Origin of the sequence: Limosilactobacillus balticus (assembly GCF_014145615.1) — a bacterium.
Lineage (GTDB): Bacteria > Bacillota > Bacilli > Lactobacillales > Lactobacillaceae > Limosilactobacillus > Limosilactobacillus balticus.
Window position 1 is genome coordinate 1 of the sequence record NZ_JACIVH010000059.1, and the last position, 57,671, is coordinate 57,671.

Sequence of the window (57,671 nt, forward strand, 5' to 3'; positions counted from 1 at the left end):
TGGTCTTGACCGGCATAAGTTCCAGAGTGGTGACGGCGAATATCAATCCCAACATAGGCATTGAGTTGGTTAGAGTTATCAAAACGACTAATGTCACCTAATTCTCCCATTAGTTGGGCGGCAGTCTGCTTGCCAATTCCCGGAAAAGAATAGTACAGGCCATACTCTGGCAAGAGCTGGGCAATAGATTCCATCCGCTTGATCACCTCTTCTTTTTTACGTGCTAAGGCAATTAATTGGCGAGTATAGTAGCGAACTTCATCAACCTGAATAGCGTCACTAGAAACAGCCGAATATGATTGTTGGGCAAGATCGATTAATCGATCGGCATACTTATAAGCTTTCATCTTAGATATTCGTTTATCTGTAGATGCCATTAGAATATTCTTTAATTTAACTCTCGAATAAGGCCTAACTAGTGCTGGGTGAGGGAAAAGCTCCACGATATTCAACGCTAATTTAGATGTTTTATTTACAAATAATTGCTTAAGTTCTGGAAAAACCTGTTCAAGTGCAGTATGAAGATGGTTTAGACGATAGTTCCAATCAGCGTTGAGCTGATTATAGAACCGACTAAGCTCATGTAGCTGAAGATAGTCTTTTTTCCAAGGAACTGTTAATCGAAAAGTATTTTCCTGGACAGTGAGAGCAATCCGATGAGCGTCTTTCTGATCGGTCTTAACTCGTCGTAGACTCTCGGACTTTAAATGAAGTTCTAGTGGATTAAGACGGCAAAAGCGGAGACCATTGGTCTCACAGAAATGTTCAATTACTCGCGAATAAATTCCAGTCGCTTCAAAGTAGATAATTGGCTTCTGAGCTTTCTTAATCATATCTCGTAGAGCATTAAACCCCGCTTTCGAGTGTACTAAAGAAAACTCTTTTAAGCAGTGTTTCCCTCGATACCAGACACAGTAACTTTTCCCCATTGAAACATCCAAGGCAAATATATCAGCCATAAAAAGACTTCCTTTCTAGAAATAGAGCTAGTCATTACCACCATCCTAGATTTGTACTTCATTTCCTAAATACCCGAACTCACAGTTCCACAACCTAAAAGCAAAATATCAAATCAAAGATAGCTGAAATCATTTTTTAATACGGACTCGAAGTCCCTGAGGCTATGTACGACCTTAGCTCTACCTTTAGAGTAACAAAAAAGTTCAGAACAAAATTATTTTTGTCCTGAACTAATCTTAGGTTGTTTTTTAGTTACTCTTTAACTTTTTCTGTGGAATACGAATATTAATTGCAAGTACTGCAACGATAACTAAAATCGACCCAAGAATATCTGCACCTGTCATTTGTAAATGAAAAATGAGGACTGAACCGATTGTCGCTGATAAGGGTTCAAATGCATCCATTAGACTAAAGGTAGTTGCATCAATATATTTTAATGAATTGTTAGCTAGCTGAAAGGGAATTAAGGTCCCGATTACTAGAATTCCTAACACATATAACCAAACTGAAGGAACATTAGGGATATGTGGTTGACTAGGATGAATAAGCACTAAGGTTAATCCGGCAAATAGTAGGCCCCACCCTGTAATAATTAATGAAGGAACCCGACCCTCACGAAGCATATTTTGTGGAATTAAGGTATTAGTTGCAACACCAATTGCAGAAATTAATCCCCATATTAAAACACTAAGCGTCATTGCTAAATGGTTAAATTGACCATGAGTTGCGATAATAAAAACACCTAAGAAGGCGATAATTGCACTAACAATTTCAATTCGTCGTGGTGGCAGGTGTCGAAACATAGCTTGATAGGCAATGATAAAAAAAGGCCCGATAAATTGAAGAATGGTTGCGATCGAAGCATTCCCATATTGGACAGCCATAAAGTAGGCATACTGAACAGGAACTAACCCAAAAACACCATATGCAAAGATGATCCACGCAGAATGCAGATCCCTAAAAATTTGAAAGGGATGTTCGCCGCGAATTAGACTCAATAAGACTAAAATAATTCCAGCTGAAACCATTCGGACCTGCGTTAACCACATTGATGTAATTGAACTACTAACATTAAAAAGGGCCTTCGCAAAAAGCCCTGAAATACCCCAAAAGGTACAAGCAGTAATAATCATCGCTGTACCTAAAACTTTTTTATTTGACATAAAGATACTCTTTCCAATTAGATTTGCTATTTTATTTTACCATACCAATTCTGTAAGGAGTGAGCTTGGTCTTTTAATTATGACTATCTGTTGGAATTATCTTCAGCGATGATCGGTTGTGGAGTTCGTGAATATAAAGCCTTCACAGCCTGTATGTCTCGTGATTGGATGGGATAATATGACCCAGCTGGCTGCATTACAGAAATCTTGTTCGTGTGCTGTAGACCAATTGCATGCCCTAATTCGTGTTCAGCAGTATTTACGATTCGTTCTTGTGAGTAGCCAAAGGCAGGATTCAATAGGTAGTAAGAATTTAGTTCTACTGCTGCATGCAGATAATATCCGGTTGCGGAATTCATACTTGTATTGGTAAGCCCCGCCGCCCCGTTATTTGGATCATTAACAGCAGAAACACTAATGTTTGCATTCTTATCATTAACGATTTTAAATGTAAATGCCTTCGTGTTATTCCATTGGGTAATTGCGGTTTCTGTTGCATTCTTTAATACTGGATTACTGATATTAATATAGATCGTTGCAGAGTTGTGTTCCCAGCGTGCATCAGCAGGAGTATCTTGTGTTCCATTTTGCTGATCAGCGTTTTGTTTAGTTGGGGTTGCAACCTCTTTACCAGTTATTCGGTGTAACCACGATTGAGTAAGCACTTGCGCATTATGAATACCAATATTAAATTGTTCTTGAAAGGTAGAACTATTTTGATAAAACCAAATAATTCCGCCAAAGAGTAATAAGTAAAATAAGGTTAATAAGAAATTGGACTTCTTAATCAGTCACACCCCCCTAATATTCAAATTCTAATTAAAAAGTAATGAAACGTCCATTATTTAATGCTTTTTTATTGTTGACAAATGTAAACTTCAATAGTATGCTGTACCTATAATATGATTACAGTTGTAAACTGAAGAGGGTGGGAAATTTGAGAATTGTCGCTATAATTATCGCACTACTTTTGATTGCATTTATTGTTTGGTGGTTCTTTGGAAAACATACAGAGTCGGCTGGAAAATCAACTATTGTTAATGATGAACAAACTGCAACGATTGTCGTTAATGGGGGGTACTCTCCATCAACTGTTATCTTGAAAAAGGGAATTCCAGCTCAAATTAATTTTGATATGCATGACTCGACGGCTTGTTTATCACATGTTGTCTTTGAACAACTTGGAGTAAATAAGGACTTAACAAAACAGAAAGTTACAACAGTTAATATTCCTACAGATAAAGCACAGACTTTTAATTTTGCTTGTGGGATGGATATGTTTCATGGAAAGGTGATTGTTAAATAATGAGTATTTTTTCAAAAGATCAAACTAAAAAAGTTGTTGTTAATGCAGAAAATCATGGCTACAAACCAGAAACAGTTACTTTTAAGCAAGGTAAACCAGCGCAATTAAAGTTTATCCCTTCCGATAACATGGGGTGTATGAATGAAGTCGTATTTAAGGAGCTCGGTATTGACGAAAAGTTAGACGGTAAAAAAGAAGTTATTGTTGATATTCCAACTGACAAGCCGGGAACTTATAACTATGCTTGTGGGATGGACATGTTTCATGGAAAGGTTGTTGTAAAGTAATGAAACTTACAAACATTCAGCGATTTTGGATTTCATTTGTATTATCAATTCCAATGTTAATACAAATGTTTGCGATGCCTTTTCACTGGATGATGCCTGCCTATAATTGGATAGCATTAATTACTACTACTATTATTATGGCAATCTCAGCATTTCCATATTGGAAAAGTGCGATCGCTGCATTTAAAAAACATAGTGCAAATATGAATACCCTCGTCGCTACAGGAACAGCTGTCGCTTATTTTTATAGTATTTTTGCAATGATAACTGATAGGGCAGTTTACTTTGAAAGTGCTGCTTTTGTTACTGTCTTTGTTTTACTCGGGGATGCAATGGAAGAGAAAATGCATAATAATGCTTCCAATGCACTTGGTAAGTTGATGGGGCTTCAAGCAAAAGATGCTGAAGTCTTAAAAGATGGCAAATTTGTTAAAGTACCACTCGATCAAGTACAAGTTGGCGACCTTATTCGGGTCAAGCCTGGTGAAAAGGTGCCAGTAGATGGAACAATTCTTGAAGGGGTAACATCTTTGGACGAATCAATGGTTACTGGTGAAAGTATGCCAGTAATGAAAAAAGTTGGCGATACTGTTGTTGGCTCAACAATTAATAATAATGGGACAATTACTTTTAAAGCCACAAAGGTTGGGTCCAATACGATGCTCGCCCAAATTGTTGACCTAGTAAAAAAAGCACAAACCAGTCATGCTCCTATTCAGAACTTAACCGATAAGATTTCAAATGTATTTGTGCCAGCAGTAATGATTATTGCGATTTTGACATTTATGATTTGGTATTCTTTTGTTGGTGCAACGTTTGTTCAAGCATTATTATTTGCGGTTTCAGTAATTGTGATTGCTTGTCCATGCGCATTAGGGTTAGCAACTCCAACAGCATTAATGGTTGGAACTGCAAGAAGTGCCAAGATGGGTGTCCTCATTAAGAATGGTGAAGTTCTCCAAGAAGTAAGTGATGTTGATACTGTAGTGTTTGACAAAACTGGCACAATTACGGTTGGAAAACCAGTTGTAACCGATATTGTTGGTGATGCTAAAAAAGTATTAACAATAGCTGCTAGTCTTGAGGAATCGTCTGAGCACCCGTTAGCATCCGCAATCCTTCAAAAGGCGAAAGATAAAGGGATCTCACCGGTAAAAGTAGATAAATTTGAAGCAATTGAAGGTAAGGGTGTGCGTGCAAATTATAATGGTTATGTAGCATTTGTTGGTAGCAATCGGCTTCTAGTTGATGTAAATATTTCCCGGGAAATGTCATCACACGCTGAGAAATTACAAAATGAAGCTAAAACAGTTGTTTATGTTGGCCTTGATGGGGAAATAATCGGCTTAGTTGCTATTCAAGATGTTTCTAAACCAAGTTCCAAAGATGCAATTACAGAGCTAAAAACACGTGGATTAATGACCGTGATGTTAACTGGTGATAATAAGCGGGTAGCCCAGGCAATAGCTGATGAAGTCGGTATTGATAAGGTAATTGCGAAAGTAATGCCGAATGATAAGGCTCAACAGATTAAGGAACTTCAAGACAAGGGTAAAAAAGTTGCCTTTGTTGGGGATGGAATAAATGATGCTCCTGCTTTATCAACAGCTGATGTTGGAATTGCGATGGGATCTGGAACTGATATTGCAATTGATTCTGGTGGAATCGTTCTCGTTCAAAATGACTTACGAGGAGTTGTTCGGGCGCTTGATATTTCTAAGAAGACTTTTAACCGGATTAAGTTAAATCTCTTCTGGGCACTCGTTTATAATGTCATTGGTATTCCAATTGCTGCAGGATTATTTGCGTTTGTCGGTTTTACTCTTAGTCCAGAGCTTGCTGGCCTAGCAATGGCCTTTAGCTCTGTCTCCGTCGTTAGTTCTTCTTTGCTGTTAAATAAGACTAAGATTGCGGGAGAGCATATAGGTCAAGCTTAAATCGGATAGTAAGGAGTTAAGGAAAATAATTCTTAGCTTCTTTTTGTTATGTTTTGCACAAAGCGAAAGGATTTTGCGGTAAAATATTAATAAAAATGATGGAGGAGTATTTAAAATGGCAACAGCATTTTTAGTTCATACTCAACTAAGCTCGGGAAAAACATGCGATTATTTAATTGCTAATGATGTTGAGCCGGGGTTAATGCATCGTTATGAGACACGAGAAGATTGGCAAGAGGTCATTCTTGATGCATTGATAAATGTTCCCTTAGCGCCATACTTACCAAGTGGGCATCATATTCCGCCAATTGGAACGGCAAAAGTAATAGGGGTAAAGGCAGTTGATCCAGCACAGGTAAAAAAAACTGTGCAACGGACACGAAGTCAATTTATAATGGCAACTATCTGGAAAAAGCAGTCGGTCTTAAAAAACTATAATTTCTTACATCATGATTATGATAAGTGGATACAAAAGCAAATTTGGGCTGATGTTGATTATTGGTGTAATTCTAAACATCACCCTTTTATCAATTTGATCACAAAATGGCGTTGCACCCGTCAACGCCAACGATTACATGCTGAAGAGAAATGATAAAAAAGAGTTGACTATTAAGCTACTTCCATGTATAGTATATATCGTTGTAAGTTTATTTTATTGGGCATTCGCCAAACTGGTAAGGCAGTGGACTCTGAATCCATAATTTACTGGTTCGAGACCAGTATGCCCAACTTCTAACAAAAGACCTGCTAGATTAACTAGCAGGTCTTTTGTTGATAAGAAAGTTCTTTGTTATAATTACAGTCAAGTGAGGGGACGGATATGGCTAGTAATTCTGATTCAATTTATTATGTTTTAACAAAATTAAAGCATCATCCAGAATTAATTAAAAGTATTAGACCACGTTATACTAATACGGTTATGATTCTTTTTGATGACTCCTTAAAGATAGCTGATGCTTCATTTTATTTTCCTGTTGATCGTTTCATGGTCAATCGTTTGTCAAATGATTTTGTGGCAAAGAATGGCGACCTTCTTGATAGTTATTTTTCAATGACCAATGGAACGAAGAAAAATTACCATGATGTTTGGGCGACCACTTGTCATATTCCAGAAAAGAAAGTATATTTATTAGAATTATCATTTGAATAACGCAATTTAAGCTGCGACAAAAGAAGTCACAGCTTATTTGCTATAAAGGGGGGAGTCTTGTAGTGCTTGTTTCAACGATTGTGTTAATGATAGCAGCAGTCTTAAGTAGTATTATTTCTAGTTTTTTTCCGCACTTCTCAATTAATTATATTAGTATTTTCATTGGCTTAATTATCGGACTAGTTCCTTTTTTTAACGGCCGCGTTGCTCCCTTCCACACAGAAGTATTTATGTATATAGTAGCTCCATTGATTTATTTTGAAGGACAATCAACGAGAATAAATCTAATTGGAAAAAGGTTACGTCAAATCCTTGAAACAGCTGTTCTTTTAGTGATTGTTGGAACAGTATTTGCCGGTTTTAGTGTATCGCTTTTGGGGATTCCACTGGCTCTAGCATTTCTGATGGGTGCCTTAAGTACTCCGACTGATGCTACTGCAACTGAATCAGTTTCAGAAGGGTTAATTGTTCCTGAAAGGCAAGAAAATCTCTTAAAAATGGAGTCATTATTTAATGATGCTTCTGGGATTATCTTAGTAACTGCAATGGCACTGTGGGTGAAAAATGGTCAGTTCAACTATCAACAAACATTATTTGATTTCCTACGTTCAGCTGGTGGTGGGATAATTATTGGTATTGTAGCAGCCCTTGTGATGATTAGTTTTCGTCAGTTTTTAGGGCGAATCAATCATAGTGCTTATAATGCTCAAATATTATTATTTGTTAGTACGCCATTCTTTATTTACTTTGTAGCTGAAGAATTAAAAGTATCTGGGATTATCGCTGTGGTTTGTGCTGGTTTAATGCAGAATAGCGAAAGCGTCCGAAGTCGTTTTATAACGCCTCGCCAATTTCATAATGGATTAGTACTTTTAAGGCTACTTCGAGAAGTCTTGAATAATACCGTCTTTGTTATTTTAGGAGTATTGGTTGTCAGGATCATTCGTGACGATTTAATCAGTGGAAATACAAATTCGCAATGGATCGTGATTGGGATTTTACTTTATCTTGCTAATCTCCTTGTTCGTTATTTATATGGATTATTATCAAAAATGGGTAATAAAGGAAGTATAATTTTTGCCCTTGGTGGGGTCCATGGAGCAGTAACACTAGCCTTAGTATATATGATTATTGACAATGTGAGCTCTGCACAATTTGACATGATTGTGTTAGCAGAAATGCTTGTTATTATTTTGAGTATGGTGGTACCTTCAATCGTATTTCGTTTTATTCTTGACCATGATATGTCCAGTAAAGAAGCTGGCAAACAAATTCAGCGTTTACGGCAAGAAATGGTTAAAGAAGGATTAGCGGCAGTGGAAAAAATATATCTTCCAGAAAAAATTAGAGAAAGTGTTGTTTATGATTTGCGGGATCAAAAGAGTGCCAATTCGTTTGCAGATTTTTGGCATCAATGGGCTAAAGCAAGTCGCTATCCAGAATTCAATGAGCAGGAAAGGGAACTAGAGCAACGAGCCTTATTATGGGCATTCCGAGCTGAAAGACAGTACCTTGATATGGTCTCCCAAAAGGAAAATCGTCGTGACTATCTTTTTGAGCTTTACAACGAAATTCTATTGGCAGAGTCAATTTTACTTGACACTGAAAATGAATATTAAATTAATTTGATTTTAAGTTGACGAAAAATTGAAATTAACGTATACTTTTATTTGTACGTTATTGCCCGCTGGTCAAATTGGTTAAGACGTCGCCCTCTCAAGGCGGAGTTACGGGTTCGATCCCCGTGCGGGTGAATATGATTGAGTCTGTTACTCATTTAGTAACAGACTTTTTTTATTTATATTACAAATTTAGTAAAAGCGTTAAGAAAAGGTTTAATTGATGCTATGATGGATTTGTGTAAATAGAAAAAGAATAGGATGGATTTGGTGAGTTAATTATGCGAGTAATGAATTTAATGATAGTATTAGCAGTTATTGCAATTATTATTTTAGCTGCTCAATATTTTTCTCAGTTACGGAAAAACCGCAACGGTAATAATTTCGTAAGTGGAGGCCGTGTCTTTTTTAACTGGACCTTGGTCGCTGTCTTGGTAATTTGTGTTGGGGGAATAATTTTTGGTAGCGTTCATTCACATCGCCAAGAAGCAAAGCCAGCTCAAACTGACAAGACCGAGAATGTTGAATATACTGCTTCTGATAGTGATAATTTGGGAAAGGTTTCGGTTCAGTTTGATCGGAAAGTTACCTTAAATGATAATGGAGAAGCAAAAGTTAAGTTTAAGGTTTCTCCACAAACTACTTTGACAATTCGGGGACATAAGAGTAAAGAGATTGTTAAAACGTTTAAAGCAAGTAAGGGAGAATCATTAGTTAACCATGCTTGTACATTTGATGTGGCTGGTACTTATGATATTACTGCAGAACGCGGTGATCAAAAGGTAACTAAGCAACTAAAGATTAAAGAAAATGATAATATCCAAGAAAGTTCATCAAGTAGCAGTTCAGTAAGTTCTAGCTCTTCTTCGGTTGCTTCATCAGCAAGTAGTACTGTTTCCTCGTCTTCAAGCTCTGCCGCTTCAACTGCGCAAAGTAATAGTGAAAGTTCAAGCAGCACGACAGCAGCTTCATCGAATAATGGAGGAACTTCAAGAAGCTACAATACTGCTCGTCAACGATATAATGGCAATGGTGGAGGAAATAGAACCTCTGGTAACAGTGCCCCAACTGCTCCGGCGCGAGAATCAAGTGCTCCTGCTTATAGTCAAGAAGATAATGGCTATGTTAGCGATGGCCCGCAATATTAATTTCTATTTATAATTAAATATCTGATGATAAAAGAATGAACTATTTTAAAAGAACAAAAGATAATTTTTTCATATGAAAAATTATTCTTTTGTTCTTTTTCATTATTAATAACGATGTAAAAATATTGATATATCAAGGATAAGAAGCGGGGAATACTGAGAATTATATTCCTAAACAATTTATCAGTATTGAAATAAAGATGAAGTATATTATACTCAATACTAAATAATAGTTATCGAATTATAAAAGCATTTAAGGGGGATAAAAAGATGCTTGATACAGATGAGATCAAAAAAAATGAGGCAGCTGGTGTTGAGCTTGCCCCAGTTGAAATTGTTGGCGAACAAGTAAAATTAGGGGATGAGTCTGCTTCAAGTATTGCTTCATTCAATAAAACTCCATTATTAGAAAAAATACTTCAAGCAGTGCCTAATTTTGCGGCTCAACAGCAAAAACTGAATGGTCAAGAACCAGTAATAAAAAATAATCCAGCATTAGGTGAATATAACCTAAACGATGATTTAGGAGGCTTAATGCATGGGACTTACTTACAGGCAACTAATAGTGAAAGTCAAGTTAAGGATCGTTCGCTTGTAAGTCGTAATTCAATGAGGGAAACCGCATCATTAGTTAATTATCAGGCAGCTACTGATTTTAGTGGATATGGACATTTAAAGAATAATACGGAAACCACAAAAGCAGTTGAAGTTGTTTACACTCTTCCTACATTTGAAGTTAAACAAGGAACAGCACAAGTTGTAATTGATGGGGCGCGGATTAATGAATTTGACGGCCTTGAGTACAAAGATGAAAAGGGGAACGTAATTCCAGGGTTTGATATTACCTATAGTTATCAAGGCCACGAAGGTGAGTATTCTACTATTGATACCCTTAAGCAACGTGATGACTTTAGCTGGGAAAAAGTAACAGCGGTTATGGTGTTTGGCTCTTTATTACCAAATAGTTCTTACCGTGTTGAATTTCCTTTTAAAATTACAAATTTAGCAAATATTAATACTCAAGAGCATTTTAATTTAAATGAGTATGCATTTTATGATTTAACAGTTAATAAGCATACGACATCACAATTAAACTTCCGCTTAAGTACACCTATTTTTGCTCATGATGACTACCGAGACATTCCGTTCATGGCACTCAATCGAACTGAAGATGGCGATCAATTATTTCCAGAAGATATTCAAGAGGTGATGCCAACTTTGGGTGCAGTGCCATATGCAATCAGTAACTTTAATGATGAGGTTTCGTTTGATGCTGATGGGGATAATGTAATGTGGCAAGGTGGCCAATACTTTTTTAAGTTGGCCGCCATTCAAAGTGCAATTCAGGAAAAAGGATTTTCAGTCGATGTTGACAAGACGGGACGAAAGTTAATGGGAGCCGCTGCGTTTATGGTTCAACCTACTTATCTTGATTTTGAGAACTTTGACTTTATTCCTTATGTTGTTATTCATCAACTTCTTATTACAAAATCTTTTACTCTTAAGGCAGAGGCAAAAGATGATTGGAATTCATTTGGTGGTGTTGAAAAAGTTTGTGGCCTTTCTTCAACTAATGAAGAGCTTCCGGTTAGCCCTGAACAAACATTTATTGTTGATGATTCTGAATTAGTAGATGCAACGCCTGGCGATTATAATGTCATTATTGGCTATTTCCTTAATGGAAGTGAAGATAATGACATGTTAATTACTTCGCCTGCAAAGGTAAGGATGGTTGAAAATAAACAGACAATTAATGTTTATTATGTTGACTTGGTTGATGTTCCTAATAAAGCAAAAGGTGATTTACAGCCAAGTGATGGAAAAATTCTTGAAAATCAAACCCAAACTTTTACCGGTAAAGGTGATGAGGAGTATCATAACCAACTTTGGGGTGAAGAAAACGGCTTTGAGATTTATGAATATGAACAAGGTGCTGAATCAGGAGTATATGTTGGGGGACAACCTACTAAGGACTATTATGTTTACCTTATTCATAAAATTGAAAAGATTGCCGAAGATCACCAAGTAACACGAACAATTACTTTTAATATGCCAGATGGTTCTAAGCAAATTATTAAGCAAATTGGAAAAATTCAGCGTTTGGGAATTACTGATAAAACAGCTAATGAACAAACATGGAGTGATTGGAGTAAAGCTACTCTTCCCGCAGTTACTGCACCTCATGTACCAGGATATACGGTCAAAAATGTTGATGCTGAACCAATTTCATTAACTTCAAAAGATAGCAATATTAATGTTATTTACCATCCAAAGAGAGTTAGGGTCAAGATTAAATATGTCGATGAAGCTGGAAATGAAATTGATGAGCAAATAATTTCAGGACTTGCTGGCGATTTGATCAGTCATAAACCAACAGTTGAAACTGACCGTCTTGCTGATGAAGGATATGTGATTATAGATAATGAATTGCCACAAAATGCTCGCTTAATGGCCGAAGATGGCGAGCAGGAAAAAGAATACAAGATTATTATTAGTAAACAGAATTCACAAGTACAACAAATTACCGTCTTTTATGTTGATGTTCCTGATGATCGGTTACCAATTGTTAAGCCTTCTTCCGGTCAAATTATTGATAATCGAACTCAAAGATTAAACGTTACAGAAGGACAAACGTACAATAATGAACTATGGGATTTTGAAAGTGCCGGATATGAACTATTTAAGGCTGATAAAGGGGCATTAAAAGGGAAGTATTTTGCTGGTAGTCCTGAACAACAATATTACGTTTACCTAACTCACCAAACTACTCCCCTAAAGAAGGAGCATCACGTAACGCGAACCATTCAGATTACAATGCCTGATCAAACAGAACAGATTGTAACTCAGGAAGCAATTGTTACTCGTTTTGGTGTTCATGATGAAGTGCTTGGTAGTGACATTTGGCAAGAGTGGAGTAAGGAAGTGCTTCCTGAATATATCCCAACACCAATTGAAGGATATGATACACCTACAATTCCTGCTGAACAGGTTGATGAAAATGCGAGTGATCGAAGTGAAAAGATTGTTTACACTCCCCAGACAGCTAAAATTCAGATTAAGTTCATTGACCAAACTGGCACGGAATTAGCGTCTAAGGAACTTATTGGAAAAACGGGAGAAGAATTTGACTACGATCCAACTTCTCAAATTAAATCATTTGAAAATGAGGGCTATGTCCTTGATAAGAATACTTTTCCAGCAGATCATCATTTCTTAGTTGGAACACAAACTTATGTTATTACCTTAAAGAAGTTAGTAGCAGTAACCCCTCATGGCAATAGTGAGACAAAATCGACAATCGAACAAATTAAGTCGACTGATAATGAGAAAACTGAAAATAAAAAGGGGATCTTTGCTGCATTTAAAGGTTATTTTAAATAGGTGAATTAATAAAGGAGTACAGAAGGAAGAAACCGATAAGGGCAAATTCCTTTTGTACTCCTTTTTAAGTTAAAGGTATTAATTATCGTAATTTCCGGTGATTGGATTCATTTCATGGATTTGATTTGTGGCGGGGTCATATTGATAGGTACCAGTAAGATGGGCTACATTTGGATCACCACCTTGATTATTACGAACTTCAATTTGATAATTATTGTTTTGATTATTCTTAGTCATGTAATAATGATTGCCATCTTGTTGAACGCCACTTGTCTTGACAAAACTTGTTAGAACTTGTTGATCGTTTTGTGAAGAGGAATTGGTAGTTACTGATTGGCTGCTAGGATTACTAGTTACTGATGAACTAGTAGCTTTAGTAGTTTGATCAGTTAATTTTTCTGAACTGTTAGCTACCTTGACCTTTGAACTTGTGCTTTTTGAGCTTGCATTTATTGCAGAAGTGGACTGTACACTATTAGGTGTTTGCTTTTTTGCCTTTTCGCTACTAGTGGAGGAGGCCGCCTTTTTGCTTGTCTGTTGACTTACTTTTGTCGCAGAAATAGACGTTTTTGTTGGAGCTGCTGCGCTATTTGTACACCCGACTAGTCCAAGGGCGGCTAAAATTACTAACGAACTTGCTAAAACTTTATTTGTCATCTTCATCATTTTTATGACCCCCTCAATCTCTCTTATTTTTATAAAATCATTACAACTATATTATACCGCCTTTTGAAATATTTTTGTAATATTTTTAATTTATTTGTCATAATTAGCCAATTTTGTTTAATAAATTTCTGGATATTTTGCCTTTGCCCTATTTAAGTTAAAATAAACTCTATTGAGGAAGTGAATTAAACGATGAATAAATACGATTTAACAATTACTAAATTACATCAAATGGTTAAAGAAGGGATTGTTCCGGGAGTTAGCTATGTGATTTTTGACCGTCAACATACGATTAAGGAAGTAACAGGGATGGCTCAAGTGTACCCTGAGACTGAATTATTAAAACCTGGTATGCTCTATGATGTGGCCTCATTAACAAAAGTAATAGGAACAGTTCCAGTTATTGCCATGCTTATTCAAAAAGGAGCATTGTCTTTAGAGGATCCGATAAAGAAGTATTTACCTGAATTTAATGATAACCGACCAACTATTCGAAATCTTCTTACCCATACTTCTGGGATTGCTGGTTATATTCCACATCGTAATGAGTTAACTGCCTCTGAACTAAAGACGGCTTTTTTGACAAAAATGCAGGTGGAGGATAGTTTGAATCATCAAATTAAATATGCGGATGTGAACTATTTGTATTTGGGATGGATTATTGAACGAATTTATAGTCAGCCGGTTCAAAAGGTTATTACAGAACAGGTTCTTAAACCATTAAATATGTCAACTGCGACATTTAATCCTCATCCAGCTAACTGTGTACCAACAGAAGTACAAGAAAAACGTGGCTTGATTAGGGGAGAAACTCATGATCCTAAGGGGTATATTTTAGGAGAAAATTGTGGATGTGCAGGCCTCTTTGCATCGTTGAAAGATTTGGAGATTTTTAGTCATGCGCTTATTGAAAATAATTTAAATGGCCTGCTCACTTCTAAAATAATTAATCTGCTTTTTACAGATCAAACACGAATTCCTGGTCCGCATAGTCGCTCTCTTGGATGGAAACTATTTCATGCTAAAGATCATCACCTTTTGATTAGCCATACTGGGTTTACGGGAACTTGGATGGTGTTAGATCGGCAAACTGACCAAGGCTTTATTGTATTAACTAATCGTGTTCATCCAAGTGCCAAAAACCAAGAATTTTTAGCTGCTCGTGACCAACTTTTTGCAATTTATTTAACAGAAAAAGAAAAAACTTTGTGAAATTTATATGCAATCAATTGAATAACCGCTTTCACAGAATATGCGCTTTAGGAGTAAAAAATGTATAAAAACTGTTGATAATTTATATTAATAACTTCTTTTTATATAATTCACTAAATATTGATTTGACGGCATTTGACAACGTTTACATAAACTAATATGATGTAGTTGTAGTCAAGTGATACTTCAAAAAGGAGTGATATTGTATGCAAAGTCCAATTCATGTTACATCAGAAATTGGGAAGCTTAAGACAGTTATGTTGCATCGACCAGGTAAGGAAATCGAAAATGTTTATCCTGAAATTCTTCACCGGATGCTTGTAGATGACATTCCATACTTACCGATCGCTCAAGAAGAACATGATCTTTTTGCGCAAACATTACGTGATAACGGCGCAGAAGTCTTGTATCTTGAAGATTTATTAACCGACGCACTGGCAAATGATAATATCAAAGATGAATTCCTTGAAAAGATCATTGCTGAATCTGGTTATGCTGCTGGAGCAATCCATGACGGCTTAAAGGAATTCTTGCTTAGTTTCAGTACTAAGGATATGGTTAACAAGATTATTGCTGGTGTACGTAAAGATGAAATTAAAACAAAGTATGCTTCGCTTGCCGAATTAGCAGAAGACAAGGATTACCCATTCTATATGGATCCAATGCCAAATGCATACTTTACTCGTGACCAACAGGCATGTATCGGGGATGGAATTACCATTAACCGCATGACCTTTAAGGCTCGGCAACGTGAATCTCTCTTTACTGAGTACATCATTAAGCACAATAAGCGTTTTGCCGACAAGGGTGTTGAGGTATGGCGAAACCGTTATCCTGAAGGCCGGATTGAAGGTGGAGACGAATTAGTTCTCAGTGATCACGTATTAGCAATTGGTATTTCTCAACGAACATCTGCTAAGGCTATTACAGAATTAGCTGAAAGTCTCTTTGAAAAGTCTGATTATGATACAGTAATTGCTATCCATATTCCTCATAATCATGCAATGATGCACCTTGATACTGTATTTACAATGATTAACTATGATCAATTTACAGTTCATCCAGCAATCTTACGTGATGGCGGACATGTTGATGCATACATTATGCACCCCGGTAATAATGGTGAAATTTCAATTACTCATGAAACAAATCTTAAAGAAATTTTGAAGAAGGCACTTGATAAGCCGGAAATTGATTTAATTCCTACTGGTGGTGGTGACCCAATTATTGCCCCACGTGAACAGTGGAATGACGGTTCTAACACGCTAGCAATTGCCCCTGGTGTAGTTGTAACTTATGATCGGAACTATGTCTCAAACGATTTGCTGCGTAAGCATGGTATTCTTGTTCACGAGGTTCGTTCAAGTGAATTATCACGGGGTCGTGGTGGTCCACGGTGCATGTCATGTCCAATTGTTCGTGAAGATCTCAAGAAATAAATAAGATAATAAAAGCAGCAAATTTATCTGAGTATCTAGAAAGGGTATAATTTTGCTGCTTTTTCTTGTATCATTTTAGTGTAATTAACATGATAAGAAGGGAACACGAATGGATCGAAAGGCAAGAAGAAAATATATTGAACAAGTGGTTAATGATCGTAAAATTGAAACACAAGAGGAATTGCTTAAGTTGTTAACTGAGGCGGGTTTCGAAACAACACAAGCAACAATTTCAAGAGATATTCATGCATTGAATATCGTTAAAGCAAATGATGGCGATGGTCATACCCACTATGTTCAACTCCATGTGACACCCGAACATAATTTTGAACGATTATACCAAGGAATTCATGATAATGTGCGGACAATTGAAACTGTTCAATTTATGAACGTAATCAAAACTGCACTAAATTCTAGTTACGCGACGATTTTGGCTGGAATGTTTGATGAACTTGATATTCCGGAAGTTGTGGGCACACTTGCTGGAAACGACACCTTGATTATCATTAGTAAAGATAATGATGATGCTAAAATGGTCTATGATTTAATCATTCAACACATGCATTCATAAACTGCATAGGAGGGATATTTATGGATGAACAAAAGAAAGGTATTGGTAGAGGCGAATTGATCGCCTTAATTGTAAGTTCATGTATCGGTACCGGAATATTTGGTATTACTAGTGATGTGGCAGCGGCGGCGGCACCAGGTCCTGCCCTGTTAGCTTGGATTTTTGTTGGAATTGGTTTTTTGATGCTAGTTCTCTCGCTAAATAATTTATCTGAAAAGCGACCAGATCTTACTTCAGGGATTTTCTCATATGCTGGTGCCGGCTTTGGGCCATTAGGTGAATTTATTTCTGGATGGTCTTACTGGTTATCCGCATGGCTGGGAAATATTGCTTTTGCCACGATGTTGATGAGCTCAATCGGAACGTTCTTCCCAACCTTTAAAGGTGGTCAAAATTTACCGTCGATTATTATTGCCATCATCTTCTGTTGGCTATTAACAATCTTAGTTAACAATGGTGTTGAGAGTGCATCTTTTGTTAACATGATTGGAACAATCTGCAAGGTCTTACCATTAGTTATCTTTATTATTATGATGATTGTGTGCTTTAAGGCTGGAATGTTCACTGCAGATTTCTGGGGTCGGGTTGCTAATAATGCTTCTCGCGGTACTGCAACTGGGTCTGTTTGGGAACAAATGAAAGGTACCCTAATGACCTTAATTTGGGTATTTATCGGTGTTGAAGGTGCTTCTGTTATGGCAAGTCGGGCAAAGTCTCTTACAGCCGCTCGTGAAGCTTCTCTCATCAGTTTTGGCCTTTTAGTAGTTATCTATGTATTAATTTCAATTTTGCCTTATGGTGCATTAACTCGGGCAGAATTAGCAGGAATGGGACAACCAGCTATTGGTCATGTACTTCAAGCAACAGTTGGTAGTTGGGGCTCAATTTTAATCAATGTTGGTTTAATCATCTCAACAATTGTTTCCTGGCTTTCTTGGACAATGCTCCCAGCCGAAACAACAATGTTAGTTGCCGATGATAAGGCAATGCCAAAAATTTGGGGAAAGGTTAATGCCAAAAAGGCGCCAACCGCTTCCCTAATGATTACAGCGGTATTGCAAACAATCTTCTTGTTCTCATTGCTTTTCACTGATAAAGCCTATGAATTCGCATATTCCTTATGTAGTGCAGCAATTTTATTCTCATACTTATTTGTTGGACTTTACCAAATGAAATACAGTTCTGCACACCAAGAATGGGGACAATTTACAATTGGTTTGCTCTCTGCTGCATTCATGTTCGCATGTATGTTCCTTGCTGGATGGCAAGAAGTACTACTAGTTTCAATTAGTTTTATTCCTGGATTCTACATTTATTACTTAGCATGTAAAGAAAATGATCGTAAAGTTACAACTGCTGAAAAGTGGACAATGGCGCTGATTTTAATCCTAAGTGTTATTGCAATTTGGCTAGTTGCTAATGGAACTATTGCCATCGGCTAGGTAAATAATGTATAATTATTCCACATTTCAAGAATATTTATAAGTGAGGTGATTAAGGTGAAGGAAAAGAAGTTAAATCTCTTCCTCTTAATCACCTTAATTGTAGGAACGATTATTGGTGGTGGGATTTTTAATAGTCCAACCGATTTAATTTTGAAAGCAAATCCAATGGCTGCATTAGTTGCCTGGTTAATTGGTGGCTTCGGAATTTTGATGCTAGTACTAGTTTTTTACAAGCTTTCTGTTATTAAGCCGGAGATGAACGGTGGAATTTATACTTATGCAAAAGAAGGCTTTGGTAACTATATTGGTTTTAATTCTTTTTGGGGATATTGGATGGGGGCAGTATTTGGTAATATTGCCTTTATCTCACTCTTCTTTAAGACCTTAAATAGTATGCTAGGAATGCACCAACTTTCGCCACTAATGTGTTTTATCGGAGGCTCAATTATTCTGTGGGGATACACAGCAATTACATGGTTTGGTGTCCGTGAGGCAAGTATCCTTAATGCCGTCATTACGATTATTAAGATTTTACCGCTTTTATTAGTTGTTATTGTTGGCGTTTTTGCATTTCAGCCGCATATTTTTAATGTTCCTGATTGGACAAGCATTCTTGCTGTTAATCAAACGCATGTAGCATTTAAAGATCAGATTAGTGGTGCGATGAGTACTATTGTGTGGTGCTTTGTTGGGATTGAAGCGGCTGTTTCAATGTCGCGTCGAGCAAAACAGCCACGTGATGTTGGATTGGCAACGATTATTAGCTTTGTAATTGTATTGGTTCTCTATATCTCAATATCTATCATTCCAATGGGGATCCTACCTGCTAAAGAACTTAGCCAGACTTCAGTTCCACTAGCAGCAGCTCTTAGTCATACAGCATTGGGAGTAGTTGGAAGCCTTATTATAAAAATAGGTTTACTAATTTCTCTACTAGGAGCATTATTGAGTTGGTTTATGATTGGCCCTGAAATTGCATACGTAACCAGTTATGATCGGGATATGCCGCGAGCATTTAAACTTGTTAACCGTCATGGCGTTCCTGGCTTTGCATTAATTGTATATACAATTATTATGCAAGTATGCTTACTGGTTTTACTGCTTCCACAACTTCAAATGGCCTATACAATTGCCTATACTTTGGCTGCGACAATGACACTAGTTGCTTACTTGCTCTCTGCGTTATATGGATTGAAGTTAGCAATTAGCGAAAAGATGGGTCTTGGTTTTAAGGTTATTGCTACGCTAGCCTCTATATATTCTGTCTATATGCTAGTCGCTTCAGGGCTTGAATATGTATTTGCAAGTGCGATTATTTTTGCACTAGGAATACCGTTGTTTGCTGGCGCTCCTAATAAGATGAGTAAGAAAGAGAAATGGTTGGCAACGATTATCGCCTTAGCAGCTGTGATTGCGCTTATGTTGATTATTACTGGAAAGATTAATTTTTAAAATATAAAAGGGATGAGATTAGAAGGCATTTTACTTTCCTTCAATCTCATCCTTTTTTAAATCCTAGTCTTCGCTAGTCATTTTACTTTTCATGTTATCCATTCGCCAGACAACATAGGTTTCAATCAATGTGATTAGGCTTACCCATAAAATCGTGAAATTTGATGAAGTAAGGAATAATAAGATGATTAGAATCCAAGATATCCAGTTCCAACGACGCTCCAAACGGATAACTTTTGCAAAGCGTGGTGGGATCCTAGTTGGATTTTGCATGGCTAATGCTTGAAGTTGGGAGAAAAGACGGACTTCCCAAAAACTTTCCAGCAAAAAAATAATGGTAAATACAAATGTTATAGTTTGATTCACTGTTTGTCACCTTAATTAAAATGTAGGCTTAATTTTTAGGGCTTTTTGCCTACTTAAGTCTGCATCGGGATATTTATGTTCAAGAGCTGCTAAAAGAATCTTTTTAGCAATTTCACCATTTCTTGTAAGAATGGGACCGTGGAAATACGAGCAATAAGTATTTTTGTAGATTGCCCCTTCGGTATGGTCTTCACCGTTATTCCCATTACCAGAAATTACTTTCCCGAGCGGCCGTTCACCTTTTCCTAAGAAGGTGCGACCGTTGTGATTTTCAAAACCATGGTATTCTTGATTACTTTCTTCATTTTTGATGGTAATGTCACCAATGAAACGGTGATTATCCTGACTTAAAGTATAGTGATCTAGGATTCCAAGTCCCGGAATCTTCTCGCCATCAGCACCAATATAGTAGTGTCCAAGAAGCTGGTACCCCCCACAGATAGCAAGGAGCGGTTTGCCAGCGTTAATAAATTGATCAATTCCTGCTTTTTTATTTGGCAGATCTTTGGAAACGACAAGTTGTTCGTAATCTTGACCACCACCAAAAAGGGCTAAGTCAAAATCTTGCGGATTAAACTCGTTGTCGATACTAATGACTTTGACATCAATATCGGCATCCATCTGTTTAGCGTAATATTGAAGGGCAATGATATTGCCGACATCACTATAAGTATTTAATAAATCGCCGTAAAGGTGGGCGAGGTGTAAGTGATATTTTGCCATTAGTCCATTCCTCCTTTGATATAGCCTTTTTCTGCTAATTGTTTCCGCAATTGCAGAACTGCTGTATATGTTGCCAGAATATAGACATGTTCAGTTGGCATTTCCTTGATTTTATCAATTACCTGGGTAAGATCTGGCTCATGCCACATATCTTTTACTCCAGCCATTGTTAATCTGGTGGTAATATCTTTATAGCGTTCTCCCCCAGTCATATATTGAGGAATTTGATGCTGAGTAAGTTTTTCAAAGTCACCGTCCCAGATCCAGCTGGTGTCAATGCCATCAGCGTAATTAGCATTTAGTAAGAAGGCAAAGCTAAATGGCTTGTCATCCGTCTCGATCATATCTAAAACCTGATTAAGGCCAACTGGATTTTTAACTAAGATCAAAGTAACTTGTTTTCCATCGATATTAATCACTTCTTGCCGGCCAAATACTCGTTCGTCTGACTCAAAAGCATCTTTAATTTGTGTTTGGCTCACTCCGAGAAAACGGCCAAGCGAGTATGCGGCAAGTGCATTATAAATGTTATATAGACCACCAATTCCGATGGTGTATTTTTGCCCATCAATTTCAAAAGTGGAATGTGTTGGAGTAAGTTTGTCAATTTTAGTAACAGCATACGTTAATTCTGGCCGATGGAAACCACAATTTGGACAGAAGTAGTTACCTAAACCTGCATAAGTCCGCATCCGATATTTTAGAATGTGCTGACATTTAGGACAAAGGAGGCCATCAGTATTAGCTGGGGCATTAAAGGGTTCTTTTTCTTCATGGTTAAAACCATAATAGATGATTGGGTTAGGCAAATCTTTACTGTTAAAGAGTTGTTCATCCCCGTTAGCAATGATGGTTGCTTTTGGTGCTAGTTTAACACCCTTTAAGATCTTGTTATAAGTGGTGTAAATTTCACCATAACGATCCATTTGATCACGGAAAATGTTGGTGAAGACAAAAGCGATTGGTGTGATGTATTTGCATACTTTAACTACATTTGCTTCATCGACTTCGAGGACGGCCAGGCCTTTTTTCTTTGGACGGGGAGCTGTAATAAAGGTAGTTACGATTCCCTGTTCCATGTTAGAACCAGTCGGATTAGTAAGAACTTGGTCATACTTTTCCCGCAAAACTCGTACGCTTAATGCAGTGGTTAATGTTTTTCCATTAGTCCCTGTTACAATAACAAGGTCGTACTTTTTGCTAAAGGCTTGGAGAATATTTGGATCAAGCTTTAAGGTTAGTTTTCCTGGAAGAGAACTTCCTCCGTTCATAAAAGTATGGAGGAACCAATAGCTTGACCGCCCGGCAAATTCGGCAAATGAACTTCGAACTGTCATGAATATATGTATTCCTTTCGTGTCAATTGTAAGTGATACAATAGTGATGATTAAAATTACCGTTTAATTCTAAACTTTACGATAACAAAAAGAAAGTTATTAAACTGAAATTATTATAAGATTAAAGTTATTCAATGTAAAAAACTCTTTCCTAATGTGGAAGTATTTAAATGACACAACTTTTTGGATATAATGAAGAGTACTATGCAAACAAAAAGGAGCAATTGTAGTGGCACAACTATTCTTTAAATATGGCGCGATGAATTCTGGTAAGTCAATCGATATTTTGAAGGTTGCTCATAACTATGAAGAACAAGGAAAACCGGTTGTCTTAATGACTAGTGGTGTTGACGATCGTTCTGGTCGAGGAATCATTGCTAGTCGGATCGGTCTAGAGCGGAAAGTAAAACCGATTATGGATGATACCAATATTTACGATTACGTTAATAAGATGGATCGTAAGATATATTGTGTATTGATCGACGAAGCACAGTTTTTAAAGAAAGAGCATGTCTTACAATTAATCAAAATTGTTGATGAGCTAAATATTCCGGTAATGGCTTTTGGCCTAAAAAATGATTTTCGTAATGAATTATTTGAAGGTTCAAAGTATTTACTAATCTATGCTGACAAAATTGAAGAGATGAAAACAATTTGTTGGTTCTGTCCTCACAAAGCTACGATGAATTTACGGATTCATGATGGTAAGCCAGTATATGAGGGAGAACAAGTCCAGATAGGGGGCAATGAATCGTATTACCCAGTATGCCGGAAGCACTATTTTCATCCCCAATTAAAACAATAGGAGGAATGACCAAGAATGGAAATGGAAGAAATTTTCGATAAACTTCAAGCAGTTGCTGATCGTTACGATGAATTAAACGAATTGATCAGTGATCCAGAAGTAATTGCCGACTCGCAACGTTTTATGAAGCTTTCAAAAGAAGAGGGGAGCTTGCGTGAAACCGTTGAAAAATATAATCAATATAAAAAAGTCACCCAAACGATTAGTGATGATGAAGAACTATTACGTGAAACGAATGATGATGACTTAACCGCCTTAACTAAAGAAGAGTTAGCAGAGGCACGGGAAGAACAAGCACAGTTAGAAAAAGAGCTGGAAGTCCTCCTAATCCCTAAAGATCCTAATGATGATAAAAATATTATCATGGAAATTCGTGGAGCTGCCGGAGGGGATGAAGCAAGTCTATTTGCTGCTGATCTTTATAACATGTACCTTCGCTATGCTGAAAAACAAGGTTGGAAAGTAGAAGTTGTAGATCGAAATGAAACTGAAGTCGGTGGCTTTAAAGAAATTGCTTTAATGATTACTGGGGATAAAGTTTATTCCAAGCTTAAGTTTGAGAACGGAGCGCATCGTGTTCAACGGGTTCCTGTTACTGAATCCGCTGGACGTGTTCATACGTCAACTGCAACGGTTGGGGTAATGCCAGAAGCTGAAGACGTAGATGTGGATATTGATCCTAAAGATATCCGGGTTGATGTTTACCGTTCAAGCGGTGCTGGTGGTCAGCACGTTAACAAGACTTCATCAGCTGTTCGAATGACCCACTTGCCAACAGGAATCGTCGTTGCAATGCAAGATGAACGTTCACAACAGCAAAACCGGGCTAAGGCAATGCGGATTTTGAAGTCACGGGTTTATGATTATTACCAACAACAAGAACAAAGCGCCTATGATCAAAAGCGGAAAGACGCGATTGGGACAGGGGATCGTTCAGAACGGATTCGTACTTACAACTACCCACAAAACCGGGTAACAGATCACCGAATTGGGTTAACATTAAACAAGCTTGATAAGATTATGGCTGGTGACCTCGATGAAATTATTGAAGCATTGATTGTTGCCGACCAAACGCAAAAGTTGGAGCAATTACGGAATGAGTAGTTTCGTACCGACCAACTATTTTATGGCGCAGCGATGGGCAAAAGAACAATTACAAGGAACAGATATTGATCCAAGTGCCCCTCAGTTTTTACTTCAGCAATTACATGGTTGGGATGCGACGCACTTACTTTTACATAATCGTGATGAGATGCCCGCTGATGAAGTAGACTGGTGGAAGGATGCCATAACAAGATTGCTTAATCATGAGCCTGCTCAATATATTGTTGGGCAGGCCCCATTTTATGGACGAACTTTTAAGGTTAATAAAAATGTTTTGATTCCAGAAGCTGAGACAGCAGAGTTAATTGATTGGGTATTGCATGAAATGCCATCTCGCCCATTGAAGGTTCTTGATTTAGGAACAGGGAGTGGGATCATAGGGATTACTCTTGCGCTTGAACAGCCAGCCTGGAATGTAAGTTTAAGTGACATTTCAACCGCTGCGCTTGCTGTTGCTCAGGAAAATATGGCTAAGTTTAACCTAGAGTTACCATTAATTAAAAGTGATTTATTTGAAAATATTGATCAGCAATATGATTTAATTGTGACTAATCCGCCTTATATTGACCCGGACGATACTGATAAAATTGATCAAGCTGTCCTTGAAAATGAACCAGCAGCGGCGTTATTTGCTAGTGAACATGGTTTGGGCTTCTATCATCGCTTATTTAAACAAGCAGGGCAGTATTTAACTACGACTGGTCAAATATTTGGCGAAACTGGTTATGATCAAGAAGAGTCAATTCAAGAATTACTACATCAAACTGATAAACACGCACAGATATGCCCACGACATGATGTGGCAGGAAAAATGAGGATGATACACGCATGGGATTTTTCAAACGCAGGAGGAAGATAGTAAGAATGGATACGAAAATTTTTCGACATGGTGAGATTGCCCAAGCAGCAGCTGCGATTAAGCGCGGTGAATTAGTGGCTTTTCCAACTGAAACTGTTTATGGATTAGGGGCTGATGCAACCAATGAAAAAGCCGTTAAGAATGTTTATTTAGCAAAAGGGCGGCCAAGTGATAATCCATTGATTGTTCATGTTAATTCCATCGCAATGGTTGAAAAGTATGCTGCCGAGATTCCTGATAATGCCCGAAAGTTGATGGATGCATTTTGGCCTGGTTCTTTAACCATTATCTTGAAAATTAAGAAGGGTGCTCTTTCAAAAACCGTTACAGGTGGTTTAAAAACTGTCGCCTTTCGTTATCCAGATTGTCAACCAACCCTTGATTTAATTGAAGAAGCTGGTGTTCCGATGGTGGGACCATCTGCTAATACTTCTGGTAAACCAAGCCCGACTACTGCCCAACACGTTTATCATGACTTACATGGGAAGATTGCTGGAATTGTAGATAATGGTCCGACACGGGTAGGAGTTGAATCAACTGTCCTTGACATGTCAACAGATCATCCTGTAATTTTACGTCCTGGTGCTGTTACAAAAAAGGACATTGAAGCAGTGATTGGGTCAATTGACCTCAATCATCACAAAGTAGGAAAAAATGAAACTCCTAAAGCTCCCGGAATGAAATATAAGCACTATGCCCCTAAGGCCCAGGTATATATTGTTGATGAAGATACTGATTGGGATAAAGTTGTTGAATGGATACGACAACAACCATTTGATGTTGGGATGATGGCTGAAGAAAAGGTCCTCCAACAAGAAGTATTGCCGATGAATGCTATTCAATTTTCATTAGGAAAGAATGTTCAAGATGCCAGTGCTCGTTTATTCGATGGGTTACGACAATTTGATGATCAGCCTAATGTTAAGGCGATTGTCACTCAAGCGTTCCCAGCTCATGATTTAGGGGGCGCATATATGAATCGGTTAAATAAGTCTGCTGGTGGTATGCACTTTGATAGTAATGCGGTAAAATAATAAGGGAATCTAGTGGAAGAGGTACCACTCCCTAATTAAAATCTCAATAAAATAATAAAGAGACTGAGTGGATTCCCAGCCTCTTTATTTATAACCAGAGGAGATGTTGTAAATGAACTATGGTAAAAAATCACCCCAATTATGGGCAGCCATTGAGAATGAAGAACAACGCCAGCAAGATACGATTGAGCTAATTGCCTCCGAAAATATCGTTTCAGATGCTGTTCGTGAAGCGCAAGGATCAGTTCTAACAAATAAGTATGCTGAAGGATATCCTAATAAGCGGTATTACGGTGGTTGTGAGTTTATAGATCAAGTTGAACAATTGGCAATTGATTATGCTAAAAAATTATTCAATGCAGCATATGTAAATGTTCAACCTCATTCCGGATCACAAGCTAACATGGCAGTTTATCAAGCACTCCTCAAACCCGGAGATGTGATTTTAGGGATGGGAATGGATGCTGGTGGGCACCTAACTCATGGCGCAACAGTTAGTTTTAGTGGAAAATTATATAAAACGTATGGCTATGGCCTAAATCCAGATACTGAAGAGCTTGATTATGATGAAATTATGGATTTAGCTAAAAAAGTAAAACCGCAATTAATTGTTGCGGGAGCTTCTGCCTATAGTCGGATTATTGATTGGCAGGCATTTCGTAAGATTGCTGATGAAGTGGGGGCTTACTTAATGGTTGATATGGCCCATATCGCCGGATTAGTAGCAACTGGTGATCATCCAAGTCCACTTCCGATTGCTGATGTTGTAACCACCACTACCCATAAAACTCTTCGTGGCCCACGGGGAGGAATGATCCTTTCTAAATCAACTGAGTTAGGACGGAAAATTAATTCAGCCGTTTTCCCTGGAATCCAGGGTGGACCGTTGGAACATGTGATCGCAGGGAAAGCACAAGCATTTTATGAAGATTTGCAACCAGAATATTCGGAATATATCCAACAAGTTGTAAAAAATGCTCAAGCAATGGAAAAAGTATTTAATACTAGTAAACAGATTCGGGTGGTTTCAGGAAAAACTGAAAATCACCTTCTCGTTCTGGATCTTACGAAGACTGGTTTAACAGGAAAAGATGCGCAAAATCTCCTTGACCGTGTCCATATTACAACCAATAAAGAGGCTATTCCGAATGACCCACGAAGTCCATTTATTACAAGTGGTTTGCGGATTGGGACTCCTGCTATTACCAGCCGAGGATTTAAGGAAGAGGATGCGCAAAAAGTTGCGGAATTAATCAGTACAGCTTTAACCAATCCAACCGATGAAGAGTGTCTACAAGAAGTAGCAAAAGGTGTGCATGAACTAACCACAAAGTATCCGATTAACTAAAAAAATAGAACATAAAAAGTTGTTAAGATCCTTTGTCATGACTTGATTTTTTTGGTAGAATAGTGAAGAAATTCAAAGGAGTGTATATAGGCATGGGTAAATTTGAAGTGTTAGATCATCCATTGATTCAGCACAAGCTAACAATGATTCGGGATAAAAATGTTGGGACAAAGTTTTTCCGGGAAACAGTCAAGGAAATTTCAACTTTAATGGCTTATGAAGTAGCACGCGACATGCCATTGAAGGATGTTGAAATTGAAACGCCAATTGCTAAAACAACTCAAAAGGAATTGGCTGGTAAAAAGGTAGCGATTATTCCAATTCTTCGGGCAGGAATCGGAATGGTTGATGGGATGACTGATCTTATCCCAGCAGCTAAAATTGGTTTTATCGGAATGTACCGGGATGAAGAAACCTTAAAGCCACATGAATACTTTGTTAAGTTGCCTAATGATATTACAGAACGGCAATTATTCATCGTTGACCCAATGCTAGCAACTGGTGGTTCAGCAATGATGGCAATCGAAGCCTTAAAAAAGCGCGGTTGCTCCGAAAAGAACATGAAATTTGCTTGCTTAGTTGCAGCCCCTGAAGGAGTTAAGGCTGTGCGCGACGCTTATCCAGATGTCGATATTTATACCGCAGGACTTGATGATTATCTTAATGAAGATGGGTATATTGTTCCTGGCTTAGGTGATGCTGGTGACCGTCTTTTTGGTACTAAGTAGATAATTAAGGATTAAAAGCATGATCTGTAGAAAACTTTTTAGCTTTCGCAAATCTTGCTTTTATTTTTATTTGTGTTGAAAAGGCTTTCGCTTATAATAGGTACTATACCAGAAAAGGGGAATTGATTAATGGAGACCCAAATTAATGGAATCGCAGCCAGTGATGGAGTAGGAATTGCACCGGCTTACTTATTAACGAAGCCTAATCTTAATTTTGAAAAGTATCATATTAGTGACCCCAATAGTGAAAAAGCAAGATTACATCGAGCTTTTGATAAGATCATTCAAAAACTAAAAGAGACTAAGAAGAAACTTGTTGATAAACTTAATGAAGAAGATCTAGCAATTTTTGATACTCATATTGCAATCTTAAATGATCCAGAAATGATTAAACAAGTTGAAAACCGAATCACCAATCAACGCTTAAATGCGGAATCGGCTTTTACGGAAGTAATTACTAAGATGATTAAAACCCTGCAGGCAATGACTGGAAATGAATATATGCAAGAGCGAGCAACTGATTTTCAAAATATTCAAGACCAGGTTTTAGCAGAATTAGAAGGGAAGAAGCTTCCTAATTTACGTGAACTAGACCACCCCGTCATTATAGTCGCTCATTCAATTGGCCCGGCAGATACTTCACAGATGGATGGTCGTTTTGTTAAAGGCATTATTACCGATTTGGGTGGGCGAACTAGTCATGCAGCGATCATGGCTCGTTCTTTACAGATTCCGGCAATTGTTGGATGCAACGATATAACCAAAAAGGTGCAGAATGGCCAACGAGTAATTGTTGATGGATTTGAGGGTAGTGCAATTATTGAACCCTCAACAAACGATGTTAAACAATACCAAAAAATTGCAGATAAGTTTATGAATGTCCGTCAGCAATGGAAAAAAATGGTTAATCAGCCCTCGGTAACCGCTGATGGGCAGCAGTATAAGATTTCAGCCAATATTGGTTCTTCAGTGGATATTTCATCAGCAATAAAAAATGGTGCTGATGGCGTTGGCTTATTTCGAACTGAATTTCTTTATATGAAAAGTGACCACCTCCCAACTGAAGAAGAGCAGTTTAATGCCTATCGCCGCGCTGTTGAACAATTAAATGGGAAACGGCTAGTAGTTCGAACTTTAGATATTGGTGGAGATAAACCGCTTCAGTTCATGCCTTTGCCTAAAGAAATGAATCCATTCCTTGGTTACCGAGCTATTCGGATTGCTCTTGATCGGCCAGAAATGTTTAGGACTCAGCTGCGGGCCTTACTCCGAGCATCCGAGTTTGGGAAGATTAATATTATGTTTCCAATGATTACCACGCTTGAGGAATTGCAAACAGCTAAGAACATATATTATGAGGAACAGCAGAAATTAGCTGTTGATCATCCAGGGATTGGCAGAGATATTCATCTTGGCATAATGATTGAAGTTCCATTAGCCGCGTTAAATGCTGATCGCCTAGCTTCAGAAGTTGATTTTTTTAGTATTGGAACCAATGACTTAATTCAATATTGCTTTGCAGCTGACCGTGGTAATGATTCAGTTTCGTACCTTTACCAGCCGCTAAACCCAACTTTCTTAAAATTAATTAAGCATATTATTGATGCTGGTCATGCTCATGACACAACCGTAGCAATGTGTGGAGAAATGGCAGGAGATCGCTATGCCTTGCCACTATTAATCGGGATGGGGTTGGATATTTATTCGATGAGTGCTAGCTCTATTTTACGGACCCGTTCAATGATGAAGCAGTTGGATAGCAAGAAATGTCAGGAACTATATCAACAGGCTGTTACAACTTGTGATTCAATGACGGGGGTGAAGCAGTTAGTTCAAAAATGGTTGGTAACGAACTAAAAAGGATTTAGGAAAAGTAAAGATTTTTCTTAAATCCTTTTTTTGTCTCTTGTTAAGAGTAAAATGGCAATAGTTTTGCTGTACTAAGGAGATGTAAAGTTGTGATTAAGCAATACTGGACAAAGCAAAGAATCTGGTTATTAATTTTTTTAATGATCGTCGGGATTGGTGCTCTCTTATTTACTAGCCATAATGAGCGCTTCTATCAGCAGCCAATCGCTAAAGTAATTAGTGAAAAAACGGTGAGTAAACAAAGAGTAAAAGACCAGTTTGACAATGTTGACCACCAATATAATCAACAACTCCAAGTAAAACTAATGAATGGTAAATATCGCGGGCAAAAATTAACAGTCCAAAATACATATAGTGATTCGCAACCGATGGATCAACGTTATCGGGCTGGGAATGAAGTGTTTTTAACCCAGCTTCGTAAACGAGGCGGAAAACTAACCGCCAATGTTAACGGTTATAAGCGCGATACAGTAATCGTTTTCTTGCTTTGGCTTGTTATCTTGATGTTGCTTCTCCTTATGGGGCGTGCAGGGTTGTTCGCATTCTTAAGCGTAGTAATTAATGCTCTTTTGTTTATAATTGCAATTGAGATTGACCTAAAACAAAATGGTCAGCATATCATGCTGCTTTTTAGTATTCTTGCCATAATTTTTACGTTTATTAGCTTATTGTTAGTTCTTGGGTTTAGTAAAAAGATGTTGGCGACTTTTGCGGCAACGGTTATTGGGACGTTTGTTGCCTTGGGAGTAAGTATGCTTGTATTTATGTGGACGTATGAGCGGGGGATTTACTATGAATCAATGGAATATGTTACGCAAGTTCCCCGGCCACTTTTTTTGGCTGAAACATTATTAGGATCTTTAGGGGCGGTAATGGATGAATCAAGTGATATTATCGCCACTCTTTTTGAACTAAAGCAGTTAAATCCAGCTGTTACCCGTAAACAGTTATTTATCTCTGGACGCAATGTTGGTAAGTCAATTATGGGACCGTTAATAAATGTTTTATTTTTAATTTTTATGGTGGATACTTTTACTGGTAGTCTTTTGTATATCAAAAACGGTAACTCGTGGGGCTATACCTATGCAATGAATATGAGCTTAGGGACTATTCAGAGCCTGATTAGTGGAATTGGGATTGTCCTTTCAGTTCCCCTTGTAAGTCTATTTGGGGCATTGCTCTTAGGAAAGAAGGTGCAAAGATGACGACAATTACGGGTCTTGGTTTGGTCTTGCTAATTTTGATGGTCCTTGTGGGAGGAAAACAGGGCTGGACAGCTTTTTTGAGTTTGCTTCTTAATTTTGGCTTTTTATATTTTGCAATTATTTTAGTTGCGTTTCATGTTCCCCTTTTATTTGTAACCATGACTATTGGGATTACAATTTTAGCGATAACCATTTTCATGGGGGAAGATGATTTGCGGACAACCGTGACGGCATTTTATGCTTCACTCATCGTGGTATGCTTAATTTTAGTGCTGATCTTTATTATTGAGCACTGGGCAATGGTACAAGGCTTTGGAACAGAAGATAGCGATGAGTTAGAGGGGATGTCAACTTTAATTGGAATTAGTTATTTCAAGGTTTCTGTTACTACTACTATTTTGAGTTCTCTCGGAGCAATTGCGGAAGCAGCAATGGCAATTTCCTCTGGGCTTACGGAAATTCTTGAGAATCATCCCGAAAGAACTAATCGTCAATTGATTCATAGTGGGATGGCGATTGGACAACAGATTATTGGAACGACTTTCAATACGCTTTTCTTTGGCTTCTTTGGTGGATTCTTAGCACTATTTATTTGGTTCTTAGGTCTTCACTATTCCTTTGGTGCAATTATGAATAATAAAATTTTTGTGGCAGAAATGATTGAAATTCTGATTGCTTTCATTGGGGTATTGATCACTGTTCCCATGACTGCTTGGGTGATGACAAAGCGTCGTAAATCCGTTATTGACAATTACCCTAAAACAAAGTAACATACGAATAACTTATAAATAGACCTTTAATCGGAGTCCTGTGAGGCTTCAAAGGTACGGATAAATTCTCCTTGCTCTTTCCACAGTTAGGATTGGGTAGGGAAATAGACGACTTTGGAGCAGGGATTCCAAGGTCGTTTTTCTTTAGGAGGATTTATATGGCGCACCGTGATAATGTTGTTTTAGATGTAGACGAACGGCCAGCTCCTTGGCAGTGGTTTGGTTTATCCTTGCAACATATGTTTTCTATGTTTGGCTCCACTGTTTTAGTCCCAATCTTGGTAGGATTAAATCCAGGAATTGCCTTGTTTAGTTCAGGGGTAGGGACCCTGATGTATTTACTCATTACTAAGCATAAGATTCCGGCTTATATGGGATCGAGTTTTTCATTTGTTGTCCCAATGATGGCCTTAATGAAAACTACTGGTTATCCGGGAATTGCACAGGGGACTATTGCAGTTGGGTGCGTATATTTAATCGTATCAGTAATTGTAACGCTGGTTGGGTCACAATGGATTGATCGCATTCTGCCACCAATTGTTGTTGGTCCGATTGTTGTTGTAATCGGGCTGTCATTGGCAGGAACAGCCGCTAAAGATGCTACCATCAATTCAACTACTGGCCATTATGATTTACGCTTTTTTGCGGTCGCAATGCTTACGATGGCAATAACAGTTATCTTCAATATGTATTTTAAAGGATTCCTTGGTCTAATTCCGATTTTGATGGGGATTGTTGCTGGTTATATTATTGCGGTCTTGTTTGGCATTGTGGACTTTTCTTCAGTTGCGCATGCACATTGGTTTAGTTTGCCCGACTTTCAGATTCCGTTTGTTGATTATCATCCTCAATTATACTGGGGTGCGATTTTGAGTATGGCACCGATCGCCTTTGTTACCATGACAGAACACTTGGGTCATATTATGGTTCTGAATGAGTTGACTGAACGAAATTACTTCAAGGAACCAGGCTTGAACCATACGCTTGCAGGAGATGGGACGGCTTCAATTATTGCCGGATTCGTTGGCGGACCGCCCGTAACTAGTTATGGTGAAAATATTGGGGTAATGGCAATCACGCGTGTCCATTCAGTTTACGTTATTGCTGGAGCAGCTGTATTTGCCATCTTCTTTAGCTTTATTGGCAAATTAAGCGCCTTGATTGAATCTATCCCTTCACCGGTTATCGGCGGGATTTCATTCCTGTTATTTGGTGTGATTGCCTCTAGTGGATTGCGTGTAATGATTGAGAACAAAATTGATTTTAATGAAAAAAGAAATTTGATGATTTCATCAGTTATTTTAGTAATTGGGATTGGGAATGCCTATCTTCAATTAGGGAAATATCAATTCTCTGGATTAGCTGTTGCAGCTGTCCTCGGGATAATAATGAATTTAATCCTTCCACAAAAAGCCAAGAGTGAAATGTAGTTTGAATTTTTAAGCAGAGTGAGAAAAGGCATCTAGCCTCTTACTCTGCTTTTTTCGTATGATAACAAAACAAAAAAATTAAGAGGTCGTGGAAAAAAACAGATTGTAAGAAAAAGTTTATCAAAACCTTGGAAACGTTTTCTTTGTGTTCTTATCAAATGATTGGTAGGGATATATAAACCTAATGTTTTTTTGAATTTTAACGAAATTAATGATATATTAACATTCGTAACTTGGGGTAGTTCGTTTTATTTGCAACGTTCATCCAATTTACAAGCCAAATTATTGTTATAAGGAAAGAGGTGGAATATGAATGGGCGGTGATGCTTTAACTTTTAAGCTTTTCGGACTCACGTTCAATACTACGAACATTGTTTCTGGACTGATTATCTACGCAATCGTGTTCTTCACTCTTTACGGGATGTCACGAAAGATCCAAATGAAGCCTACTGGTGCACAAAACGTATTTGAGTGGCTAGTTGACTTTACTAATGGAATTGTGCGAAGCCAGATGCCAGCATCTGAACAAGGTCACTATAGTTTCTTTGCCTTTGTTTTGTTTGTTTTCATCTTCTTTGCAAACCAATTCGGTTTAATTTTCCAATTCCATTGGAACGGAGCTGAAATACTTAGAAGTCCAACGGCAGATCCAGTTGTTACGTTAACACTTTCTTTAATGGTAATGGTATTAGCATTCGCTGCTGGAGTAGCACATAATGGTCTTGGTGGATACCTGAAAGGATACACTAAACCATTTACTTTAATGCTTCCTGTTAACATTATCGAAGAATTTGCTAACTTCTTAACTCTTGGTCTCCGTATTTTTGGTAACATTTTTGCCGGTGAACTTTTAATGAGTTTGATTGCTAATATGGCATTCTCACATGGAATCCTAACCATTATTCCAGGACTATTTTTGGAACTTGCATGGCAAGGATTCTCCGTATTTATCGGTTCGATTCAGGCATATGTCTTTGTAACATTAACGACGGTTTATATTTCTCGGAAGATTTCCGAATAATAATCCTTAAGGAGGAATTTTAAAATGGCATTAGGAGCAATTGCTGCAGGACTCGCGGCTATGGGTGCCGCTATCGGTGGTGGTATCGGTGACGGTATCTTAATCGGACACACAGTTGACAGTATCGCACGTCAACCAGAATTACAAAGTAGATTACAAGCAACGATGTTTATTGGTGTTGGTTTGATTGAAGCCATGCCTATTATTGCCATCGTTATTGGCTTCCTTGTTATGAACAAGTAATTATTTTAAGTTTTTTATTTTAAGATAAGGAGGTGTCAATAGATGTTTGTAAACAGTGTGTTAGCTGAATCAAACAGTTTATACATTGGTGACTTGGTATTCTACATCGTTACTTTTATCATCTTAATGCTATTAGTTAAGCATTTTGCTTGGAAACCAGTAACAGATATGATGAAGAAACGTGCAGATAAGATTGCTAATGACATTGATAATGCTGCTCGTTCACGTGAAAGTGCTGAAAAGATGGCTGCAAAGCGACAAGCTGAGTTACAAAGCTCACGGCAAGAAGCTGCTGAGATTGTAAGTAATGCTAAAAAGTCTGGGGAAACTCAGCGGGCACAAATTGTTGAAACAGCGCAAAAAGATGCCCAAGCTCTCAAGCAACAAGCACAAAAAGATGCTGAGCAAGCACGTCGCGATGCATTAAATAGTGCTAAGGATGACGTTGCAAACTTATCTATTGAGATTGCTTCCAAACTCATCCAAAAAGAATTAAAGGCAGACGATCAAAAAGAATTGATCGATTCCTATATCGAAGGGTTGGTAGAACATGAGTCTTGATAAGAAGACAGTTGCTGATCGCTATGCGAAAGCACTGTTTGAATTGGTCGATGCTGATAACGAACTCGATCAAACTTATCAAGAATTGATTGCTTTACGCCAAGTCTTTGAGGACAACGAGGGATTGGACGCCGCACTTGCGGGAGTTCAACTGTCACTTGATGAAAAGAAATCATTGATTAAAGATTTACAGCAAGGTGCTTCAAAGTATGTTGCGAACTTAATTCAAATGGTTTTCGATTACGGCCGTATTGACTGCATGGTCGCAATTATTGATGAGTTTGAACGGCGGTATGACCGTAAAATGAAGCGGATGCATGCTGACGTTACCACAGCGATCCAACTCGATAAACAACAAGAGGATCAACTGAAGGCTAATCTTGCAAAACGTTTTGGTGCTAATGAAGTTACCTTAACAGAACATGTTGATCCAGAAATTTTAGGTGGGGTTATTGTCCATGTTGATAATAAGACATTAGATGGTAGTCTCAGCTCAAAGATTAAGCAAATTCGTCGTTTACTAGTTAGATAAATATATCTTTTTTCAAAGAGGTGAGACCTTTATGAGCATTAAAACTGAGGAAATCAGTTCACTCATCAAAAAACAACTCGCCAACTACCAAGACAAAGTATCTGTCGAAGAAACCGGTACTGTTACCTATGTTGGTGATGGTGTTGCTCGTGCCGATGGCTTAGATAATGCTATGGCTGGTGAGTTGCTCGAATTTAGTAACGGGGTCTACGGAATGGCTCAAAACCTCGAAAGTAATGATGTAGGTATTGTTATTTTAGGGGATTACACAGGCATTCGTGAAGGAGACACCGTTAAGCGGACGGGTCGAATCATGGAAGTACCCGTTGGCGATGCATTATTAGGACGGGTTGTTGACTCATTAGGTCGTCCAATTGACGGTCTTGGTGAGATTAAGACAGATAAAACTCGTCCAATTGAACGTAAGGCTCCAGGTGTTATGGAGCGTAAGAGTGTTAGTGTGCCACTTCAAACTGGTATTAAGGTTATTGATGCCTTAGTTCCAATTGGACGTGGTCAGCGTGAATTGATTATTGGTGACCGTAAGACAGGTAAAACTGCCATTGCGTTAGATACCATTATTAACCAAAAGAACCAAGACGTAATTTGTATTTACGTTGCTATTGGTCAAAAGGAATCAACTGTTCGGGCTAGTGTTGAAACCCTTCGTAAGTATGGAGCATTAGATTACACAATTGTTGTTTCAGCTAGTGCTTCAAACCCTGCTCCAATGCTATACATTGCGCCATATGCAGGGGCTGCGATGGGTGAAGAATTTATGTTCAACGGTAAAGATGTTCTTATTGTTTATGATGATTTATCAAAACAAGCGGATGCATACCGTGAACTTTCATTAATTCTTCGTCGTCCTCCTGGTCGTGAAGCTTACCCTGGTGATATTTTCTATACTCACTCACGGTTGCTAGAACGTGCTGCTCGTTTGTCTGATGACCTTGGTGGTGGTTCAATGACTGCTTTACCAATCATTCAGACGCAAGCTGGTGATGTTTCTGCATATATTCCTACTAACGTTATTTCTATTACTGATGGTCAGATCTTCTTAGATTCAGATGAATTCTATGCAGGTCAACGTCCAGCCATTGATGCTGGTACTTCAGTTTCTCGTGTTGGTGGTGACGCTCAGATCAAAGCAATGAAGAAAGTTGCTGGTACTTTGCGTTTGGATATTGCTTCATACAACGAATTAGCATCTTTTGCTCAATTCGGTTCCGACCTTGATGCAGCTACGCAAGCTAAATTGGCTCGTGGTCAACGGACTATGGAAGTCTTGAAGCAGGGATTGCATGATCCACTGCCAGTAGAAGAACAAGTTGTAACATTATTTGCTCTTTCACGTGGTTTTATCGATAAAGTCGAAATTGAAGATGTTCAACGTTACGAAAGTGAATTGGCTGCTTATATGCATGCTAACCACCAAGACCTCTACGACACCATCAAGAAGACTGGTAAGCTACCAGAAGGCGATGACTTGCAAAATGCTGTTGCTAAGTTCTCTGAAACATTTCAAGGAACTAAAAAGCAAGTCGCTGAAGAAAAATAGTTAATGATGATTAGTCGAAAGGACGGTGAGATTTAGTGCCAGCTTCACTCGCTGCAGTTAAACATAAGATTGATTCCACTAAGAGTACGCGTCAGATTACTTCGGCGATGCAAATGGTTTCAACCGCAAAACTGAATCAAATTCAACACCACACTCAGACCTACGAAGTATATGCTGAGAAGGTTAAGCAAATGTTGTCTGATCTGGTTAAATCTCACAGCGCAACATCTGCAGCTTCGCAAGATGATGTTTACGCTGCACTGTTTAAAAAGCGCGCAGTTAAAAAGACTGGGGTGCTTGTGATTACGTCTGACCGAGGTTTGGTTGGTAGTTACAATAGTAATATTATCAAGCAAACGTTAGATATGATGGCTAAGCACAATCTTGATAAAGACAACACAGTATTTCTGACGGTTGGAAAAACAGGGACCGAATTCTTTAAGAAGAGGGGAATGAATGTCGTTTACGAATATTCAGGCGTTAGCGATGTTCCTACCTATCGTGAAGTTCATAGTATTGTGAAGACCGCTGTTCAAATGTACAGTGATCAAGTATTTGATGAAATGTACATGGTTTACAGTCATTACGTTAACCGAATTACATCAAATGTGATTGTTCACGATGTACTCCCAATTACTGAAAAGTCATTACTCGATGATGAAAATGTAGCACAAGAAAATACAGAATTAAATAATTCTGATGTAAGTACTGCGCATGTCTCAGCCGAGTATGAATTTGAACCGTCAGATACAGAAATCATTTCTGCATTAGTTGCCCAATATGCAGAAAGTTTGATTTATGGAGCGATTCTTGATGCCAAGACATCAGAACACTCTTCAAGTGCGAATGCAATGCGTTCAGCTACAGATAATGCTGATGACATTATCTCTACTCTCGAATTGCAATATAACCGAGCACGGCAAGCAGCAATTACCACTGAAATTACAGAAATTACTGGTGGTATGACTGCTCAAGAATAATTTTTTCTAACGTAGGAGGAAACAACATGAGTTCTGGTAAAGTTTTACAAGTTATCGGACCAGTTGTTGATGTTGAATTTCCCTTAGACGAAAAACTTCCTGAAATTAATGACGCTTTGAAGATTAAGGAAAGCGATGGTAAGACTCTAACAACTGAAGTTGCCTTGGAATTAGGTGATGGTGTTGTTCGAACAATTGCCATGGACGGTACTGATGGTCTTCAACGTGGTATGGAAGTTGAAAACACTGGCGCATCAATTAGTGTACCAGTTGGTGATGATACTCTGGGACGAGTATTTAACGTCTTAGGGGAACCTGTTGACAACGGACCGAAATTTGGTCCTGATGCAAAGCGGATGCCTATTCACCGTGATGCACCAAAGTATGATGACTTAAATAATGCTACCGAAATTTTGGAAACTGGGATCAAGGTTATTGATTTACTGGCTCCATATGTTCGTGGTGGTAAGATTGGTCTATTTGGTGGTGCCGGTGTTGGTAAGACCGTTTTGATTCAGGAATTGATTCATAACATTGCTCAAGGTCATAATGGTATTTCTGTCTTTACAGGGGTTGGTGAACGTACCCGTGAAGGTAATGATATGTACTATGAAATGAAGGCCTCTGGAGTTCTTGAAAAGACGGCCATGGTTTATGGTCAGATGAACGAACCACCTGGTGCCCGTATGCGGGTTGCCTTAACTGGTTTAACAATTGCGGAATACTTCCGTGATGTAAAGGGACAAGATGTTTTGCTCTTTATCGATAACATCTTCCGGTTTACACAAGCTGGTTCAGAAGTTTCTGCCCTCTTGGGTCGAATTCCTTCTGCCGTTGGTTACCAGCCAACATTAGCTACTGAAATGGGTCAGTTACAGGAACGGATTACTTCAACTAAGAAGGGATCTATTACGTCTATCCAAGCCGTTTATGTTCCAGCCGATGACTATACCGACCCTGCACCAGCTACGACATTTGCCCACTTGGATGCAACTACTAACTTGGAACGTCGATTAACCCAAATTGGTATTTATCCAGCCGTTGACCCATTAGCTTCAACTTCTACTGCTCTTACTCCAGAAATTGTTGGTAAAGAACACTATGAAGTTGCTACACAGGTTCAACACGTTCTTCAACGATACCATGAACTTCAAGATATCATCTCTATTTTAGGTATGGATGAATTATCTGACGAAGAAAAGACAATCGTTGCTCGTGCACGGCGGATTCAAAACTTCCTTTCCCAAAGCTTTAGTGTTGCTTCCCAATTTACAGGATTACCTGGTAAATATGTTCCATTAAAGGAAACAATTAAAGGCTTTAAGGAAATTCTTGCTGGTAAGTATGATGATCTTCCAGAAGAAGCTTTCCGGTTAGTTGGACCAATTGAAGACGTTGTTGAAAAGGCAAAGAAAATGAAGGCTGATACTGACGAAGATAGCTCAGAAGACTAGGAGGGATAATTATGGCTGAAAATACTTTTAAGGTCACTATTATTACTCCAGATGGCACCGTCTATGATAATGATAAGGTTACCATGCTTGTTATGAACACTGCTGGTGGACAAATGGGAATCATGGCTAACCACGTACCATTAATTGCTGCGCTTGAAATCAGTACAGTTCGAATTAAACATTCTGAAGGCACTGATGAAGTTGCCGCGGTTAATGGTGGGATCATTCAATTTGATGGTCAAAATGCTACAATCGCAGCTGATAGTGCTGAAATGCCTGAAGCAATTGACGTTGAGCGGGCACAGAAAGCTAAAGAGCGTTCTGAGTCTGCAATCGCAGAAGCAAAGAAGAAGCATAACCAAAGCGACTTATCACGTGCAGAAGTTCACCTCAAGCGTGCAATTAATCGTTTGAATGCTGCTTCTAAGCAACGCAATATCTAAGGTATAATATCAAAAAGAGGTTGGAAAAAATAATCCAACCTCTTTATTATTTTAAAGTGTAAACTGCTAAAACACAGTAGATGCCTAGCTATCTTTACGGGGTGGGACTAAAAACTTGCAAGCAAGTTTAGCCTCACTCCTTTTCGTTTAAAAGATCATTAAGCTTTTTTACGAATTAATAATTTAATCATGTGATATGATATGATTGAATTTAGTTTAAAAGAGGGTGATCGATTGCAAATTACAGGACTACGAGCGCTAATAGAAATAATAGTGCAACTGGCATTTGTCTGGTTAGCGTTTTTTGCTATTCAAGGGATACATTTTGAGCATTTTTTTAACCGACCACCACGTACCTTGCCTCTACTTATTGTTTTGATGGCTACTGGATTAGGATATTTATGTGCGACATTCTTCTTAAATATCCTAAGTGCAATTGGTAATTTGACATATTTAATTCGATAGTATTTACTGGAGGATCTTATGGAAAAAATTGTTGTTAAGGGCGGTCAGCGGTTAACTGGTCGAGTTAAAGTTGAAGGAGCAAAAAATGCAGTCTTACCAATTCAAGCGGCATCTATTTTGGCTTCTAGTGGAAACATTAAATTATCAAATGTTCCAATTTTATCGGATGTAACGACAATGAATCAATTATTACGGTTCTTAAATATAAAAGTAGATTTTGATAAAGATAAGCATGTTTTAACAATTGATGCAGCTGATCCTGTGTCATCTGAAGCACCATTAGAATATGTTAGTCGAATGCGGGCATCGATGGTAGTCTTAGGACCTTTACTAGCTCGGACAGGTCATGCGCAAATTGCGCTCCCTGGTGGATGTGCGATTGGGTCCCGACCAATTGACTTACACCTAAAAGGATTACGTCAATTAGGAGCGATTATAGAACAGCATGATGGATACTTAGAGGCACGGGCTGAACACTTAATTGGTGATCATATTTATTTAGATTTTCCTAGTGTCGGTGCAACACAAAACCTAATGATGGCAGCGACACTTGCGCAGGGAATTACAACAATTGAAAATGCAGCCAGTGAACCTGAAATTGTTGATTTAGCGAATATGTTGAATAAAATGGGCGCGCGTGTTCATGGTGCTGGAACAGACATTATTCGGATTCAAGGAGTTAATTTCCTTCATGGCTGCGAACATGCAGTAATGCCAGATAGGATTGAAGCGGGAACATTCATGATTGCGGCAGCCGTTACTAATGGTGATGTAGTGGTTGAAGGGGCAATTGCTGAGCATAATACCTCATTGATTGCTAAATTGGAGGAAATGGGTGTGACTGTTATTGTCCAAGAAGATGGGATTCGCGTTCTTGGGACTTCGGTTTTAATCCCTACGAATATTAAGACCCTTCCGTATCCTGGCTTCCCTACTGATCTTCAGCCACAAATGTCTGTTCTCCAGCTTTTAGCAAATGGGACTAGTACCCTAGATGAGACGATTTTTGAGAAGCGTTTTATGCATTTAGAAGAATTGCGACGAATGAATGCTGATTTTCAAATTAATGGTCCAGTCGCTGTTCTTAATGGTCCGACGCGCTTTAGTGGAGCTGAGGTAGCCGCCTCTGATTTACGGGCAGGTGCTGCTTTAGTATTGGCCGGGTTAGTTGCTGATGGAATTACCCAGGTTCGTAACTTAAAATATATTGATCGGGGATACTATCATCTTCACCAAAAGCTACAACAATTGGGAGCCAAGATTGATCGAATTGATGTTGAGGATAAAATTAAATTGGCAGTAAAGCCTACTAAGAAAAAAACAAATCAAGATTAAAGATTCGTAAGCGACATCTGTCTGTACCCCTATTTTGTGGTATAATTACGAACGATATTAACGAGTTTAGTGTAAAAACTTAACTAGCTAAAAGGAGAAGAAATTAATGGCAAAGGATATTGGAATTGATTTAGGAACTGCCAATGTTTTGATCTATGTTCAAGGCAAGGGTATTGTTCTAAATGAACCGTCAGTTGTGGCGGTTGATACAAAAACCAATAAAGTATTGGCTGTTGGTTCAGAAGCATACCGAATGGTTGGACGTACTCCTAGTAACATTCGGGCCATTCGTCCATTAAAGGATGGAGTTATTTCTGATTTTGATGTTACTCAAGAAATGCTTTCCTACTTTATCGGTAAACTAAGCGTTAAGGGATTCATGTCAAAGCCAAACATCATGATCTGCGCGCCAACAAATATTACTGAGATTGAACGGAAGGCGATTATTCAAGCCGCTGAACAATCTGGTGGTGGTAAAGTTTACCTTGAATACGAGCCAAAAGTGGCAGCAATTGGTGCTGGATTGGATATTTTTAAACCTCGTGGAAACATGGTCATTGATATGGGTGGTGGTACCAGTGATATTGCCATTCTTTCATTGGGAGATATTGTCTCAAGCCAGTCAATTCGGATGGCCGGTGATAAGATGAATAGTGATATTGCTTCTTATATTAAGAATAAGCATAGTTTAGTAATTGGTGAACATACTGCTGAAAAGATCAAAATGGAACTCGGAACTGCATTACGGGTTGATGATCCTGAAACAATGGATGTTCGTGGCCGTGATGTAGCTACTGGAATGCCAAAGCAAATCACAGTTAATGAAAATGAAATTGAAGAAGCATTACATGATACGCTTGAACAAATTGTTTCAGCAGCTGTAAATGTATTAGAAACAATTCCACCAGAGTTGGCTAGTGACATTATTGACCGTGGAATAATGTTAACCGGTGGTACTTCTTTGTTAAAGGGTGTCGATCAATTATTCAGTGCTCGTCTAAAAGTACCGGTTGTGGTTTCACAAGATCCATTAGACAATGTTGCTAAGGGCGCTGGTGAAATGTTAGAACGGATGCAAAAGACTGAACGAAAGAAGTAGTTTGAAAATGGTAAGGATTTTATGTGACCTTATACGCTGGTATCAACGAGGAATTTCCACCCAACGACCATTTCGTGCATGTCGATTTACCCCCTCATGTTCACAGTACATGTTAGAAGCTTTACAACGCTTTGGTTTAAAGGGGTTATTACTCGGAAGTTGGCGTCTTCTTCGTTGTCAGCCGTTTTCTCGTGGTGGCTATGATCCGGTACCTAATCATTTTACTTTTCGTCGTCAGGGGTAATAATAGTTATTAAGGGTGAAAAAGTGTCAAAGAAAGATAAAAAAGTAGAAGTCAGCGTTAAAGATATTGAACGTCGTAATCAACCGGTTCAACAAATTTTTATTGGGGATCGATTGATTGGTGAAGTTGTAACCGATAATGAACGTTTCAAAGCAATGCTGATAAGTGACCAGAGCGAATTTTATGTTCGTTCTCAAGAAGAAGGATTAGAAATAGTCCTTCAACAATATCATCTTCACCAGCATTAGTTTGGTGAACCATCCTCTTTGATTAATAATTTGTAAAGGAGTTTGGTAATGCAACGTTCGCAAAATGATGTAGAAAGTCGGATTGACTGGGGAATTATATTCTGTGTTCTTTTGTTAGCCTTGATTGGTCTTGCTTCAATATATGTAGCGGCAGTTCATGATCGGCAGCAAACTAGTGTTGCTCGACAGGTTATTACCCAGTTAGTTTGGTATGCGGTCGGGACTATTCTTATTATTGTCATTATGCAATTTGATGCTGAACAATTATGGAAATTAGCACCAATTGTATACTGGCTAAGTGTATTTTTGATGTTTGCAATCCTAGTCTTTTATAGTCGAGCTTATTATGCTAGTACAGGGGCTAAGAGTTGGTTTGCAATTGGACCGTTTACGTTTCAGCCTTCAGAAATAATGAAGCCTGCCTATATTTTGATGATGGGGCGTGTTATTACGACTCATAATAATCGATATAGTGTGCATACCGTTGATTCAGATTGGCGATTGATTGGAACAATGTTCTTATGGCTATTACCAATTTTGATTTCTCTTAAGTTTCAAAATGACTTTGGGACGGGGTTAGTATTCTTCGCTATTTTCTGTGGAATGGTCTTAGTGTCTGGAGTAACTTGGCAAATTTTGGCACCAGCAGCTACGATATTAGTAGTTGTTGGGGGTTCGGCCTTAGCAATGGTAACTAGTTCGGTTGGGCGACAAATACTTGAACACGTTGGATTTCAGGCATACCAGTTTGACCGGGTTGACACCTGGCTTCATCCAGAACAAGATACAACTAACCAAGGGTATCAGTTATGGCAGAGTATTAAAGCGGTTGGTTCTGGTGGTATTACTGGGACTGGTTTTAATAACTCAAAGGTGTATGTTCCAGTTCGTGAATCAGATATGATTTTTTCCGTTATCGGTGAGAATTTTGGGTTCATTGGTGGGGTTTTACTAATCCTTATCTACTTGTTACTGATCTACTTAATGATTCGGGTAACATTTGATACCAAGAACGAATTCTATGCTTATATTTCAACTGGGGTCATCATGATGATTTTATTCCACGTTTTTGAAAATATCGGCATGAACATCGGTCTATTACCATTAACAGGTATTCCGCTGCCATTTATTAGTGCCGGGGGATCCTCGTTAATTGGGAACCTGATTGGGATTGGAATGGTAATGTCGATGCGTTACCACCATCATTCTTATATGTTTAGCAGTAATCGTGAATTTAGATAGTGGGGTCATAAAATGGCAAAAGATTATTTTTGGGTAAAAGAACAAGCAGATGGTACTAAGCGCATCGGTTTAAACGCTGAAGGCCGTGACGAGTTAGGAGAAGTAAGTTTCATCGATGTACCGGCAGTGGGAACAACCTTGAAACAAGCTGATAAATTTATTGCTGTTGAAGCAGAAAAGGCCGTTACTGATGTGGATAGTCCCGTTGATGGTAAGATTACCAAAATAAATGAAGCGATTATTGATGATCCGGCTGGATTAAATTCAAGCGATATGGAAAAAAACTGGATTGTTGAAGTTAAATAAAAAATAGGAGACTAGGATTAGGGGAACCTTGATTCTAGTCTCCTATTTAGTATTGGCGGATTTTTCCAGTTCATGTTATACTTAAGGTTCTAGGAAAACGGCTAAGATAAAAATATTTAAGGTGGTATTTATTATGACCCAAAAATTACACATCGCTTTACTATTTGGTGGCAACTCCTCCGAACATGATGTGTCAAAGCGATCAGCACATAATATCTATGATGCTCTTGATAAGGAAAAGTATGATGTAAGTCTTTTTATGTTTACAAAGGATGGAATTCTTTTAGGTAATGAAGATTCACAAAAGATCTTTGATGGCGAACCTGAAGATCAAGTGGTAGCAGAAGCATATCAAAAGATGGATATGAGCAGTCCATTAGCACCAATTATGGCCTTAAACGAACAAAAGGAAATTGATTTCTTCTTCCCTGTTATCCATGGTAATTTAGGTGAAGATGGTACAATTCAAGGTCTCTTTAAGCTCCTTAATAAACCTTACGTTGGTTCAAATATTGCAGCTAGTGCAATGGCTTTTGACAAGGATCTTACTAAGAAAATTATTAGCCAAGCTGGTATTCGTAATACTCCTTATGTTGTAGTTACGCCAGAAAACAGGGCTGACTATTCATGGGGACGGATTGAAGAAAAATTAGGTAATCTCACTTTTGTAAAGCCAGCTAAGCAAGGCTCCTCTGTTGGTATTCATCGAGTTACTAACGCTGAAGAATACGAAAAAGCATTAGATGATGCCTTTAAGTATGACTACAAGATCTTAGTGGAACAGGGGATCGCCAATCCTCAAGAAATTGAGATTTCAATCTTAGGAAATGAACACCCAATCGCCTCTAAGTTAGGAGCTGTTCGTGTACCTAAGGATGATCCATTCTATGATTATGAAAATAAGTTTGTGGATGCTAGTGGAGTTGTTTTTGAACTTCCTGTTAAATTACCACAATACTTAGTTGATGAAATTACAGACATGGCTTTGAAGGCATACAAGGCATTAGGAATGAAGGGAATGGCTCGGATTGACTTTTTAGTTGACAGCAATAATGTCCCTTATCTTGGTGAACCAAATACTTTACCAGGATTTACTAACATTAGCTTGTACCCTCAAATGTGGGAAGTTTCTGGTATTTCATATTCCGACTTGATTGATCGATTAATTCAATTAGGATTACAAGAATTTGAACGAAACAGCAAGATTAAGTACGATTTTCGTAAGCTTGGTACTGAACGTGTTGGTCAAAAGAAATATAACGAAGACTAAAGAACAATTATTTAATGGTTAGGATGTTGTGAGTACAATGTGCTAACTATTTTTATTATTAAAATCATAGCAGAAAGTAAATATTATCATAATGGTATAAAATCCATGGTTTAGTATTGCAGTAAGAAAAATTTATAATATAATGAAGATACGCAGTTTTTGTAAGCGTTAGAGTAGCCTACAGTCACGCTACTTGCAGTACTTTATAACCATCGCGGGGGTGACTGTAAAGATGGTTATAAGCATTTATTTTTTATAAAATTTATTGCATTTTAAGCATAAAAATAGTATTGATTTATTTTTGGTCTATAATAAAAGATCTAGAGAAAACTAAAATAATTTTTGTTGCTAATGGTGTATAATACGGTTGGCAATGGTACAGTTCATAGAGTACATATTTTATATTCAACAATTATGATTAAGGAAGGTAAACAATGAAACTCCGAGGAGACGTATTAAAACAAATTCGTCGCAAGCGTGGATTGTCCCAAACAGCTTTAGCTGAAGGGATTTGTACTCAAGCGACAATCAGCCTAATGGAAAAACAAAATCGCTTACCCAAAATGGATATTTTAACGGCAATATGTGAACGCTTAAATATTTCTTCTGATCGAATTGTCGAAAATGAAGTTAGTGGAATTAATGAAACATTCAACCAAATTGTTGATAACTTGATTTCACGCAACTTTGAAGATGCTTCAGCGCTTTTGAAGAAGGTTCATGTAAAAAATCTAGAAAGTGATTTTGATAAACAACGTTACTACTATCTAGTAGGAATGGTTCAAGTTGAAAATAACCAAATTGATGAAGCTATTTTTAATTTTGAACTTGTTCTAACTCAATTTGCTACTACTAGTGCTAATATTTATTTAGCTATGACAACTGCAGGAATGGCGCTTGCTTACTTAAAACGTGGTGATAAAGAACGAGCAGCACGTTTAACTAACCGGTCTGTAAAATTGATTGATAATAAAAAGTTAATTGGAAGCCTTCATCAATGGGCATCAATTGATTGTCAAATTGCAGAATTATATCTTCAACTTGAAGATCCTGATAATGCTATTGAGGTTGCTAATAAGGGAATTGAACTTTGTCGAGAACACGACTCATTATTCTTATTAGATGAACTATATCTTTGTATAGGTCGTAGCTACATCTTGAAGAACGAGAAGGAAGAAGCTAAAAAAGTCTTAAAGATTGCTGAAAGTCTTAGTATCGCTCGTAATGGATCAGTAGCGGAAGATACAATTTTATTAGAATTAAAGAATCTAGAAATTTAATTAAAATATGTGTAACTAAAAAACGAAGCTGAGAGATGATTATATGTCTCAGCTTCGTTTTTTAGTATAAGCTTAAATTAATTATTAGATTTTTCTTTAATTTCACCTGCTTGAACAGGATCTTCTTTAGTAAGAGTAAAGGCACAAATAAGAGTAACAATTCCAACTATAATTCCTAAAATCAAATATGTATGTTGAAAGCCAATTTGGTCGTATAATTTTCCTGCAAAGGATGAGAAGAAGAAAACAGAAATTTGTTTAGCAAAGTTTGAGGAAAGTGCATAAACAGTAGCATAAAGACGAAGATCAAAAGCTCCAGCAATATATTTCATAATAGAAACAAGTAGAATAGGCATCTCTAGACCAGCTAACAAACGTAAGATAATAACAAACGTTAAACTAGGTACTAAGGCAGATCCTACAATACGTATTGTTAAGATAACTCCATAGCAAATTAACCCGTTACGTGAACCAATTTTATTAATAAGCCATGGCATTGGGATCATTAGGAGAAATTCTAAAGCAGTTTGGGCACTAGTCATATAACTATAAGCAATAGTTCCTTGAGCAGCTGCATGGAAAAATGACTTAAAAAAGATAATAAATTGCTGATCAAAAACATCATAAATAGCAGAAGTTCCCATATAGAATAAGGAGAGGATCCAAAAGTTTCGAAGTTTAAAAATTGAGCCAATCTGTTTAACATTTAATTTATTAGATGTATCTTCTCCGGCAGCTTGAACATTATCTAAATGAATTTTATCGCTAAAGACAAAACAACAAGTTAATATAATGGCAGCAATTGTACAAGCCCAAAAGATTGAATTGGGACTCCAAAGAAATAGTCGACCACCAACTAAAGCAGCAACTGCTCCAGCTAATGAACCACCCATGCGTGAGTGCCCATATTCGAAACCATTAGTTAAACTTGCACGTTGGACGTATTGTTCAATTACAGATACACCACCGTTTAGAATAAAACTTAGATAAATCCCAGTGATAAGAGCTGCAAAAAAACGACTAATTGATAAAAGTGGAGTAAATAGCCATTGAAAATAAGGTCCAATTAAGATCATTCCAACAGAAATTGTAATGACTAGGTTCTTTTTCATTACTAGTCGATCTGAAATAATGCCAAAAACAGGCTGAAAAATTAGTGAAATGCCGGACATCATTGAGAAAACTAATCCGGCTTCAATTCCATTAAAGTGTGCTTGTTGTTCAAGCCAAAGCGTTAGATATCCAAAAACAATTGCCCATGTGAAGAAGTAACTAAAGTGGGTAACTGGGAATCCCCAAAAATCTTTACTACGATCTTCAGTCACAACTGCTGAACTCTCTGTTTTATCCATAAGTATACATTCCTTTCTTTATTAAAATTAAAGATTGTTATATGGAACGGGCTTGCCAAAATTAGGTGTTCCATCACTGTTATAGGTAAATGATTTAACGATTGTATGACGATTAGGATCGTATAAGGGATCACCTTTAATATCGGTATAATTACGGCAGTGATAGACCATTAAATCGGTTTTATCATCTTCTGCAACTGTAAATGAATTATGACCAGGTCCATATTGATGATGAGTAATATCACTTTGGAAGACAGGGGTAGAAGATTTATGCCAATTTTGTGGATTAAGCACATCTTCATTTTCGTCACAGGTTAACATACCCATTGCATAATTTTCATCTGTAGCACTTGCGGAATAAGTGAGAAACAGTTTTCCATTTCGATGTAAAATCGCTGGGCCTTCATTAACCCAGAATACTTTTGTTTCCCAATCATATTCAGGTTTGCTAAGCATTACTGGAGTAGTTTTTAATGTCCAAGGATTTTCCATTTCTGCGATATAGAGATTAGAATTTCCTTTAATATTCGGGTCCTTTTGTGCCCAAACATAATATAATTTGTCATTAAGCTTAAAACAGGTTGCATCGAGTGAAAATGAATCCATAGGTGTGCGAACTTGACCATGCTCTATCCAGTCATCTTCACTTTCTATTGGGTTTTCTTTATCGCATTCGATACAAAACATTCGATGCTGAAACATTCCGTTTTTATCAAAGTCAGTTGTTTCAGCAGCAGCAAAATAAATAAACCACTTTCCATCTATGAAGTGTAATTCAGGAGCCCAAATTAATTGACTCATTGGTCCTTGATCATGCTTGCGCCAAATTGTTCGTGGAGCAGCGTGAGCTAAGCCTTCTATTGTGCGGGCTCTTCGGATTTCGATTCGATTATAGGATGGGACAGAGGCAGTAAAATAATAATAACCGTCGCTATGACGATAAATATAAGGATCTGCACGTTGAATAATTAGTGGTGCAGTATAGGTAAGTTTACTCAAAATTATTCCTCCTCGATAAGAAATATCTTACAATGCAAAGATACTTCCTCTAGAAAGGGCTTTCAATGTGGTGTGTAAAATTTATTCAATAAATTTAGTGAAAATCAACAAATATATTTATTGTTATTTTGCTTTGAAAGCGATACCATTTAGTTAATGAACAAAAATGTTTATTTTGATATATAAACAATCAACAAAAACGTTACTTCAATTGAACTGAATTATTTTATTATTAAAATAATTAATAAATATGTTGATTGTAGGAAAGGAACAAATAAAAGATGGAAACTATGATTTCAGCAGATTATATTGGCGTTTATAAAGCGTTAGCTTCACCGGTGCGCATAAAGTTGATTAAATTATTATCTAAAAAACAATTGAGTATTATGGAACTTGCGAGTGAAGTTGGATTAAGTTCTACAATTGTTTCAAAACATCTGAATAAATTAGCTGATGTGCATATTATTGAATTTCATCGTGTTGGACATCATAAAGTTGCTAAATTACGTGTTGATCAAATTAATATTCATTTTCCAAAGACAATTTATGAAAAATATAAAATTCATAAAACAGAAGTGCCGGTAGGACAATTTACTAATTTTTCTGTAAAACCTTCTTGTGGATTAGCGGGTTCAACCGGATATATTGGAAAGGTAGATAATCCATCTTATTTTGCTGATCCTCACCGAATGGAAGCAGGGATGATTTGGTGGAATGATGGGTATATCGAATATCAACTCCCTAACCACTTACAAAAAAACGATGAGTTAAAAATGATTGATATTGTAGCAGAATTGGGAAGTGAATTTCCATTTTCTAACAATAATTGGCCATCAGATATTACTATCTCATTAAATGGAACAGAATTAGGATTTTGGACTAGTCCAGGTGATTTCTCAGACGTTAGAGGAAAATATACTCCTTCATGGGTGCCTAACAATGTTAATCAATACGGTTTACAAAAGACTTTTAGAATTACAGATCATGGCACATATCTTGATGGTCAGCCGTGGTCAGATATATCGCTTAGTGATTTAACATATGATCCCGATCGATTTGTTTTACGATTTGAAGTAAAAAAGACAGCTACTCATAAAGGAGGCTGCACGATTTATGGTCATAATTTTGGGAATTTTCATGAAAGTGTTCAAATGAAGCTGTTTTATGAATGATATTAAAATTCATCCGTATAAATAATTAATAAAAATTTAATTAATTTTTAAAGGCTAATTCCAGTTTGTGTGCATTAAACGGGAATTAGTCTTTTTTAGTAGTAAAAAAATAAAAATATTTTTCACATGCATAACAGCTTCTAAGTACAAGATAGACACAGGGTTGTTAAATGTATAAAACGACTTTTCACAATTGGTTATGACTAATTTATAAATATCCACTTGATTTATACGGACGAATATTCTATAGTAATAATTGTTCAATGAAAGCGCGTTCATGTTCATAAAAAACTATTACTTTTTAATTTTTAAGGAGGATGAATGTAATGGCTAAAGCCGAGAAGAAAATATCAAGTGCATTTATCTACTTCTTCGGATCATTTGGGGGCATCCTATTTGGTTACGATATCGGTGTTATGACTGGTGCCTTACCTTTCTTACAAGCTGATTGGCACCTTGAAAATGCAGCTTCTCTAGTTGGGTGGATTACTTCAGCAGTTATGTTTGGGGCAATCTTCGGGGGCGCATTAGCCGGACAACTTTCTGATAAGTTTGGTCGGCGGAAAATGATTTTAATGTCTGCGATTGTATTCATGGTATTCTCCGTTTTATCTGGTGTTTCACCAGACATGGGCGAAGCAAGTGCCTACTATCTAATTATCGTACGGATGCTTTTAGGTTTAGCGGTAGGGGCTGCCTCAGCTTTAGTACCAGCTTATATGTCCGAAATGGCACCAGCTAAAGCGCGTGGACGTTTATCTGGACTCAACCAAACGATGATTGTTTCTGGAATGTTATTGTCATATGTCGTTGACTTCTTATTGAAAGACCTTCCTGGTGAATGGGCATGGCGTCTTATGTTAGGATTGGCAGCTGTTCCTGCTTTAATCTTATTCCTTGGTGTTCTTCGCTTACCAGAATCTCCACGGTTCTTATTACGTAAGGGTGATGAAGCACAAGCGCGAAAAGTTCTTTCTTACATTCGTAAAAATCCAGCTGAGATTGACCAGGAATTAGCAAGTATTAAAGAAACTGCTAAAGAAGAACGACAAGCAAATCAAAAGACAAGTTGGTCAACCTTATTCAGTGGCAAGTATCGTTACCTAGTTATTGCTGGAGTTGGGGTTGCAGCCTTCCAACAATTCCAAGGTGCAAACGCGATCTTCTACTATATTCCATTAATTGTTCAAAAGGCAACTGGCCAAGCTGCTTCTTCAAACTTAATGTGGCCAATTGTTCAAGGGGTCATCTTAGTTATTGGTTCCCTGGTTTACATGTGGATTGCTGATAAATTTAACCGGCGGACATTGTTAATGGTTGGTGGTGCAGTCATGGGACTTTCTTTCATTCTTCCAGCCGTTATTAATTGGATGATGCCAAATATGAATCCGATGACAATTGTTGTGTTCTTATGTATCTATGTTGCTTTTTACTCCTTCACATGGGCTCCGTTAACATGGGTGCTTGTTGGTGAAATCTTCCCACTAGCTATCCGGGGTCGTGCATCTGGTTTAGCTTCATCATTTAACTGGATTGGATCATGGTTAGTTGGTCTTATCTTCCCAATTATGACTGCAAGCATGCCACAAGAAGCTGTTTTCGCGATCTTCGGAATTATCTGTATCTTAGGAGTTATCTTTGTTAAGACCTGTGTTCCTGAAACTCGTGGTCACACTCTTGAAGAAATTGAAGAGCAAGGAACAAACCGTGGTCGAGTAAAAGCCAGCAATCCTGAAAATTAGGAGGAATACTCTATGAATTTACGTGAAACAGCGACACAGTTAAAAAATGGTCAGGCTTCACTTGGAATTGAATTAGGCTCTACCCGAATTAAAGCAGTTTTGATTAATCCAGATTTCGAAACTATTTCTTCTGGGAGCTATACCTGGGAAAACCAATTAAAAGATGGAATCTGGACATACCCGCTGGATCAAGTTTGGGAAGGAATTCAAACTGCTTATGCCAAGATTAAGGCAGACGTCCAAAGTAAGTACCATGTGAGCTTGGATGAAATTAGTTCAATTGGTGTCAGTGCTATGATGCATGGGTATCTACCATTTGATAAAAATAACCAATTACTTGTTCCCTTTAGAACCTGGCGGAACAACATTACCGAAGAATCTGCAGATAAGTTAACTGATTTATTTGATTTTAATATTCCACAGCGATGGAGTATTGCTCACCTCTACCAAGCAATTTTGAACAAGGAACCGCATGTTAAAGATATTGATTTCATTACAACTTTAGCTGGTTATGTTCACTGGAAGCTTTCGGGTGAAAAAGTTTTAGGAATTGGAGATGCATCAGGAGTATTTCCAATCGATGATCAAACATTAACTTATCGTCAAGACTTTATTGAAAAATTCAACTCATTACCAGAAGTTGAACAATACCCATGGCAACTTAAGAATATTTTGCCTGCAGTCCTGGTAGCTGGACGCGATGCAGGTCACTTAACTGCTGATGGAGCAAAGTTACTTGATCCAAGTGGGACTTTGCAAGCTGGTAGTTTGATGGCCCCTCCAGAAGGGGATGCAGGAACTGGAATGGTTGGAACTAACAGTGTTCGAAAACGGACAGGAAATATTTCAGTTGGAACTTCAGCCTTCTCAATGAATGTGTTAGATGCTCCATTAAAGAAACTTCACCGTGATATTGATATTGTTACTACCCCAACTGGTGATCCAGTAGCTATGGTTCATATCAACAATTGTTCCTCAGATATCAACGCCTGGGTTGGATTATTTAGAGATTTTGCTAATGCAATTGGGGCTAAGATTGATACCAATACGCTTTATGAGACCCTATTTGATTCAACGGTTCACTCCGACCCAGATGCTGGTGGATTAATTAATTATAGTTATCTTTCTGGTGAAAATATCACCAAGATTCAAGAAGGACGTCCCTTATTTGTCCGTACTCCAAATAGTAAGATGAACCTCGCTAACTTCTTCCTTACTCAACTCTATGCAGCGTTTGCACCATTGAAGATTGGGATGGATATCTTACTAAATGAAGAACACGTTCAAACCGATGTCATGGTTGCACAAGGGGGACTCTTTGGGACACCGGTTATTGGGCAACAAGTTTTGGCAAATGCCTTAAATATCCCAATTACAATCATGAATACTGCTAGTGAAGGTGGACCATGGGGAATGGCAGTCCTTGCTAAGTACGCTGAGACTTACGGAAAAGAATCCCTAGCAGATTACCTTGACGAAAAAGTCTTTAAGAATCCAGAAAGTATGACCCTTACACCAGAACCTGCTGGTGTAAAGGGATATGAAAGCTTTATTACTCGTTACCAAGCAGGCTTACCTGTTGAAGCATTAGCTGGTGATGACATTAAAGAACGTGAAGAGAAAGGGAGTAAATAGTACATGTTAGAAGATTTAAAGAAAGAAGTTTATGAAGCAAATATGCGGCTTCCTAAACTAGGCCTTGTTTCCTTTACCTGGGGCAATGTTTCAGGAATTGACCGTGAAAAAGGATTGTTTGTTATTAAACCTTCTGGAGTTCCATATGAAGAGATGAAGCCGGAAGATATGGTTGTTGTCAACTTGGATGGTGAGGTAGTCGAGGGTGACTTGAATCCATCCAGTGATACTCCTACTCACACTTACCTTTATAATCACTTCCCAAAGATTGGTGGAGTCGTTCATACTCATTCACCATGGGCAGTAGCGTTTGCAGCTGCACGGATGGATGTTCCAGCAATGAATACCACGCACGCTGATACTTTCTATACTGATGTCCCAGCTGCTGATGCTTTGACGAAGGAAGAAATTGAAGAAGATTATGAGGGTAATACAGGAAAGGTAATCGTTCGTTCATTCAAGGAACGGGGCTTGGACTATGAAGCAACCCCAGCGGCATTAGTAATGCAACATGGTCCATTTACCTGGGGCCCAACACCGGACAAAGCAGTTTATAATGCTAAGGTGTTAGAAGTTGTGGCAGAAGAAGATTATCATGCAATGCAATTAACGCACCAAGATCTTCACTTACCGCAATACTTATTGGACAAACACTATTACCGCAAGCATGGGGCGAATGCATATTACGGACAAAATAATGCGCATTCAAAAGATCATGCAGCTCACGCTTAATTAATTTGGTAGCTACATTTTAAAAACTTTTTAGCATAAAAGGAGTGTAATCTCATGGATATTAAGAATTACGAATTTTGGTTTGTTACTGGTAGTCAATTCCTTTACGGTGAAGAACAATTAAAGTCAGTTGCTGCTGACGCTGAAGATATTGTTAATAAGTTAAACGAAAGTGGTAAGTTGCCTTACAAGGTTGTCTTCAAGGGTGTTATGACAACTGCTGAAGGAATCACTAAGTTTATGAAGGAAGCTAACTACAATGACAATGTTGCCGGTGTTATGACGTGGATGCATACCTTCTCACCAGCAAAGAACTGGATTCGGGGAACTAAGCTTTTGCAAAAGCCACTACTTCATTTGGCAACCCAATACTTGAACAAGATTCCATATGACACCATTGACTTTGATTACATGAACTTAAACCAATCAGCTCATGGTGACCGTGAATATGCTTACATTAACGCTCGTTTACAAAAGCATAACAAGATTGTTTACGGCTTCTGGGGTGATGAAGAAGTTCAAGAAGAAATCGCTGACTGGCAAAATGTTGCAGTTGCTTACAACGAAAGCTTTAACATTAAGATTGTTCGTTTTGGTGATACAATGCGGAATGTTGCCGTTACTGAAGGTGATAAGGTTGAAGCCCAAATGTTCCTTGGCTGGACTGTTGACTACTGGCCAGTAAGTGACTTAGTTGAATATGTAAATGGTATCAGTGAAGATGAAATTGATGCTGCTTACAAGGACTTAGCAAGTCGTTACGAAATGGTCCAAGGTGACAATACTAAGGAACACTATGAACACTCAGTTCGTTACCAACTTCGTGAATACCTTGGCTTGAAGAAGTTTATGGATGAAAAAGGCTACACTGGCTTTACCACTAACTTTGAAGACTTACATGGCCTTGAAGAATTGCCTGGCTTAGCTGCTCAATTATTGATGCGTGATGGCTACGGCTTTGGTGCTGAAGGTGATTGGAAGTCTGCCGGCATGGACCGCTTATTGAAGATTGCTGCGGATAATGTTGCCACTGCCTTTATGGAAGACTACACATTAGATCTTCGTCCAGGTCACCAAGCAATTCTTGGTTCACACATGCTTGAAGTTGACCCAACAATTGCTTCAGATAAGCCACGGGTTGAGGTTCATCCATTAGACATTGGTGGTAAAGATGACCCAGCACGGTTAGTATTTACTGGTCGTGAAGGTAAGGCTGTCGATGTTACCCTTTCATACTTCAACGATGGTTACAAGGTTATCGGTTACTCAGTTGATTGTCACAAGCCAGAAGCTGAAACGCCTCATCTTCCAGTTGCTAAGCAGTTATGGACACCAACTGTTGGCTTAAAGGAAGGTGCTGAACGCTGGATGCACGCTGGTGGTGGTCACCACACAATCTTGAGTTTCAGTTTGAAGCCACAACAAATTAAAGATCTTTTCGGAATGTTAGATGTTAAAGTTGATTTTATTGAATAGTTAATTTTAATTGAAAATCCTCAAAATGGTTCTACTCGGCAAACCTCGAGACGAGTAGAATCATTTTTTATCAGGAGATGGAAATAATGAAAACTGAAAAAGAGAAAATGCTAGCAGGGGAAGTTTTTAATGTTTATGATCCTGAATTAGTTAAAGAGCGTCAATATGCCCGCCAATTAGTTGAACGATTTAATGCTCTTGGTGAAATGAACCCGACTGCAAGCAATACTGTGATTCGTCAACTATTTGGACACGTTGGCGAAAAGTGTGAAGTTCATCCGCAATTCAAGTGCGATTATGGTTATAACATTTATGTAGATGATGATTTCTTCGCTAACTATGATTGTGTCATGCTTGATGTAAGCCCAATTCGGATTGGGAAGCATTGTTTATTGGGACCGCGCGTGCAGATTTATACTGTCAATCATCCCCTTGACCCACAATTACGACGAAATGGAGCTTATGGACAAAGTAAGGATGTCACTATTGGGGATGACGTATGGATTGGTGGCGGGGCAATTATTTGTCCAGGTGTAACTTTGGGTAATAATGTAATTGTTGGTGCTGGAAGTGTAGTGACAAAGTCGTTTGGTGATAATGTTGTTATTGCCGGTAATCCAGCACGGATCATTAGAGAGAATCCATATGTAGAATAATTGATTATTTCCCGGGTTATTTTTAACGCAAAAAGGGAACTAAGATATGGTCATGTGACGGCCGTTATCTTGGTTCCCTTTATCATTCTTAATATTTAAGATTATATTCGTAAACTAGTGCTGGTTCTTTACCTACGCGTGTAAAGTTATTTAAGTTATTAATAGCAGTCATTTCCTCGTTGCTTAATGTGAAGTCATAGATGTTAATATTTTGCTTGATTCGCGCTTCATGAATTGACTTCGGAATGAAGGCGACCCCGCTTTGCAAATGCCAGCGGAGGACAACTTGGGCGGCAGACTTATGATGGT

56 protein-coding genes and 2 tRNA genes (1 of these 58 running past the window's edge) are annotated in these 57,671 nt (G+C 38.0%); 48 read left to right on the forward strand and 10 right to left on the reverse strand.

Annotated features, from left to right (window positions below; all coding sequences use genetic code 11):
• The 3 genes from H5S10_RS03190 to H5S10_RS03200 form a co-directional block, all read right to left on the reverse strand.
• A partial coding sequence (locus H5S10_RS03190) for an IS110 family transposase (RefSeq protein WP_182588668.1) occupies window positions 1-959 on the reverse strand: 959 nt, incomplete at its 3' end.
• 249 nt (window positions 960-1,208) lie between these two features.
• Complete coding sequence (locus tag H5S10_RS03195; protein WP_182585980.1) at window positions 1,209-2,123, reverse strand: DMT family transporter; 915 nt, start codon at window positions 2,121-2,123, stop codon at window positions 1,209-1,211.
• An 83-nt stretch (window positions 2,124-2,206) separates the two neighbouring features.
• Complete coding sequence (locus H5S10_RS03200) at window positions 2,207-2,788, reverse strand: matrixin family metalloprotease (RefSeq protein ID WP_182585981.1); 582 nt, start codon at window positions 2,786-2,788, stop codon at window positions 2,207-2,209.
• Between the two features lie 263 nt (window positions 2,789-3,051).
• On the opposite strand from H5S10_RS03200, the gene H5S10_RS03205 reads away from it, so the two are divergent.
• From H5S10_RS03205 to H5S10_RS03250, 10 genes are all read left to right on the forward strand, one after another.
• Window positions 3,052-3,429 (forward strand): cupredoxin domain-containing protein, encoded by a 378-nt coding sequence (locus H5S10_RS03205; protein ID WP_182585982.1) that lies wholly within the window; start codon window positions 3,052-3,054, stop codon window positions 3,427-3,429.
• On the forward strand, window positions 3,429-3,716 hold the full coding sequence (locus H5S10_RS03210; protein WP_182585983.1) for a cupredoxin domain-containing protein: 288 nt from the start codon (window positions 3,429-3,431) through the stop codon (window positions 3,714-3,716). The genes H5S10_RS03205 and H5S10_RS03210 overlap by 1 nt, the downstream gene beginning before the upstream one ends.
• Window positions 3,716-5,653, forward strand: a complete 1,938-nt coding sequence (locus tag H5S10_RS03215) for a copper-translocating P-type ATPase (protein ID WP_182588670.1) — start codon at window positions 3,716-3,718, stop codon at window positions 5,651-5,653. The genes H5S10_RS03210 and H5S10_RS03215 overlap by 1 nt, the downstream gene beginning before the upstream one ends.
• A 115-nt stretch (window positions 5,654-5,768) precedes the next feature.
• Window positions 5,769-6,245 (forward strand): DUF7679 family protein, encoded by a 477-nt coding sequence (locus H5S10_RS03220; RefSeq protein WP_182588671.1) that lies wholly within the window; start codon window positions 5,769-5,771, stop codon window positions 6,243-6,245.
• Window positions 6,246-6,309: 64 nt separating this feature from the next.
• A tRNA-Gln gene (locus H5S10_RS03225) sits at window positions 6,310-6,382 on the forward strand.
• A gap of 91 nt (window positions 6,383-6,473) precedes the next feature.
• A complete protein-coding gene (locus H5S10_RS03230) occupies window positions 6,474-6,803 on the forward strand; it encodes a hypothetical protein (RefSeq protein ID WP_182585986.1) in 330 nt (109 codons plus the stop codon).
• 62 nt (window positions 6,804-6,865) lie between these two features.
• The gene (locus H5S10_RS03235) at window positions 6,866-8,422 is read left to right on the forward strand and encodes a cation:proton antiporter (RefSeq protein WP_231795447.1); all 1,557 of its coding nucleotides are present in this window, start codon (window positions 6,866-6,868) and stop codon (window positions 8,420-8,422) included.
• Between the two features lie 62 nt (window positions 8,423-8,484).
• Window positions 8,485-8,557, forward strand: a tRNA-Glu gene (locus H5S10_RS03240).
• Window positions 8,558-8,703: 146 nt separating this feature from the next.
• Window positions 8,704-9,570 carry a hypothetical protein gene (locus H5S10_RS03245; RefSeq protein ID WP_182588673.1) on the forward strand — a complete coding sequence of 289 codons (867 nt, stop codon included), beginning with the start codon at window positions 8,704-8,706 and terminating at the stop codon, window positions 9,568-9,570.
• 270 nt (window positions 9,571-9,840) lie between these two features.
• Window positions 9,841-12,951, forward strand: a complete 3,111-nt coding sequence (locus tag H5S10_RS03250; RefSeq protein WP_182588675.1) for a mucin-binding protein — start codon at window positions 9,841-9,843, stop codon at window positions 12,949-12,951.
• Window positions 12,952-13,029: 78 nt separating this feature from the next.
• Here the strand turns inward: H5S10_RS03250 and H5S10_RS03255 are convergent, their stop codons facing one another.
• A complete protein-coding gene (locus H5S10_RS03255; RefSeq protein ID WP_182588677.1) occupies window positions 13,030-13,617 on the reverse strand; it encodes a hypothetical protein in 588 nt (195 codons plus the stop codon).
• Between the two features lie 192 nt (window positions 13,618-13,809).
• On the opposite strand from H5S10_RS03255, the gene H5S10_RS03260 reads away from it, so the two are divergent.
• From H5S10_RS03260 to H5S10_RS03280, 5 genes are all read left to right on the forward strand, one after another.
• Window positions 13,810-14,829, forward strand: coding sequence for a serine hydrolase domain-containing protein (locus H5S10_RS03260; RefSeq protein ID WP_182588678.1), 1,020 nt, complete (start codon window positions 13,810-13,812; stop codon window positions 14,827-14,829).
• A gap of 206 nt (window positions 14,830-15,035) precedes the next feature.
• Window positions 15,036-16,268 carry an arginine deiminase gene (gene arcA, locus H5S10_RS03265; RefSeq protein ID WP_182588680.1) on the forward strand — a complete coding sequence of 411 codons (1,233 nt, stop codon included), beginning with the start codon at window positions 15,036-15,038 and terminating at the stop codon, window positions 16,266-16,268.
• Between the two features lie 109 nt (window positions 16,269-16,377).
• Window positions 16,378-16,839: an arginine repressor gene (locus H5S10_RS03270; RefSeq protein ID WP_003666533.1), complete on the forward strand. Its 462-nt coding sequence runs from the start codon at window positions 16,378-16,380 to the stop codon at window positions 16,837-16,839.
• A 20-nt stretch (window positions 16,840-16,859) separates the two neighbouring features.
• A complete protein-coding gene (locus H5S10_RS03275) occupies window positions 16,860-18,281 on the forward strand; it encodes a basic amino acid/polyamine antiporter (protein ID WP_182588682.1) in 1,422 nt (473 codons plus the stop codon).
• Between the two features lie 48 nt (window positions 18,282-18,329).
• Window positions 18,330-19,736 carry an amino acid permease gene (locus H5S10_RS03280; RefSeq protein WP_182588684.1) on the forward strand — a complete coding sequence of 469 codons (1,407 nt, stop codon included), beginning with the start codon at window positions 18,330-18,332 and terminating at the stop codon, window positions 19,734-19,736.
• Window positions 19,737-19,799: 63 nt separating this feature from the next.
• Here the strand turns inward: H5S10_RS03280 and H5S10_RS03285 are convergent, their stop codons facing one another.
• From H5S10_RS03285 to H5S10_RS03295, 3 genes are read right to left on the reverse strand one after another with little or no spacing between them, the layout of a single operon-like run.
• Entirely contained in the window at window positions 19,800-20,102 is a 303-nt protein-coding gene (locus tag H5S10_RS03285; protein WP_182585993.1) for a hypothetical protein, read from the reverse strand.
• A 15-nt stretch (window positions 20,103-20,117) separates the two neighbouring features.
• The gene (locus H5S10_RS03290) at window positions 20,118-20,825 is read right to left on the reverse strand and encodes a type 1 glutamine amidotransferase (RefSeq protein WP_182588685.1); all 708 of its coding nucleotides are present in this window, start codon (window positions 20,823-20,825) and stop codon (window positions 20,118-20,120) included.
• Window positions 20,825-22,162, reverse strand: a complete 1,338-nt coding sequence (locus H5S10_RS03295; RefSeq protein WP_182585995.1) for a Mur ligase family protein — start codon at window positions 22,160-22,162, stop codon at window positions 20,825-20,827. The genes H5S10_RS03290 and H5S10_RS03295 overlap by 1 nt, the downstream gene beginning before the upstream one ends.
• A gap of 229 nt (window positions 22,163-22,391) precedes the next feature.
• Here H5S10_RS03295 and H5S10_RS03300 point away from each other — a divergent pair, with 229 nt between their 5' ends.
• The 27 genes from H5S10_RS03300 (at window position 22,392) to H5S10_RS03430 (ending at window position 47,598) form a co-directional block, all read left to right on the forward strand.
• The gene (locus tag H5S10_RS03300) at window positions 22,392-22,967 is read left to right on the forward strand and encodes a thymidine kinase (protein WP_003666540.1); all 576 of its coding nucleotides are present in this window, start codon (window positions 22,392-22,394) and stop codon (window positions 22,965-22,967) included.
• Window positions 22,968-22,988: 21 nt separating this feature from the next.
• Window positions 22,989-24,071: a peptide chain release factor 1 gene (gene prfA, locus H5S10_RS03305; protein ID WP_003676159.1), complete on the forward strand. Its 1,083-nt coding sequence runs from the start codon at window positions 22,989-22,991 to the stop codon at window positions 24,069-24,071.
• Entirely contained in the window at window positions 24,064-24,930 is an 867-nt protein-coding gene (gene prmC / locus H5S10_RS03310) for a peptide chain release factor N(5)-glutamine methyltransferase (protein ID WP_182585996.1), read from the forward strand. Before prfA ends, prmC begins: the two co-directional genes overlap by 8 nt.
• 5 nt (window positions 24,931-24,935) lie before the next feature.
• Window positions 24,936-25,964: an L-threonylcarbamoyladenylate synthase gene (locus H5S10_RS03315; protein WP_003676155.1), complete on the forward strand. Its 1,029-nt coding sequence runs from the start codon at window positions 24,936-24,938 to the stop codon at window positions 25,962-25,964.
• Between the two features lie 112 nt (window positions 25,965-26,076).
• Entirely contained in the window at window positions 26,077-27,312 is a 1,236-nt protein-coding gene (gene glyA, locus H5S10_RS03320; protein WP_182588687.1) for a serine hydroxymethyltransferase, read from the forward strand.
• Window positions 27,313-27,404: 92 nt separating this feature from the next.
• Complete coding sequence (gene upp, locus H5S10_RS03325; protein ID WP_003666547.1) at window positions 27,405-28,040, forward strand: uracil phosphoribosyltransferase; 636 nt, start codon at window positions 27,405-27,407, stop codon at window positions 28,038-28,040.
• A gap of 129 nt (window positions 28,041-28,169) precedes the next feature.
• Window positions 28,170-29,897, forward strand: coding sequence for a phosphoenolpyruvate--protein phosphotransferase (gene ptsP, locus H5S10_RS03330; RefSeq protein WP_182588689.1), 1,728 nt, complete (start codon window positions 28,170-28,172; stop codon window positions 29,895-29,897).
• Window positions 29,898-29,998: 101 nt separating this feature from the next.
• Window positions 29,999-31,114, forward strand: a complete 1,116-nt coding sequence (locus H5S10_RS03335) for a YibE/F family protein (RefSeq protein ID WP_182588691.1) — start codon at window positions 29,999-30,001, stop codon at window positions 31,112-31,114.
• The gene (locus H5S10_RS03340; RefSeq protein WP_182588692.1) at window positions 31,111-31,884 is read left to right on the forward strand and encodes a YibE/F family protein; all 774 of its coding nucleotides are present in this window, start codon (window positions 31,111-31,113) and stop codon (window positions 31,882-31,884) included. Before H5S10_RS03335 ends, H5S10_RS03340 begins: the two co-directional genes overlap by 4 nt.
• A gap of 158 nt (window positions 31,885-32,042) precedes the next feature.
• Window positions 32,043-33,314 carry a solute carrier family 23 protein gene (locus tag H5S10_RS03345; RefSeq protein WP_182586001.1) on the forward strand — a complete coding sequence of 424 codons (1,272 nt, stop codon included), beginning with the start codon at window positions 32,043-32,045 and terminating at the stop codon, window positions 33,312-33,314.
• 313 nt (window positions 33,315-33,627) lie between these two features.
• Window positions 33,628-34,335: a F0F1 ATP synthase subunit A gene (atpB, locus tag H5S10_RS03350; RefSeq protein WP_182588694.1), complete on the forward strand. Its 708-nt coding sequence runs from the start codon at window positions 33,628-33,630 to the stop codon at window positions 34,333-34,335.
• Window positions 34,336-34,359: 24 nt separating this feature from the next.
• Window positions 34,360-34,578 (forward strand): F0F1 ATP synthase subunit C, encoded by a 219-nt coding sequence (gene atpE / locus H5S10_RS03355; protein WP_003666561.1) that lies wholly within the window; start codon window positions 34,360-34,362, stop codon window positions 34,576-34,578.
• Window positions 34,579-34,620: 42 nt separating this feature from the next.
• Complete coding sequence (gene atpF, locus H5S10_RS03360; RefSeq protein WP_003666564.1) at window positions 34,621-35,139, forward strand: F0F1 ATP synthase subunit B; 519 nt, start codon at window positions 34,621-34,623, stop codon at window positions 35,137-35,139.
• Window positions 35,129-35,671, forward strand: a complete 543-nt coding sequence (atpH, locus tag H5S10_RS03365) for an ATP synthase F1 subunit delta (RefSeq protein WP_003666566.1) — start codon at window positions 35,129-35,131, stop codon at window positions 35,669-35,671. The genes atpF and atpH overlap by 11 nt, the downstream gene beginning before the upstream one ends.
• Window positions 35,672-35,702: 31 nt before the next feature.
• Window positions 35,703-37,232: a F0F1 ATP synthase subunit alpha gene (gene atpA, locus H5S10_RS03370; RefSeq protein ID WP_003666568.1), complete on the forward strand. Its 1,530-nt coding sequence runs from the start codon at window positions 35,703-35,705 to the stop codon at window positions 37,230-37,232.
• A gap of 35 nt (window positions 37,233-37,267) precedes the next feature.
• Entirely contained in the window at window positions 37,268-38,212 is a 945-nt protein-coding gene (locus H5S10_RS03375) for a F0F1 ATP synthase subunit gamma (protein ID WP_182586003.1), read from the forward strand.
• A 26-nt stretch (window positions 38,213-38,238) separates the two neighbouring features.
• Complete coding sequence (atpD, locus tag H5S10_RS03380; RefSeq protein WP_182586004.1) at window positions 38,239-39,666, forward strand: F0F1 ATP synthase subunit beta; 1,428 nt, start codon at window positions 38,239-38,241, stop codon at window positions 39,664-39,666.
• 11 nt (window positions 39,667-39,677) lie between these two features.
• Entirely contained in the window at window positions 39,678-40,109 is a 432-nt protein-coding gene (locus H5S10_RS03385; protein ID WP_182586005.1) for a F0F1 ATP synthase subunit epsilon, read from the forward strand.
• Window positions 40,110-40,310: 201 nt separating this feature from the next.
• Entirely contained in the window at window positions 40,311-40,574 is a 264-nt protein-coding gene (locus H5S10_RS03390) for a DUF1146 family protein (protein WP_003667560.1), read from the forward strand.
• An 18-nt stretch (window positions 40,575-40,592) separates the two neighbouring features.
• Window positions 40,593-41,909 (forward strand): UDP-N-acetylglucosamine 1-carboxyvinyltransferase, encoded by a 1,317-nt coding sequence (gene murA / locus H5S10_RS03395; protein ID WP_182586006.1) that lies wholly within the window; start codon window positions 40,593-40,595, stop codon window positions 41,907-41,909.
• 106 nt (window positions 41,910-42,015) lie between these two features.
• Window positions 42,016-43,008: a rod shape-determining protein gene (mreB, locus tag H5S10_RS03400; protein WP_182586007.1), complete on the forward strand. Its 993-nt coding sequence runs from the start codon at window positions 42,016-42,018 to the stop codon at window positions 43,006-43,008.
• Between the two features lie 7 nt (window positions 43,009-43,015).
• Window positions 43,016-43,252, forward strand: a complete 237-nt coding sequence (yidD, locus tag H5S10_RS03405) for a membrane protein insertion efficiency factor YidD (RefSeq protein ID WP_182588764.1) — start codon at window positions 43,016-43,018, stop codon at window positions 43,250-43,252.
• Between the two features lie 23 nt (window positions 43,253-43,275).
• A complete protein-coding gene (locus H5S10_RS03410; protein WP_003666580.1) occupies window positions 43,276-43,500 on the forward strand; it encodes a DUF2969 domain-containing protein in 225 nt (74 codons plus the stop codon).
• 48 nt (window positions 43,501-43,548) lie between these two features.
• Complete coding sequence (locus tag H5S10_RS03415; protein ID WP_003676135.1) at window positions 43,549-44,742, forward strand: FtsW/RodA/SpoVE family cell cycle protein; 1,194 nt, start codon at window positions 43,549-43,551, stop codon at window positions 44,740-44,742.
• Between the two features lie 12 nt (window positions 44,743-44,754).
• Window positions 44,755-45,048 carry a glycine cleavage system protein H gene (locus H5S10_RS03420; RefSeq protein ID WP_182588696.1) on the forward strand — a complete coding sequence of 98 codons (294 nt, stop codon included), beginning with the start codon at window positions 44,755-44,757 and terminating at the stop codon, window positions 45,046-45,048.
• A gap of 133 nt (window positions 45,049-45,181) precedes the next feature.
• Complete coding sequence (locus H5S10_RS03425; RefSeq protein WP_019251361.1) at window positions 45,182-46,318, forward strand: D-alanine--D-alanine ligase family protein; 1,137 nt, start codon at window positions 45,182-45,184, stop codon at window positions 46,316-46,318.
• A gap of 434 nt (window positions 46,319-46,752) precedes the next feature.
• Complete coding sequence (locus H5S10_RS03430; RefSeq protein WP_182588698.1) at window positions 46,753-47,598, forward strand: helix-turn-helix domain-containing protein; 846 nt, start codon at window positions 46,753-46,755, stop codon at window positions 47,596-47,598.
• 77 nt (window positions 47,599-47,675) lie between these two features.
• Here the strand turns inward: H5S10_RS03430 and H5S10_RS03435 are convergent, their stop codons facing one another.
• Together H5S10_RS03435 and H5S10_RS03440 are read right to left on the reverse strand one after the other, a co-directional pair.
• Window positions 47,676-48,950: an oligosaccharide MFS transporter gene (locus H5S10_RS03435; protein ID WP_182586012.1), complete on the reverse strand. Its 1,275-nt coding sequence runs from the start codon at window positions 48,948-48,950 to the stop codon at window positions 47,676-47,678.
• 27 nt (window positions 48,951-48,977) lie between these two features.
• A complete protein-coding gene (locus H5S10_RS03440; RefSeq protein ID WP_182588700.1) occupies window positions 48,978-49,949 on the reverse strand; it encodes a glycoside hydrolase family 43 protein in 972 nt (323 codons plus the stop codon).
• 338 nt (window positions 49,950-50,287) lie between these two features.
• Here H5S10_RS03440 and H5S10_RS03445 point away from each other — a divergent pair, with 338 nt between their 5' ends.
• From H5S10_RS03445 to H5S10_RS03470, 6 genes are all read left to right on the forward strand, one after another.
• Window positions 50,288-51,121: an ArsR family transcriptional regulator gene (locus H5S10_RS03445; protein ID WP_407657686.1), complete on the forward strand. Its 834-nt coding sequence runs from the start codon at window positions 50,288-50,290 to the stop codon at window positions 51,119-51,121.
• Window positions 51,122-51,438: 317 nt separating this feature from the next.
• Window positions 51,439-52,863, forward strand: a complete 1,425-nt coding sequence (locus H5S10_RS03450) for a sugar porter family MFS transporter (protein WP_182588704.1) — start codon at window positions 51,439-51,441, stop codon at window positions 52,861-52,863.
• Between the two features lie 12 nt (window positions 52,864-52,875).
• Window positions 52,876-54,498 (forward strand): xylulokinase, encoded by a 1,623-nt coding sequence (locus H5S10_RS03455; RefSeq protein WP_182586016.1) that lies wholly within the window; start codon window positions 52,876-52,878, stop codon window positions 54,496-54,498.
• 3 nt (window positions 54,499-54,501) lie between these two features.
• A complete protein-coding gene (locus tag H5S10_RS03460; RefSeq protein WP_003666594.1) occupies window positions 54,502-55,230 on the forward strand; it encodes an L-ribulose-5-phosphate 4-epimerase in 729 nt (242 codons plus the stop codon).
• A 54-nt stretch (window positions 55,231-55,284) separates the two neighbouring features.
• A complete protein-coding gene (gene araA, locus H5S10_RS03465) occupies window positions 55,285-56,706 on the forward strand; it encodes an L-arabinose isomerase (RefSeq protein WP_094537369.1) in 1,422 nt (473 codons plus the stop codon).
• Between the two features lie 86 nt (window positions 56,707-56,792).
• On the forward strand, window positions 56,793-57,362 hold the full coding sequence (locus H5S10_RS03470; protein WP_182588705.1) for a sugar O-acetyltransferase: 570 nt from the start codon (window positions 56,793-56,795) through the stop codon (window positions 57,360-57,362).
• A gap of 88 nt (window positions 57,363-57,450) precedes the next feature.
• Here the strand turns inward: H5S10_RS03470 and H5S10_RS03475 are convergent, their stop codons facing one another.
• On the reverse strand, window positions 57,451-57,671 hold the 3' end of the coding sequence (locus H5S10_RS03475) for an aldo/keto reductase (RefSeq protein ID WP_182588707.1). 622 nt of this gene lie beyond the right edge of the window; 221 of the gene's 843 nt are visible here — the last part of the coding sequence; its start codon lies beyond the right edge, outside the window — the gene reads right to left on this strand; its stop codon occupies window positions 57,451-57,453.

Excerpts from the sequence above, each read along its gene's own strand:
- H5S10_RS03195 (WP_182585980.1), bottom strand. The coding sequence starts at position 2,123 with ATGTCAAATAAAAAAGTTTTAGGTACAGCGATGATTATTACTGCTTGT.
- H5S10_RS03210 (WP_182585983.1), top strand. The coding sequence starts at position 3,429 with ATGAGTATTTTTTCAAAAGATCAAACTAAAAAAGTTGTTGTTAATGCA.
- H5S10_RS03215 (WP_182588670.1), top strand. The coding sequence starts at position 3,716 with ATGAAACTTACAAACATTCAGCGATTTTGGATTTCATTTGTATTATCA.
- H5S10_RS03220 (WP_182588671.1), top strand. The coding sequence starts at position 5,769 with ATGGCAACAGCATTTTTAGTTCATACTCAACTAAGCTCGGGAAAAACA.
- H5S10_RS03230 (WP_182585986.1), top strand. The coding sequence starts at position 6,474 with ATGGCTAGTAATTCTGATTCAATTTATTATGTTTTAACAAAATTAAAG.
- H5S10_RS03245 (WP_182588673.1), top strand. The coding sequence starts at position 8,704 with ATGCGAGTAATGAATTTAATGATAGTATTAGCAGTTATTGCAATTATT.
- H5S10_RS03250 (WP_182588675.1), top strand. The coding sequence starts at position 9,841 with ATGCTTGATACAGATGAGATCAAAAAAAATGAGGCAGCTGGTGTTGAG.
- H5S10_RS03255 (WP_182588677.1), bottom strand. The coding sequence starts at position 13,617 with ATGATGAAGATGACAAATAAAGTTTTAGCAAGTTCGTTAGTAATTTTA.
- H5S10_RS03260 (WP_182588678.1), top strand. The coding sequence starts at position 13,810 with ATGAATAAATACGATTTAACAATTACTAAATTACATCAAATGGTTAAA.
- arcA (WP_182588680.1), top strand. The coding sequence starts at position 15,036 with ATGCAAAGTCCAATTCATGTTACATCAGAAATTGGGAAGCTTAAGACA.
- H5S10_RS03270 (WP_003666533.1), top strand. The coding sequence starts at position 16,378 with ATGGATCGAAAGGCAAGAAGAAAATATATTGAACAAGTGGTTAATGAT.
- H5S10_RS03275 (WP_182588682.1), top strand. The coding sequence starts at position 16,860 with ATGGATGAACAAAAGAAAGGTATTGGTAGAGGCGAATTGATCGCCTTA.
- H5S10_RS03290 (WP_182588685.1), bottom strand. The coding sequence starts at position 20,825 with ATGGCAAAATATCACTTACACCTCGCCCACCTTTACGGCGATTTATTA.
- H5S10_RS03295 (WP_182585995.1), bottom strand. The coding sequence starts at position 22,162 with ATGACAGTTCGAAGTTCATTTGCCGAATTTGCCGGGCGGTCAAGCTAT.
- prfA (WP_003676159.1), top strand. The coding sequence starts at position 22,989 with ATGGAAGAAATTTTCGATAAACTTCAAGCAGTTGCTGATCGTTACGAT.
- prmC (WP_182585996.1), top strand. The coding sequence starts at position 24,064 with ATGAGTAGTTTCGTACCGACCAACTATTTTATGGCGCAGCGATGGGCA.
- H5S10_RS03315 (WP_003676155.1), top strand. The coding sequence starts at position 24,936 with ATGGATACGAAAATTTTTCGACATGGTGAGATTGCCCAAGCAGCAGCT.
- glyA (WP_182588687.1), top strand. The coding sequence starts at position 26,077 with ATGAACTATGGTAAAAAATCACCCCAATTATGGGCAGCCATTGAGAAT.
- upp (WP_003666547.1), top strand. The coding sequence starts at position 27,405 with ATGGGTAAATTTGAAGTGTTAGATCATCCATTGATTCAGCACAAGCTA.
- ptsP (WP_182588689.1), top strand. The coding sequence starts at position 28,170 with ATGGAGACCCAAATTAATGGAATCGCAGCCAGTGATGGAGTAGGAATT.
- H5S10_RS03340 (WP_182588692.1), top strand. The coding sequence starts at position 31,111 with ATGACGACAATTACGGGTCTTGGTTTGGTCTTGCTAATTTTGATGGTC.
- H5S10_RS03345 (WP_182586001.1), top strand. The coding sequence starts at position 32,043 with ATGGCGCACCGTGATAATGTTGTTTTAGATGTAGACGAACGGCCAGCT.
- atpB (WP_182588694.1), top strand. The coding sequence starts at position 33,628 with ATGGGCGGTGATGCTTTAACTTTTAAGCTTTTCGGACTCACGTTCAAT.
- atpE (WP_003666561.1), top strand. The coding sequence starts at position 34,360 with ATGGCATTAGGAGCAATTGCTGCAGGACTCGCGGCTATGGGTGCCGCT.
- atpF (WP_003666564.1), top strand. The coding sequence starts at position 34,621 with ATGTTTGTAAACAGTGTGTTAGCTGAATCAAACAGTTTATACATTGGT.
- atpH (WP_003666566.1), top strand. The coding sequence starts at position 35,129 with ATGAGTCTTGATAAGAAGACAGTTGCTGATCGCTATGCGAAAGCACTG.
- atpA (WP_003666568.1), top strand. The coding sequence starts at position 35,703 with ATGAGCATTAAAACTGAGGAAATCAGTTCACTCATCAAAAAACAACTC.
- atpD (WP_182586004.1), top strand. The coding sequence starts at position 38,239 with ATGAGTTCTGGTAAAGTTTTACAAGTTATCGGACCAGTTGTTGATGTT.
- H5S10_RS03385 (WP_182586005.1), top strand. The coding sequence starts at position 39,678 with ATGGCTGAAAATACTTTTAAGGTCACTATTATTACTCCAGATGGCACC.
- H5S10_RS03390 (WP_003667560.1), top strand. The coding sequence starts at position 40,311 with ATGATTGAATTTAGTTTAAAAGAGGGTGATCGATTGCAAATTACAGGA.
- murA (WP_182586006.1), top strand. The coding sequence starts at position 40,593 with ATGGAAAAAATTGTTGTTAAGGGCGGTCAGCGGTTAACTGGTCGAGTT.
- mreB (WP_182586007.1), top strand. The coding sequence starts at position 42,016 with ATGGCAAAGGATATTGGAATTGATTTAGGAACTGCCAATGTTTTGATC.
- yidD (WP_182588764.1), top strand. The coding sequence starts at position 43,016 with ATGGTAAGGATTTTATGTGACCTTATACGCTGGTATCAACGAGGAATT.
- H5S10_RS03415 (WP_003676135.1), top strand. The coding sequence starts at position 43,549 with ATGCAACGTTCGCAAAATGATGTAGAAAGTCGGATTGACTGGGGAATT.
- H5S10_RS03420 (WP_182588696.1), top strand. The coding sequence starts at position 44,755 with ATGGCAAAAGATTATTTTTGGGTAAAAGAACAAGCAGATGGTACTAAG.
- H5S10_RS03425 (WP_019251361.1), top strand. The coding sequence starts at position 45,182 with ATGACCCAAAAATTACACATCGCTTTACTATTTGGTGGCAACTCCTCC.
- H5S10_RS03430 (WP_182588698.1), top strand. The coding sequence starts at position 46,753 with ATGAAACTCCGAGGAGACGTATTAAAACAAATTCGTCGCAAGCGTGGA.
- H5S10_RS03435 (WP_182586012.1), bottom strand. The coding sequence starts at position 48,950 with ATGGATAAAACAGAGAGTTCAGCAGTTGTGACTGAAGATCGTAGTAAA.
- H5S10_RS03450 (WP_182588704.1), top strand. The coding sequence starts at position 51,439 with ATGAATGTAATGGCTAAAGCCGAGAAGAAAATATCAAGTGCATTTATC.
- H5S10_RS03455 (WP_182586016.1), top strand. The coding sequence starts at position 52,876 with ATGAATTTACGTGAAACAGCGACACAGTTAAAAAATGGTCAGGCTTCA.
- H5S10_RS03460 (WP_003666594.1), top strand. The coding sequence starts at position 54,502 with ATGTTAGAAGATTTAAAGAAAGAAGTTTATGAAGCAAATATGCGGCTT.
- araA (WP_094537369.1), top strand. The coding sequence starts at position 55,285 with ATGGATATTAAGAATTACGAATTTTGGTTTGTTACTGGTAGTCAATTC.
- H5S10_RS03470 (WP_182588705.1), top strand. The coding sequence starts at position 56,793 with ATGAAAACTGAAAAAGAGAAAATGCTAGCAGGGGAAGTTTTTAATGTT.